Source organism: Paractinoplanes tereljensis, from assembly GCF_016862435.1.
Taxonomy (GTDB): Bacteria; Actinomycetota; Actinomycetes; order Mycobacteriales; family Micromonosporaceae; genus Actinoplanes; species Actinoplanes tereljensis.
The window spans coordinates 1-48,184 of sequence record NZ_BOMY01000063.1; the positions used below are offsets into that span (position 1 = coordinate 1).

Genomic DNA, 48,184 nt, shown 5'->3' on the forward strand with positions numbered 1-48,184 from the left:
GAGGTCATTCAGGACCAGTCCGAGGTTGTTCAGGTCGATGGCGACGCCGGGGTGGTTGGGTCCGTAGGTGGTTTCGCCGATGGTTAGGGTGCGTTCGAGTAGGGGCCGAGCATCGGCGGGACGGCCCAGGACGGTCATGTAGTGAGCAGCATGGGTGAGCAGGACGGCGAGTTTCTCGGCGTCACCGCCGACGACGTCCGGGACGTACGCGAATATCGCGAAGGCGTGAGGCAGAAGCCGTGACCATTCTGCCCAAGTCTCTGGTCTGTTCAGCGGATTTTCCGCGATGGCTTCGAGCAACGCCAGCGCCGTGCTGCGCGCCTCCGCGGAGGATGAGTCGTCGGTGGTTCCGAGGTTGAGATGACGCACGGCGGCCTGGACCAGGCGATGTAGGCCGAGGTGGTGTTCCGCGCGGCGGACCAGGGAGTAGTCGACGAGCACCGCGACGGTGTCGGCCAGGTCGATCGGGTCGGCCGCGACGGTGCGCAACGGCTCCGGTAGGAGTTCGGGATCCGTAGTGAACAGACTCAGTGGGATGGCGTCCGGGGCGAGGAACGCACACACCTGCAGCAGCTGCAGCGCGGCCGGGTGTTCGGCGGCGATCCGTTCGCAGGAGAGCTTCCACAGCGTGGCCATCGTTTCTGCCCGCCAGGCGACGGTGCCGGCACCGAGCATCCGATCAGGCCGGTCCACCAGCCAGTGCAGGTAGTCATCGACCGGGGTCTTCGACTTGCGAAGGTAGGCGGCGGCCTGCTCGAGCGCCAGCGGCAGATCCCCGAGCGTGCTCGCCAGCCGATCGGCATCTGGGCCGGAGAGGGTGGGCAGTCGCCGCAGCAAGAATGCGACCGATTCCGGCCGAGGCAGCGTGTCGACGTCGAGGGTCTCCGCGATCGCGTCATAGCCGCCACGACGGGTGGTGATCAGGACGTGGCCGGTAGAGGCGGGCAGCAGCGGTTGCAACAGGTCCGGCGCCTCGGCGTTGTCGTAGATCAGCAGCCAGCGATCGATACCCCGCAGATGTTCCAAGGCCGCGGAAGCCGTCTCCTCCGCCGACCCCGTCACCGGCGACCCGACTCTGCGGGCCAGCTCGGCGAGCCGGGTGACGACCAGCGGGATCTCCTCGGCGGTTATCCACCACACGAGGTCGTAGTCGGTGGCGTGCCGGTAGAGATACTCGATCGCCAGCTGTGTCTTGCCGATCCCGCCCATCCCGGCGACCGCGACCGCCGCCACCCGGCCACGTTCCCGCAAAGCCCGCTGCAGCCGGGCGATGTCGTCGTCCCGCCCGGTGAAGTTCGGGTTCCGGGCCGGCACCTCCCAGATCTCCGGGAGCCCGCCGGGAAAGCGCGGCTCGGTCGACACCGCCCGCGGCGCCGGCGACCCCGGGAAGGCCGGGGCGGACGAAGGCTTCGCCCGCCCGGTCATCGCCGCCCGCAGCGCCTCGTTCAACCGTCGTCGAGCGACATTCTCGGCCATCCCGACGAGATCCACATCGACGATCTGTGCCAGCAGACCCTGCCGCGGCGTCTCCGCCACCCGGACCGGAAGCAGCTTCCGCTCCTGCCCGAGCGGATCGTCTTTCCACGCGCCCTGCCACTCGGCTGTGCCGTAGATCGAGGTCAGATAGTCCGGCGAGATCACCGCGATGGTTCGGGACGCCGACGAGACACCCTCGTCCATCCGGGACACCCAGTTGTCGCCCGGGACGATGTCCCAGGCCTGGACCAGCGCCCGATACCCGGCCTCCTCGACCTGCCAGGCGATCCACTCGGCCCAGGCGCGGTCGGCCTGCGTGTACGACACGAAGAAATCCCAGGACATCCGACCACGATCCCAGCTCTGCGCAACCGCGTCGTCACCCGAACACCCGAGCAGGTACTCTGGTCAGCCAAGATCATGATGGAGGACTGAAACGCATGCGCGCACTGACAGCATTCCGGATCGCCGCCGTCGCCGAGGCGGTCTCCTGGACCGGGCTGCTGGTCGGCATGTACCTCAAGCACGTCAGCCACACCACCGAAGCGGGGGTGTGGCTGTTCGGCCGGGTGCACGGCGCGCTGTTCGTCGCCTACCTGGTGGCGACGATCTGGGCAGCCCGGGCCGAACGCTGGTCGCTGCTGCGCATCCTGGTCGGCCTGGCCGCCTCGATCCCGCCGCTCACCACGATCCTGTTCGAGCGGTGGGTCACCGGGCGGCGCCCGGCGACCCAGGACTCGGTCCACGTGTGATCGTCAGTCGGTCTCGGGAGCCGGGAGGTAGCCTGGCTGGCCTCGCCGGCGTCACCCGGCGAGACCTGCTCCTCGGCTGACCGTGTGTTTGTTTCGGCCGCTGCACACAGGGGATTCCCTCTATATGGCTGACAACGAGCACGACGTCAATCGCAGCGCCCGTACCGGCGAGTTCGTCAAGGACAGCACGGTCGAGCGTGAGCCGAGCACCACAACCACCGAGCACGTCGGCACCGACAAGAGCGAGGACCGCGAGGTCAACCGCAGCGCGAGCAGCGGAAAGTTCGTCAAGGAGGCCACCGTCGAGCGGCACCCCGAGACGACCGAGACCCAGCAGATCTGACGGCCCTGACCCGTCGGCGGTCAGGCCGGCGGGTACGGGTTGTCCTGCAGGAGGCGGGCGGTGTGGGCGACGTTGGCGGCCAGCGCGCGGGTAGCCGTACCCGTGGTGTCTGGCTTTGGACCGGCCTTGTCGTAGTCGAGTTTGCCCATCGCTTCGCCGACCCGGTAGGTCGAGGCCGCCGCCGGAATGGTGAAGCCGACGTCGTTGAGGGCCTGGAAGACCTCGGCCGTCACATGGTGGGCGCCGTCCTCGTTGCCGACCACGGCGACCGCCGCGACCTTGCCATACGTGAGCGGAACGGTCTCGGACAGTTCGGCGTCGAGGCGCTCCAGGACCATTTTGCAGACGCTGGACGGCTGGCCCATCCAGATCGGCGTGGCGATCACCAGGATCTGCGCGGCGAGCAGCTTGGTGCGGATCGCCGGCCATTCGTCGCCGTTGCCCTCGTCGACCGAGACGCCGAACCGTACGTCGTGGTCCACCACCCGGATGATCTCGCCGTCCACGTCGTGGTCGGCCAGCGCGGTCAGGACCTCCCGGCCGAGCAGCTCCGAGCTCGACGGCGCCGGCGAAGGCTTGAGTGAACAGCCCAGCACAACCGCCCGCAATGTGGCCATGACAGATCAACTTCTTCCCTGAAGGACGACTTCCGGGAAGAGGCATGCCCGGACCGGGCGATGGCAAACCAGCAGCTCAATGCGCATGATCGTGGCGATCGCGGGTAGTCGGAGCCGGACAACGAATGGAGGCCATCTCATGAAGGCCGTCGTATACCGGGGTCCGCGGCAGGTTGCTGTCGAGGAGCGTCCCGATCCCACCATCCAGCACCCCAGTGACGCGATCGTGCGGATCACCACGACCAACATATGCGGTTCCGACCTGCACATGTACGAGGGCCGCACCTCGGTCGAGGAGGGCAAGGTCCTCGGGCACGAGAACATGGGGATCGTGGAGGCGGTCGGCGCCGCGCTCACCCGGGTCAAGGTCGGCGACCGGGTCTCGGTGCCGTTCAACATCGCCTGCGGGACGTGCCGCAACTGCATCTCCGGCTGGACCAGCTTCTGCCTGCGGACCAACCCGACCGAAGGCATGGACGGCGCCGCTTACGGCTACGCCAACATGGGACCGTACGACGGTGGCCAGGCCGAGTTCTTGCGGGTGCCGTACGCGGACTTCAACCTGCTGGACCTGCCGGCCGGCCAGGAGCACGAGAACGACTTCACCATGCTCTCCGACATCTTCCCGACCGGCTGGCACGGCACCGAGCTGGCCCGGATGCAGCCCGGCGACCGGGTGGTCGTCTACGGCGCCGGCCCGGTCGGCCTGATGGCCGCGCACAGCGCCATGATCAAAGGCGCATCCCAGGTGTACGTCGTGGACAAGGAACGAGACCGTCTCGACCTGGCCGGCAAGATCGGGGCGACGCCGGTCGACTTCAGCAAGGGTGACCCGGTCGAGCAGCTGATGGACGCCACCGACGGCCACGGCGCCGACTGCGGTGTCGAGGCGGTCGGCTACCAGGCCCACGACCCGAGCGGCGAGGAGCACCCCGAGCTGGTCCTGGACAACCTGATCAAGTCGGTCCGTTCCTCCGGTGGCATCGGCGTGGTCGGCGTCTATGTGCCGGAGGACCCGGGAGCGCGCGACGAGGCGGCCAAGCAGGGCCGGATCGGCTTCGACTACGGCACGTTCTTCGCCAAGGGCCAGCACATGGGCACCGGCCAGGCCCCGGTGATGCGCTACAACCGGCACCTGCGTGACCTGATCATCGCCGGCCGGGCCCAGCCGTCGTTCCTGGTCTCGCACGAGCTGCCGCTGGCCGAGGCGGTCGAGGGTTACGACCGCTTCGACAAGCGCGAGGCAGGCTGGACCAAGGTCCTGCTCCGCCCGTAGTGATCACCGGCCGGTACCCTGACCAGCCATGCGAGCACTGACAGCTTTTCGGGTCGCCGCCGTCGCGGAGGCGGTCCGGGTGTGATCCTCAGTCCGTCTCGGGCGACGGGAGGTAGGCGCCCGGCACGTCGGCCGGGGCGACGATCGTGTTCTCGCCGGGGTAGGGCCGCTTCCAGTCGTGGGCCTGGTACCAGGTGAAGTGGTTCATCTGGGCGGGGTTCGCGAAGTCCGGCCGGGCGTCCGGGCCGGTCAGTCGCTGCTGCGCCTTCCAGGCGTCCCACTGCGCCGCGACCTGCCGCTGACCGGCCGGGATGGTGGCGACCGGGGCGGCCGCGGCCGTCGGGTCCTGCGCGGCCGGTACATCCTCGCCGCAGGGTGGCGGGGTGGCCAGGCCGAGGGTCAGCGACGTCCGGTTGGGCCGGACCTGGTACGGCGTGAGGTCGGGCCGGGCGGTGAACGCGGCTCGCATCGGGCTGGCCGCGCTGTCCTTCTGGTTCATCGGATGGATCCCGAGGATTTGCTCGATGGTGCGGATCATCGTGATCTGCGAGTAGTAGCGGTTGTCGACCACGCCGCGCCGGGCGTACGGGCTGATGATCTGGATCGGCGCCCGGTGGCCGTCGATGTGGTCGAGGCCGGCCTGGGAGTCGTCCTCCACCACGAAGATCGCCGAGTCCTTCCAGTACTTGCTGTGCGAGATGGTGTCGACCATCTTGCCGACGGCCAGGTCGTTGTCGGCGACCTGGGCGGCGGCGTTGGGCGGGCCGCCGGTGTGGTCGCTGGAGAGCCAGAACATGTTCAGGTTGGCCGGCCCGTTCGCGACGAAGTCCCGCTTCCAGATCTCGTACCGGTAGATGTCCGGCACGCTGGTGTCGTACTTGGGGAAGCCGGCCACCGACACGCTGTTGAGCGACGGGATCGGTGACGAGGAGATCATTGGGTACGCGGTGTCCTGGCCGGTCGCGGCCATGTTCCTGGTGTCGCAGTACAGGTTCTGCCAGCTGGCGCCGGTCGGTTTGGTCAGGAACTGGTGGAATTCCCCGAAGTCCCGCACGGTCCGGCCGGCCGCCTGCGCGCCGGTCCAGATGAACCCGGTCCGCTGGTGGCCGAGCGCGTCGTCCTCGGTGTCGTAACTGCGCAGGTACTCGCCGGCCGAGGACTCGGTGTACTCGGGGTCGTCGGCCTGCATCAGCCAGTTGTGTCCTTCGGCCGAGTTGGTGCCGATGTCGTAGGTGTTGTCGAACAGCCCGAACTGCTGCGCCAGGGCGTGCTGGTTAGGCGTCACGTTGGCGCCGAACTCGGCCAGGGCCGGGTCGCCGTCGCCCTCCGCGAGGTCACCGAAGAGCTGGTCGTACGTCCGGTTCTCCTTGACGATCAGGAAGACGTGCTTGATCGTCGACGGGTCGCCGAGCCGGGCCGGGACCGGCACCGGGCGGGCGCGGTTCACGCCGGTGGCCCGGGTGACCGAGCCGGGGGTCCAGCCGTTCTGGCTGAACACCTGGGCGGTCCCGGCCCGGATGACCCGGTCGCTCGGCAGGGTGAACCGCAGCAGGCTCGACGTGGTGTCGTGGGTGCCGTGGGTGCCGGCGGCGGTCGGGCGGCGGGCGTCGATGCCCCGGGTGTTCGAGACCAGCACCTCGTTGCCGACGGTGGCGATCTCGGCCGGGAAGTAGTCGGTGGGCAGCAGGCCGAGGTAGCTGACCGGTTCGAGGGCGGAACGGTACCGGTAGACGGCGATCGCGTTGGCCCGGCCGAGCGTAACCAGCAGGTGGCCGTCGCCGGTGAGTGTCACCGCGTCGGGCTCGTAACCGACCGACGCCTCCGGCCACGGCTGGGTGGCGATGGTCTGGACGACGACGTCGCGCCGGGTGTCGATGACGGACACGTCGTTGGTCGCCGTGTTGGTGACGAACAGCGTGCGGTCCTTGGCGTACAGCGCGGTGGGGTGCAGGCCGACGGTGATGCTCCGGACCGCGGCCGCGGTGTCGGCCAGGTCGATGACGCTGAGGGTGCCGGTGGTGGTCGCCGCGGTGACCGGGCTGGCCGGCACCGGCGTGTTGTACGAGTTGATGGTGGTCTCGCCGGGCCGGGCCGGACGGCCGCCCTCGTTGCTGACGTACAGCTTGGTGCCGACGGCGGCCAGGTCGCGCGGGGCGATGCCGACGGCCCAGCTCTGCCGGACGGTGCCGGTGGCGGTGTCGATCGCGACCACCCGGTTCTGGCCGTTGACCGCGGAGTACACGGTGGACCCGTCGGGCGAGAAAACCGCACCGGCGACCAGCGCGCGCCGGGGCCCGTCGGCCGGAATCGCGACGAAGGCAGGCGCGGACAGACTGCCGTCCGGCTGGACGGTGAACCGGCGGTAACCGTCGGCCTGACCCAGCCACAGCTGCTTGCCGTCCGGCGAGTACGCCGGGCCTTCCTGGCCGACGTCGTTGCCGCTGATCCGCAGGTCGGCGGCCGCGTTGTTGCCGACGAGCTGCTGCACCTTCCAGGTCTTGAGGTCGACGATCGCGAGCGCCATGCCGCCGTCGGTCACCGCGGCGGCGAGGTGGGTGCCGTCCGGGCTCACCACCGAGGACATGATCTTGCCGTTGTTGATGACCAGGCGCTGTCCGACCGGGTCGACGTACTGGTCGGCCGAGACGACCAGGCCCCGGCGGGTGGTCTGGCCGACCTGGTCGGTGCCGAACTGGTAGGTCGTGGCGAAGGCGACGCTCCCACCGGTCAGGACCAGGGCGGTGACGCCCGCGGCGACGGTGAACAGCCGGGTCCGATGCGAGACCTGGCGCCGTACGCGTACTACCGGCATGGGTTTATCCCTTCGCGGGAAGCAGGTCGACGTTGCCGTCGAACTGCCACAGCGGATTGGGGGCGTCGCCGGCCGCGGTGTGGACCAGGAAGTAGCCGTTGACTTCCTTCGGTCCGTCACCGTCGGCCATGTAGCGCCCGTCCGGGGTGATGTCGAGTTGGTAGGTGGCCTGCCCGGCCGCCTCGATGCCGGGCAGCCGCCAGGAGATGACGCACCGCCAGTCGTTGCCCGGTCCGATCGGGTCGAGCCGGCCGGCGCCCTTGGTGCACGCCGCCGTGGCCTGGAGTTGCTGTTCGGTGACCGGCGGCCGGTTGAGCTGGTCGGTCTGCAGCCGGTAGAGGTGGGCGAACGCGACGGCCGCCGACCGCTGCACCTTGTCCTGATCGATTCCGGAGGCGGTGGCTCCGGTCGTGGTGGCGAGCACCACGACCGTCACCGCCAGCAGCCCGGCCAGGGGCAGCAGGCCGGTGGTGACCGCTCGGCGGGCCGCGCCCTCGTACGCGAGGTTGGTGAAGTCCCGGCGGACGAAGTTCAGGTAGGCCAGGGCGGTGGCCAGCACCGCCCACAGCAGACTGACGACGACGCCGATCAGCAGCGGGGCGAGTTGGTACGGGCGGGTGAACAGCCCGTACCAGGAGATGAAGGCGTAGCCCGGCAGGGCCATCCGCACCGTGACCGGCAGCGGCAGCATCTGGGCGAGCTGGAGCGCGAGCGCGACCACCGCCGGCAGCAGCAGCCCCATCGGGGACCGGCCCAGCACGACCGAACCGAGCAGGCCGATCGCGGCCAGGGCCAGCGTCGGTGCGAGCACGCCGAGCCAGGCGAGCAGGACCTTCCCGGCGACGTCGGCCGACCCGAGCAGATGGCCGTCGAGGCCGATGAGCGGCCGGTCGCCGACGGCCAGCAGGCCGCCGGCGGTGCTGGACACCGCGAGCCCGGCCACCAGCGACAGGATGACGGTCAGGCTGGCCAGGGCCTTGGCCGCGAAGATCCGCCGGGGCGATCGGACCGCGACCAGCAGGTGCCGCCAGGTGCCGAGGCGATCCTCGGCGGCGAACACGTCGCCGGCCACGACCGAGGTCAGCAGCGGGAGCGCCCAGGTGCCGGCGAAGCCGAGCGTCACCAGCGGGCCGGCCCATCCGGTGGCCAGCATCGACCGGCCGAAGAGGGTGTCGACCGGCAGCGTGCTCTGCCGGCTCACCGCGGCGACGAACAGGGCCGGCGCGACCCAGCAGGCCAGCACGAGGACTCGGATCCGCCACTGGGAGAGCAGCTTGACCAGCTCGAAGCGGTAGGCCCGGACGACCGGGACGCGCTGGGCGGCCACCACCGCCGGGGCGGCCAGGGTGGCGGTCATCGGCCGGCCTCGCCGTCGGTCAGGGCCAGGAACGCGGCCTCCAGCGGCGAGACGACCGGCGCGAACTCGCGGATCGAGATGCCGTCCCCGACCAGCCGGACGACCAGGTCGTCGAGGGCGGCCACCGGCCCGCGGACCACGAGCACGTCACCCTTGTTCAGCACGACGATCCCGGCCGTCGCCCGGGCCACCCGGCCGGCGGCCGGCGGGTCGGAGGTGATCACCCGGTAGTCGAGTTCGTCGTTCTCGGCGGCCAGCTTGCCCAGCGGCCCGGAGAACACCACACGGCCGGCGGCGAGGATGGTGACCTCGGAGCACAGTGTCTCGACGTCGTCCATCCGGTGGCTGGAGAGCACGACACTTACCCCGTCGGCGGCGAGCCGGGTCAGGATCCGGTGGACGTCGCGCTTGCCGGCCGGGTCTAGGCCGTTGGACGGCTCGTCGAGCACCAGCAGCCGGGGGCGGGTCAGCAGGGCCGCGGCCAGGCCGAGCCGCTGGCGCATGCCGAGCGAGAAGCCGTGCGCCCGGTCGTCGGCGACGTCGGCGAGCCCGACCTCGTCGAGAACGTCGTCGATGCCGGCCGGGCCGAGACCGCGCAGCCGGGCCAGCGCGGCGAGGTTCTGCCGGGCGGTCAGCGAAGGGTAGAGGCCGGGACCGTCCACGAAGCCGGCGACACCGTCGGGTGTGTCCAGTGCCTGCCGCAGTGGCGTACCGAGGATCTCGATGCTGCCGCTGTCGGCCGCGGCCAGGCCCAGCAGGAGACCGAGCAGGGTGGTCTTGCCGGCGCCGTTCGGCCCGACCAGGCCGTGGATCTGCCCGTGCCCGACCACCAGATCGACACCGTCGAGCGCGACGACCTCGCGGAAGCACTTCGTGACCCCGCGCGCCCGGATCGCGACGTGTCGGTCCATGCGACTCCCATCTCAGCTCCTACAAAACGTAGGGATTGATGGGTGTCGCAGTCACGGGCCGCCGGTTGAACGGTTGCCTAACGGATGGCGACGTGCGGTGTCAGCGAACCAGGACCGTGTCGAGGTGTGAGACCTCGAGGACCATCCGGACGATCGGGCCGGGGTCGCGCAGCATGAGGTCGATGCCGCGCGCGGCGGCGGCCCGCTGGGCCGCGACCAGGACCCCGATCCCGGAGGAGTCGAGGAAGGTCACGGCGCCCATGTCGACGTCGATCTTTCCGCCGTCGTGGGTCGCCACCGCGTTGCGCAGCACCTCCCGGAGCACGTCCACCGTTTCCAGACTGACGTCGCCGGAGGGTACGACCGTCGTCGTGTCACCCTGGCGCTCGATGCGGTACTCCAAAGACATGGCGCGCCCCGTACCCGTAAAAAGCCGGCGGTAAACGTCAGTCCAGGCAGAATTCGTTGCCCTCGGGGTCGGCCATCACGATGAAGCCGGAGCTGAGCGGGGGAGCGGGCTCGTCCCGGCGCAGCCGTTTCGCGCCGAGCTCGACCAGCCGCTCGCATTCGGCTTCCAGGGCGGCCATCCGCTCGTCGCCGCGCAGGCCGGGGGCGGCGCGCACGTCGAGGTGCAGCCGGTTCTTGGCGACCTTGTCCTCGGGCACCTTCTGGAAGAACAGCCGCGGCCCCGTGCCGTCCGGGTCCTCGACGGCGGACTGGTTGTTGCGCTCCTCCTTGGGCGTGCCGACCTTGTCGAGGAAGTCGTCCCACGCGGCGAGCGGATCGGCGCCGGGCGGCAGCGTCACGCCGGGCGGCGCGGGATGGACGTATCCGAGTGCGTCGCGCCAGAACGTGGACAGCGCGGCCGGGTCGTGGGCGTCGAAGGTGACCTGAATCTCTCGGCTCATACGGCCACCCTGGCATGCATTGCGGTCAGTTCGGGACCGCAAACGCACACATTTACAACTGTAGATCGGTGTCGTAGTTTTGAAAGCGACTCTTGCGAGGTGAAAGCCAGTGCGGATCGCCGTCTCCGATCTCGACCTGCGCTACGGCGACCTGATCGCGGCCCGGAAGATCACCTTCGACGTGCGGCCGGGCGAGTTCGTCAGCCTGATCGGCCCGTCCGGCTGCGGCAAGAGCAGCGTGCTGCGCGCCCTCGGCGGCCTGCAGCCGCCTTCGGGCGGCGAGATCACCATCGACGGCGACCGGGTCCGTGGTCCGCAGCCGACCAGGATGGCGTACGTCTTTCAGGACCTGGCCCTGTTCCCGTGGCGTACGGCGCGGCGCAACGTCGAGGTCCCGCTCGAACTGCGCGGCGTCCCCCGCAAGCAGCGCCGCGAACGTGCCGAGCAACTCCTGGCCAGGGTCGGCCTGACCGACGCGGCCGACCAGCACCCGGCCCAGCTGTCCGGCGGCATGCGGCAGCGGGTCGCGATCGCCCGCGCCCTGGCCTGCGACGCCGGCATCCTGCTGCTCGACGAGCCGTTCGCCGCCCTGGACGAGCAGACCCGGCTGCGGCTGGGCGGCGAGCTGCGGCGGCTGCTCGAGGAGGAGGGCAAGACCGTCGTCTTCGTGACGCACAGCCTGCAGGAGGCCGCGTACCTCTCCGACCGGATCGTCGTGCTGAGCCCCCGCCCGGCCACGGTCAAGGAGGTCATCACCGTGCCTTCGCCTCGCCCCGAGGTCGGCTCGGCGGAATTCCACCGGCTGCACGCCCACCTGACCGACCTGCTGTTCGCGGCGGAGCCGGCATGAAAGCGGCCGCCTACGCCACCGTCACCCTCGTGACGCTGCTGGCGTGGTGGCTGCTGACCGCGACCGGCGTGACGAACCCGCTGATCCTGCCCCCACTCGGCGACGTCGTCGCCGCGCTGCGCCAGCAGGATCCCGCGACCTGGGCCGCCGCGATGGCCGTCACCACGGTCCGCGCCACGGCCGGGTTCGCCGCCGCCACCGTCCTGGCCGTACCCGTCGGTGTTCTGGTCGGCCGGAACGCGACGCTGTCCCACGCGTACGAACCGCTTCTGGCCACGCTCACCGCCGTACCCCTCGTTGTTCTTTATCCGGTTTTGGCCGCCACCCTCGGCCTGGGCACTTCGTCGAAGGTCGCCCTCGGCGGCCTTTATGCGTTTTTCCCGATCGCCATCGCCACCATCCGGGCCGTCGGGCAGACCGACCCCGTGCTGGTCACCGCGATGCGGTCGATGGGCGCGACCCATGGCCGGGTGATTCGCGCGGTGGTGGTGCCGTCCGCGCTACCCGGCATCGTGGCCGGCCTGCGGATCGGATTCGGACTGGCGCTGGTCACCGTGATCGCCGGCGAGTTCATCGCCGGCGACGACGGCGTCGGCTACCAGCTGGCCGCGAGCAGCCAGGGCTACCAGAGCGCCGACCTGTTCGCCTGGGTCGTCCTGGCCGTCGTGCTGACGATCGCGGTCAACACGGTTTTCACCTTCCTCGCAACGACGCTGGAAAGGACGCTCCGCCGATGAAACGAACGATCGGACCGGCCCTGGCCGCCCTCCTGCTGCTGACCGCCTGCAACACCTCGAACAGCACCGCCGACCCGGGCGCCGAACCACCCACCCTGCGCCTGGGCATCGTGCAGGGCCAGGACTTCACGCACGCCCTGCCGGCCCGGACCGCCGAGGCCCAGGGCATCTTCGCCAAACACGGCCTGACCGTGCAGATCATCGACTTCTCGGCCGGCTCCGACCTGGTCAAGGCCATCGCCGGCGGCAGCGTCGACGTCGGCGAGGCCACCGGCCTCGACGTGGTGGCCGCGTCGGCCAACGGCGTAGATCTCAAGGCCTTCTACGGTACGGCGGCCACCACCCCGATGGCCGTGATCGTCAAGGACCGCTCGCCGATCCGCGCCATCGCCGACCTGGGCGGCAAGAAGGTGGGAATTTCGAAATTCGGTTCACTTACCGATTTCACGGTCAAGCTGATCGCCCAGAAGACCGGCGCCAAGGACATCAAGGCCGTGCCGCTGGGTGCCCCGTCGGCCAACACCGCCGCGCTGAACAAGGGCGACGTCGACGCGATCATCCTGCCGGTCGAGTTCGCGTACGCCCTGCAGGCCGCCGGCACACCGGTGACCGCGATCCGGATCGCCGACCTGACCCCCGACAGCCAGTTCGGCACCCTGGCCGCCACCGGCAAATACCTGGCCGCCAACCAGGCCACGGTGACCGACCTGACCAAGGCCTACGCCGAGGCGATCACCTACCTGCAGGCCAACAAGGACAGCACTGTGCAACTCTCGGTAGCCAAACTGGCCATGAAGGAGCCGGTCGCCGTCCAGACCTTCGACGAGCTCGCCAAGGACTTCACCGCCAACGGCAAAATCAACGTCAACGGCCTCCGCGCGTACGCCGAAAGCCTCCCCGGTCTGGGCCTGGCCAAGCAGGTCCCGGCCGAGGCCGACTACTACGACCCGACGTTCGCCGCCCAGTGAGATTGCGCTGGTTGAGCATCGCGGTGCTGGCGGCGGCGTGGGAGCTGGTGTGCCGGACGCTGATCCGCTCCGACGACTACCTGGCGCCGCCGTCCCGCGTGCTCACCACCGGCGTCGCCTATGTGCTGGATCGCGACACCCTCGCCGGCCTGTGGGTGACCACGACCCGCTTCCTCGGCGCGTTCGCGATAACCGCCCTGGTCGGCGTGGTGCTGGGGCTGGCCCTGGGCCGCACCGGCCGGCTGGTGCCGCCCGCCCGCGACATCTTCACGGTCCTCTACACGCTGCCGCTGGTCCCGTTCTACCCACTGTTCGTGCTCTGGTTCGGCCTGGGTTTCCGCTCCGAGGTGGCCTTCGGCGCCATCCACGGCGCGGTCCCGGTCGTGCTGGGCACGATGGCCGCCGCGTCCCGAGTAGACGAAACCCTGATCACCGCAACCAGGGCGATGGGCGCCGGCCGAACCCGAGTTCTGACCAAGGTGGTCCTGCCCGCCACGGTCCCGGATGTGGTGGGCGCCCTGCGCATCGGCGCAGCCCTGTCCCTGCTGGGCGTCCTGCTGGCCGAACTGATGGTCTCGGTCGACGGCGTAGGCCACATCATCGCCGCCCTGATAGCCAACCTGCGCGGCCCCGAACTGGACGCGGTGATCCTGGCCGTCTGCGCAGGCGCGGCCGTGGTCAACACCGCGCTGCACCAGGGCGAGCGACGACTCTCCCGCTGGCGGGCGGACTCCGCATTTCCTGGCGGCGTGCGACAGCGCCGCTGAATCGTCACCCTCGGTGCTGCAGAGCAGCCTGCGGTCGTCTCAGCCGCAGGCGCCGGGGTCGGTGACCTTGGCCAGAAGGCGTTCCAGGTGGGCGCGTTCGGTGGGGGAGAGGGTGGCGAACAGGTCGTCGTCGGTCTTGTTCAGGACTGAGTCGACGGCGTGCAGTGCTCGGGTGCCGTCGGGGGTGAGCGCGACGATGTGGCGGCGGCGGTCGGCGGGGTCGCGCTGGCGGGACACCAGGCCGAGACCTTCCAGTTCGTTGAGCACGGCTACCAGGGCGCTCGGGTCGACGCCCAGGAGGTCGATCAGGGCCTGCTGGTTCACCGGGCCGTCGGCCAGCTGCGTCAGCGTGAACGCGGACCGCATGGTCAGCCCGGAGCCGGCCAGGGCGTCGCGCACCCGGGCGCCGGCCAGCGTGCCGCGGTTGGCGAGCAGCACGCCCAGCTGGGCCATCGGCGCGGAGCGCGGAGACGATGCCATGCCAATACCTTACCCACTCCCGATGGTCGTGCTCGTAAAACCGTTGTAGGCTTCCAACGATTTTGCTGGACCAATCGTCTAGGGGTCTCCATGTTCATCGCTTACACCGTCGTCGCCGTCGTGCTCGCTCTGGCGAACGCCGGCACCGCCACCGCGAAGCTCCGCCGCGACGAGCGGATCACCGCCGGGCTGACCGGGGTGGGGGTGCCGGGGTCGTGGTTCGTGCCGCTGGCGCTGCTGAACTACGCCGGCGCGGTCGGGCTGCTGGCCGGGATCGGGTGGCGGCCACTGGGCATCGCCGCCGCGATCGGGCTCGTCCTGTACTTCCTCGGCGCGCTGGGCTTCCACCTGCGGGTCAGGGACGTCAAGGGCCTGCCGGTGCCGACCGCAATGCTCGCCGGCTCGGCGCTGGCCCTCGCCCTCGGCCTCGCCTCGGCCTGATCGGCGTCGCCCTCGGCCTTGCGTCGGCCTGGTCGGCGTCGTTCTCGGCCTTGCGTCGCCCTGGTCGGTGCGGGCGGCTGGGCGTTCGAAAATCGTTGGCGTGGCGCTGCGGTGCGCCGTTAGCGTGCGGACGAGCCAGGTCGCCTAGGCAAGGACGTGCCGTTGTACACCCTGTGAGACCTCCCAAGCGCTGATTTGTCGCGCGACGCGTGTCTGCGTCGCGTTCCTTCTTGCTGCGGATTTCTCACTGGGACCGGTGTTCCTCTGTGCTCAAAACCTGGATGGTCATACCCACCTGCCTGCCCATCGTTCGCCGCCGCTGCCACGCGTGCGCGTCCGGACGATTCCGGGCCAGCGGCAAATTTCGCGTCAACGCCAACCACAAGCTCCTCGACGTCTGGCTGCTCGTGCTCTGCGCCGGATGCGGGGAGACGGCGAAACTCACCGTCCTGGAGCGGACGACGGTGCGCTCGATACCGCCGGAACTGCTGGACCGGCTGCACGACAACGATCCCGGCCTGACCGCCGAACTGCTCCAGGATCCACTCGTGCAGCACCGCAACCGCATCGCCCTCGACTGGGACGACGCCTGGCGCCTCGACACCGGCGGTTCCGACCACCTGAACCTCGAGGTGGTCGACGTCGCGGTCCGGTTCGCGGCCCGGATCCCAATCCGGCCGCTGCGCCTGATCGCCGACGGTTTCAGGCTTCCCCGAGCCGAGGTCTCACGTCTGGCCACCGAGGGGAAGGTCGTCTCAGCGGTCCGGCTGGGCGGCAAGGTCTCCGGCGATTTCACCTTCACGTTCAAGCGCTGAGCTTTCGCGGCCGGTCCGGCGTTGCTTGCCGGACCGGCCCTTCGTGCTCGGCCGACTTCGTCGACGGCCCGTGTGGAAGCTGCGGGGCGGCGAGGTCCATGCTCGCGGGCGTCAGGGGTGGAATCTCGTCGCGCGAAAGGCGCGCTGCGGCCGTGCGTCCGTCCTGGGTCGCGGGCGGCAGCCGCCGGAGGCGGGGTTCGGGACTGTGCGGTTGGGGGCCGGGTCGGGCGTACTTGAAAGGGCGTTTGATCGGTTTGTCGCCGACTTGGCGTCGGCAGCCTTTTCCGCGTGGGCAGGTCGGAGATCTTGGAACGGTGCAGCACTCAGCGGGGGGTCAATTCGACAACTTCGCCGGGGGCTGGCCCGTCGCTGCCGGATATAAGCGGCAAATCGGGATGGGGCGGCCACTATGTGGAAGGGGCGGCCACGGTGCGGGACGGTTGGTCGGGTGGAACGCCCGCTCGGATCGATGTTGGCGAAAAGCCGGATATCTGCGCTCTTATTGCGTCTTTCTTAGACTCTGCCCATCGGGCTTTGGGGCGGATCGCGGATCGGCCGCGTCGCGGTGGCCAGGTAGACCGCGCTGCTTGTGCCGGCAAGCTCGAGCGGCAGGCAACCTGGGCGTGGGCTGCGCCGAGGATGCCTGCGGCAGGCGAGATCATCCCCACTTCCGCCAGGGGCTTGCGGACCGTATCTTGGTCGGGCGCACTTGCGTGACGACGTTTCCTGCACGGGACGTATGGGGGAGATCGCTGGATGTCGCTGTGGGAACGTGCACAGATGCGCACGACGCTCATCGTGGCCGGCTGTGTCGCGGTGGCGGCCGGGATTGTCGGCGTGGTCGCCGCGCCCGACTCGGAGCCTTCGGTGGGGCTGACCCTGGCGCCGGTCTGGGAGCCGCCGTCGGCCCTGCCGCAACCCACCGGGTCGGTGAGCCCTTCGGTCTGGCCCAGCCAGCCGGAACAGGTGGACCTGGGCGTCGAGGCCGGCCCGGGAGCCGTCACCACCACGGTCCGGCCGACGGCTGTGCGACCGCCGGAGACTACGTCGGCCAGCCCGGCGGCGCCGGTGTCGCCGCTGCTGACCGTTACCGCCGGAGCGGTACCCAGCGAGGTCGACCTCAGCAGCGAGGGCACCCGGGACTGGGTGCACTGGGGGCTCGCCGACAGCGCCTCGGTCAACCGCAAGACCGGCGTCACGCCGCTGATTCAGGACCTCGGCAGCCCGGGCCGGCGGGGCCGCTACGACAACAACCCGCAGTTGTTCAGCTGGTCGGACGGCAGCCCGAACCGCACCGCCACCCGCACCCCGACCGGGGTCTACACCTGCGGGCAGGGCGGCGGGTTCGTCGTCCAGGCTCCGGCCGGGCCGGCGACCAGCACCGTGCATCTCTACGCCGGGGTGTGGATGGGCCGGGGGCAACTCACCGTGACGCTGGACGGCGCCACCGTCAGTAAGACCCTGGAGAATTTCAACGCGATCGCTACGGCCCGCTACGAGATCCGGTTCCGCGCCACCGCCGGCAGCCGGCTCACCATGACCTGGACCGCCACCGCGGTCAACAACCCCACCTGCGGCAACGTCGACATGCAGGCGGTCACCCTCAGCTGAGGTACGGTCATGCATGCCCATCGATAGACGACTGCCCGCCCTGGTAGCGGTGGCCGCCCTGCTGGTGGCCGGCCTCGGCGCCTGGCTGCTGGCCGGAGCGGGCGGCGACGCCCGGCGCACGCACGTCGTCGTCGACCGGGTGCCGATGGACGAGGTCCACCCGCCCGGCACCGGGCACCCCGGTGTGGTGGTCGCGCACGGCTTCGCCGGCTCGGCCAAGCTGATGGCGCCGTTCGGGGACACCCTGGCCGCCCGGGGGTACGTGGTGGTGCTGCTCGACTTCACCGGGCACGGCGCCAACACCCGTCCGCTGCAGCTCGGCGACGCCGGGGACGGCGCCCTCGAACGCGACCTCGATGTCGCGGTGGCGCACCTGCGTTCGCTGCCGGACGTCGACCCGAGCCGGATCTCGCTGGTCGGGCACTCGATGGGGGCCGGGGCGGTCACCCGGTATGCGGCCGGCCACCCCGAGATCAACTCGACCGTTGCGATCTCGCTGCCGAACGCCTCGGCCGCCCGGCCCGGCGCACCCGCCCGCCTGCTCCTGCTGGTCGGTGGCCTGGAGTTCCGCGGCTTCCGGGACGCGGCCGCGCAGGCCGGCGAGCCCGGCATCCCCGGCCACCACGCGACGGTGATCCCCGGCGCCGAGCACGTCTCCATCCTGTTCTCGAAGCGCACCCACCGCGAGACGGCCGACTTCCTCGACGGCGCCCCCGGTGGTGTGTTGCCGGCGCCGACGCGGCGGGCCGGGGGAGCGGCGCTGTTGCTGGTGGCGTTCGCGGCCGGTCTGGTTCCGCTGGCCCGGCTGACGCTCGGCGGGGCGGTGCGGGGCTGGCCGCGCCCGGACTGGCCGCTGCTCGGCCGGATCACCGCCGTGGCCGCGGGGGCGGCCGCCGTCGGTGCGGTGATCGCCCGCTTCCTGCCCACCGCGGTGGTGCCGCTCGCGCTCGGCGGTTACGTCGCGGCCCTGACGACGATCACGGGCGCGGTGCTCATCGCGTACACCCGCAAGCGCCGGACCCCGGTCGAAGCCGGACCGAAACGGCGGGCTTTCGCCGCGCCTGCCCTGATTGTCTATGCGGCGATCACGATCGCCGTGCCGCTGCAGCTCGGCCTGACCCACGCGGTGCCTACCGGCACGCGCTGGTGGTCACTCGCGGTGGTGTGGGCCGGTTTCGCTATTTTGGCGTACGGGTCGGAGCACGCCGTCCTGCCCGTCTCCGTGGTCGTCGTGATCGCCCTGGTAGCCGCCGCGATCCTCGGTCTGACCTCAAGCTTCGTGCTGCTTGTCGCCCCTCTGCTGGCCGTGCTGATGGTCTGGCAGGCGATGTGGAGTGCCGTTCTGCACCGGTTCGCGGCACCACGCTGGGTGATCGCCCTGGCCGGTTCGCTGCTTGTCGCGTGGCCGATCGCGGTCACCCTCCCGACAGTGAGCTGACTGGATCCGGGCGTACCCTCATCGATGTTGGAGGGCCCATGACCGGGACACTTCGCCTGCTGAGGTTCATGTTGCGCCGGGAGCGCCGCGGCCTGCCGTGGTGGCTGGCCGGCGTCACCGTGCTGCTGCTGTCGCAGTCCGGGCAGAGCCAGAGCCTCTACGGCACCCCCGAGAAACTCGCCACCATGCGCCGCACGATCGGCGGCAACACCGCGGCGATCGCGATGAACGGCCCGACCCGGCTGCTGGACTCGATCGGTGGCGAGGTGATGTTCGAGGTCTTCGGGTTCATCGCGATCGTGGTGGCGCTGATGAACATGTTCCTGGTCGGCCGGCAGACCCGCGGCGACGAGGAGACCGGCCGCTCCGAGCTGATCCGGTCGACGCCGGTCGGCCGCCGCGCCCCGCTGGCCGCCGCACTGTCGCTGGCCGCGCTGACCAACCTCGTCGCGGGCCTGCTGGTGTTCGCGGCCGCGGCCGGTACCGGCCTGCCGATCGGCGGCTCGCTGCTGGCCGGCGCGGCCGTCGTCACGGTCGGGCTGACCTTCGCGGCGTTCACCGCGGTCGCCGCGCAGCTGTTCGAGAACGTGCGGGCGGTGTACGGGGCCGTTGGGTTCCTGCTCGGCACGGCGTACGTGCTGCGCGCGGCCGGCGACGTCGGCAACGGCAGCCTGTCCTGGCTGTCGCCGATCGGCTGGGGGCAGCGCACCTACCCGTACGCCGGGGACCGCTGGTGGCCGCTGCTTCTTCCGCTGCTGGCCACGACGCTGCTGGTGGCGGCCGCGGTCGGGCTGCTGGAACGGCGGGACTTCGGGGCCGGCCTGGTGCGGACCCGGCTGGGCCCGGCGACCGCGTCACGGGCGCTCGGCAACGTCTTCGGCCTGGCCTGGCGGCTGCAACGCGGCGCGCTGATCGGCTGGGTGGCCGGGCTGGCCCTGCTCGGTGCGGCGTACGGGTCGATCGGCAACACCATCGAACAGTACGTCCGCGACAACCCGGAGATCGCCCAGTTCCTGCCGCCCGGCAGCATCCTGGACTCCTACCTGGCGCTGACCGTGGGCCTGGCCGCACTGATCGCGGCCGCCTACGGGGTGACCTGTGTGCTGCGGTTGCGCACCGAGGAGACGTCCGGTCACGCCGAGAGCATCCTGGCCACCGCGACCGGCCGGCTCACCTGGCTGGCCGGGCATCTGAGCGTCGCGCTGGGCGGCACCGCCCTGGCGTTGCTGGCGATCGGCGTGGGCGAGGGCTCGGCGTACGCGCTGACCGTCGCCGACCCCGGCCAGGTCCCGCGGCTGATCGGGGTCGCCTTCGCCTATCTGCCGGCGGTGTGGCTGGTCGCCGCGGTCGCGGTGCTGGCCGTCGGCTGGCTGCCGCGAGCGGCCGCCGCGGCGGCCTGGCTGGCGGTGGCCTACTGCGTGGTGATCGCCCTGTTCGCGGACTCGTTCGACCTGCCCGGCTGGGTGCAGCGGGCGTCACCGTTCGCCCAGACCCCGCGGGTGCCACTGGAGGCGCTGGCGGTGACCCCGCTGCTGGTGATCGTCGCGGTGGCCACCGTGCTCGTCGCTACCGGTTACGCCGGCCTCCGGCGCCGCGACGTCGGTTACTAGTCGTAATCCGGGCCGTAGTGCTCGCGGACCATCTCGGCGATCTCGTCGGCGGTGCCCGGCTTGGCGAACAGGTAGCCCTGCCCGTAGGTGACGCCCAGGTCGGACAGCATCGACTGCTGGTCGATGTGCTCGATGCCCTCGGCCACCGTGCTCAGCCGCAGCGCCTTGCCCAGCCCGACCACCGCCTCGGCGAGGGTCGCGTCGTCGCTGTCGATGGTGATGCCGTCGATGAACGCCTTGTCGATCTTCAGGATGTCGATCGGGAACCGCCGCAGGTAGGACAGCGACGAATACCCGGTGCCGAAGTCGTCGATGGCGATCCGCACGCCCAGGTCGCGCAGCTCGTGCAGGGTGACCACGGTGGCGTCGACGTCCTGCATCAGCAGCGACTCGGTGATCTCCAGGACCACCAGACCGGGGTTGATGCCGCTGTCGGTAAGCGCCGAGCGAACCGTGTCGACCAGGTCCTTCTCCTGGAACTGCCGGGCCGACAGGTTGATGCTGACCCGCACGTTCTCCGCGCCCGGGATGTCCCGCTGCCAGCGGGCCACCTCGAAGCAGGCGACCCGCAGGATGTGCGCGCCGAGCGCCACGATCAGCCCGGTGCGCTCGGCCTGCGCGATGAACGCGTCCGGCGCGACCAGGCCGCGCTCCGGGTGCTGCCAGCGGGCCAGGGCCTCGACGCCGACCAGCTTGCCGGACGGCAGATCCACGATCGGCTGGTAGTTGACCACGAACTCGTTGGCGGCCAGCCCACGCTCCAGGTCGGTGCGCCCTTCGGCCTCCTGCACCGCGGCGGTGTACATCGACGGGTCGAACACCGCGATCCGGTCCCGGCCGCCGGCCTTGGCCGCGTACATGGCCAGGTCGGCGTCGCGCATCAGCTCGTGCGCGGCGTCCAGGTCGGCGTCCTGCGTCGACTTGAGCGTGGCAATGCCGATGCTGGCGGTCCCGATCAGGTCACTGGTACCCAGCCGAACCGGCGTCTTGATCTCAGCGAGCAGCCGCTCGGCGAGCGTGTGCAGCCCGATGTCGTCAAGCTCCTCGACGAACACCGCGAACTCGTCCCCACCAAGCCGGGCAAGCGTGTCCGATGGCCGTACCACTTTCGCCATCCGCTGGGCCACCGTGCGCAGGAAATCATCGCCGGCCATATGGCCGCGAGTGTCGTTGATCTTCTTGAAGTCATCAAGATCAATCAAAAGCAAGGAAACCCGCCCCGAGGTACGGGCATGCCGGCGCACCGCCGTGATAATCCGATCGATCAGCAGAACCCGGTTGGGCAGCCCCGTGACCGCGTCCTCAAACGCCTGCCGGGTGAGCTCGGCGCGCAGAGCCTTCTGCGTGCTGACGTCCCGAACGCTGAGGATGATCGCCTGAATGTCCGGATCGTCGAGGTGGTTGGTAGCGGTGACCTCGACATCCATCCAGGTCCCGTCCTTGTGCCGGGTGCGCGACTCGAGCACGCCGGTGGCACCCTGTCCCTTCGTCCGGAGCCCTTCCAGCCACTCCGAAACCCGCTCGGCCTCGTCCGGGTGAGTCATGTCAGCCAGGTCCTCGACGCTCAGCGTGGCCGCGTCCCGGCCCAGGATCCGCCCGGTCGAGGTGCTGGCGTACCGCACCTGGTGGTCACCGATCGCGAGAACCGCGTCCGAGCCGTTCTCCATGAGGGCGACGGTGCGACGCTCGGCCGCCCGGCGCTGGTTGAGGTGGTGCCGCCGGTTGTTGGCGGTAAGAACACACAACCCGGCAACCCCGCCGATAACGGCGGCAATCGACGTACTCAACGGCAGGTCGAGCTCAGGCTGGACAAGAACGAGCGGAACGTACGCGACCAGAGCGCCCACGCCGAGCGAAATACCCAGGCGCGAGCCGATCGTGGTGGCTGCCGCCACGGTGATCATCACCGCCCCGACCGGGAACATCAGCTCCGGATCCGGGTCGGGGAGGCAGAACAGCAGGTGGGCGAGCATCGCGGCCCAGTAGGAGGCCACCACGGCCGTGCGCATCCAGCTGCGCCGGGTCAGTTCCTCCCAGTTGAGCAGGTGGCTGCCGACCAGAATGAGCAACGCGAGACCCAGCGGGATCATCGCCCACTGGCGCCCCTGCGGCCACGCAAAATGAACGCGGATAAGCCCCATCACCGTCAGAGCGGCGTACACCCAGAGGTTGAGCCTGATCTGCCGAGACAGGTGACTCACCCGGCCGGTCTCGGCATCCGCCCACCGCATCACCATGTCAACAGTGATCGGCAGCTCACCGGCTCGATCTGAGGTATTTGTCTCCCGACTCGTCGTCCACCTCGATCATGAGGAACAACACCGTTGCACCGATCCTGGACCTCAAGTCCGCACCGCCACTACCAGGGTTTTGTCGTCCCCCGTTTGGTCATCGACCGTCGACAGGAACCGCTCGATCGCGGCATTGTCCGATCCGTCCGTCCGAGCGAACTCGGCCAGGTCGGTGAAGAAGGGTTCGTACGGTTTCGCAGCGGTCAGGTCGTCGAGGATCTTGTAGCGGAGGCCGTCGGTGGACAGGAAGATCGCATCGACCGCCTCAGCCGGGCATACGGTCATCCGCAGTCGGGCCGCCCAATCGCTGTGCGTGATGAAGTCAGTCTCGTTGGCGTACTCGCCGTGGCCGGCCGGGTCGATCGTCGTGTATCCGGCCGGCCCGCCGACGACCACGACCGTGTCCCCGACCTGGCCAATCGCGAGCTGGTCACCGATCAGCACCGCGATCGCCAGGGTGGCGGCGAAGTGTTGCCGGGGTAGTCCGTCGCCGTTCGCCTCGCGGTCCAGCTCGCGGTGCACTTCTCCGAACACCTCGTGCAACCACACGTCGGGGGCACATGTCGGCTGGTTGAAAGCCAGCTTCTGGACGGTGTCGACGGCCAGTCGCGAACCCCGGGCGGCCTGCGGCTTCGATCCGGCCCCGTCGGCAACCGTGAGACAGACCGTGCTCCCGGCGACCACCCAGTTGTTTGCGTCGTCGCAGCCCTTGTTCTCCCGCGTGTGCGACGACCCGGCGATCGACCCACCGATGATCTTCCACATGCCGGGGCTCAGACTGCTGCCCAGCCGGCTGGCGAGGGCAGCGGGATCTGCTGGTCGACGGCCGAGGAGTCGCTCGAGCCGAACGCATTGGACGATGACGCGCTGCTGAGCGATCGGGACAGCCAGCTGAAGAACTCTCGGAAGCTGACCCCTTGCAGGCGGATGGGCGTGCGCTCGCCGGAAAGCTGTCCCAGGGCACTCATGTTGACCTGTGAGCCGACCCCGATTCCGAACACGGTCACGCCACGGGCTGCCTCCACCGCCCGCAGCCGTTGCACCGCTGCGGTGAAGACCGGGCCGTCGGTGGGTTCGCCGTCGGAGAGCACGAACAACCACGGTCGGTAATATTCCAGCCCGGCCGCCTTGTACTCGGTCTTCCGCGCCTCGATCTGGTTCAGGCCGAGATCGATCGCCGCGCCCATCGGGGTGTTCCCGCTCGGCTGCAGCGGCTTCGGCTGCAGGTCACGCCCCTCGGTGAACGGGATCTCCACGCGGGCCATGCCGCCGAACGTGATCACTGCGATCTCGGCCCGCTTCGCGGTCAGGTCGTCGTCGTGAACCTCCTGGCAGAAGAGCTGGAAACCGGCATTCAACTCTTCCATCGGAGACCCCGACATCGAGTACGACGTGTCCAGCAGCAGTGCACAGGCAATGCGCGGATCGGGATTGTCTTCCTTGACGCGCGGGGCGAAGTCCATCGGGTGCCTTTCGCAGGGTCAGACGTCGGTTTCCACGAGTTCCGGCCAGCCGTTCTGGCGGCAGACCGGGTTCCACAGTTCGATGAAGGTCTGCTTGTGGGCGTTCGCGGTGCGGGAGGTCTCCATCGCGGATGCGTAGAGCGGGCTGCCCTCGGCTGCTTTGCGGTTGCAGTTGGACTGCATCGCATCGGCCCATTCGGCGAATTTCTCGTCGGCTTGGGCCGAGATGGAGAGGGCCTGGGTCAGGTCGGTTTGCATGCGAACGCCGTCGTCCAGTGCCGAGAGGTCCATGGCGGCGATCTGGTCGGACAGCGTGCTGCGATGGTTCTGCGCGGTACGGAACGTGGTGGCATCGCGGGCGAGGGACCCGCACGCCTTGACGTCGTTGACCGCAGCCAGGACCGACTTACGGTCCCGGGCCGAGCCGGCGAGGTACGTGTGGAGGGTGGAAGCCTGAGTTTCCGGGTCTCCGGTTGTCGTCGGCGGGGCTTGCGTCTGCGCTTCCGCCGTCGTTGCGGTCACCGTCGCCGGGTTTGCTCCGGTTGGCGCGATCACGGGACCAATGGCGCCGCGCCCGTCCGATTCGCCCAGTGCTCGGCCGCCGAGTATCACTGCGACCAGCGCCGCCACGAACACCGCACCGAGAACGAACCTGGAGTTGTTGCGCTGCCTGGAGCTCCACTGGGTGACAGCCGCCGCCGGCGGGGGCTGGATCCGCGGTCCGAGCCCTGACTGCACCGGTGGGAGAGGGCGTTGCGTCTGCCGGGCCTTCTCATCAGCGCACCAGGGACAAGCCTTCTGGTCTCCGTCATACCAGTGGTCAGGCACGACGGAACACGCCTGCAGCCGATCATCGAGCTCAGCCAGTGCGCTGTGCCATTCGGCCGCGGACGGACGCTGATCCGGGTCGGCCGCACCGTCCTCGAACGCCCGCCGGAACATCTCCCGGACTCCGTCCGGCAACAGGAGCTCTGCCTTGATCGCCGCCGGCCGCGGTTTGAGCAGCCCGCCGGTCTTTCCCGACCACACCCCGTCCCGAGCGAGAAGGGGAACCCCCGGCTTGTCGCCCACGCCCTGCCACACCCCGCGGAACGGGTGCTCACCCTCGAGCAGCAGCTGGTGCAGATGGATGGCGAGCGCGTAGTGGTCGCTGGACGGGTGCCGAACCGTACGCGACAGGTCGGCGTTCCGTAGTTCTGGTGGCTGGAACTCGGCCATCCCGACCGGGCAGAAGAATCGTTTGCCGGTCGCAACGTCGGTGACCTGCATCGAGTCGCAGTCGATCAACGTGACCAAGGCCCGGTCGGAGACAAGCACGTTCTTGAGGTTGAAGTCGCCGATCACCGTGCCGCTGTTGTGCAGCACTCCCGTGGCGTGTGCCAGGTTGGCCGCTGTGCGCACCAGGTACTGCCAGGTGAATCCCTTGATCCACCCGCCGGCCCGGCGCCGGTCACTGGGATTGGTGACCCGGTGCAACTCGACCGTGTTGCGCATGTCCACCTTAGGCATCAAGAACCCGGCGAACCGTCCGTTGTCCTGCACGGCCGCCTCGGGCCACCCGAGCAGCAGGTGTCCGGAGCTGTCCGTGCGACCTCCCGGCTTGGAGTGGACCATCGCGGCCAGCCGATCGGGCAGCGTAGGTTCCTTGGCCAGGGTTGGACCGAAATAGACCTTGCACACCATGGCCGGGTCGGAGAGAACCTCGAAAACTTCGCCCTGACCACCTCGGCCCAGCGGCTTCGGAGCGAGCCGGAGCGGTCGGCCGTTTGCCGTCAGCATCTGATGAGATCCGACCTCTCGCGCGAATTTGAGTACTCGAAGAAGTCTGACTCGATCAATGCCGGGGGAGAAGAGAAATCAAAAGAGGATCTTTGACGGGCGGCAGCGCGTCTTTCGGACATACGATTCCGGCCCTGTGTTTTCCCAGCTCACAACCGAAACTTCAGCCGACGGCGCGAATCCGCCATGCCGCTGAGTGCCTGCAAGAATGCCGCTTCGGCGCCGCCGATGGCACTTTCGGGGGAGCCAATCTGCCAATCGAAGCCGTTGCCCACCCGAAACCCATGATCGTCCCGATATTGAATCCGTCCGGGGGATTGCGCACTACTTATCGTTCAAACGTGGCACTCTTCCCTCCGCGACATAAGTGGCCGGGTAATAGTTGATCGTCGCCCGGCACGTGCGCTACCCATCAGGAGATGTTGGCACCGGGATGGTGCAGGGGGTCGTTATCGGTATTGACGCTGTTGAGCCGCCCGCACCCGGCCCTGTACCTCGGCCGGAAGTTCGACCACGGCGATCACGACGCCGAGATCCTGCAGTGCATGGGCCACCCACGACTTCGACGTCGGCAAAGTGGTGGGGCGTGGATGTCAACTACGGCGCACGAACTCGACTGTCTCGGTCTCCGTCCGTACTCCTCGCGCCTTGAATCCGGCTGCGGCGATGGCCTTCCCGAGCGAGTTCTGCGTCGAGTACCAGTACGGAAGGTGCTTTCGGGCGGACGGAGCCAGAGTGTGGGCCTTCGTCAAGGCGTCGCGTGACTCCGATTCGCTGACGACCCGGTACCCCTCGAACCCGTCGAACAGCCCGCCCATCCCAGCCTCCTCAAGAAGGCTCCATTGTGGGCTCGCGGGCTATGTTGCTCGATGGGCCGAACGTAGGAGGTGCTCCGGCACATCGGGCAGTTGCACCCCGATCAATTTGCGCCACCTGATCGAGTGAGGCACTCAGCCACGCGACCGCGCAGCCAGCGCCGGGATCGCATTGATCATCTCCGGCGTCAACTCGTCCCAGTAGACACCCGAAGGTCGGCGGGGTGGTTCGCAGTGAATGACCTCCTCGGGTGTGACTATAAGGTCGACGCTGAAGTCGTGCCTGGTCTCGGGCAGTTCTTCATTCACCACCTGCAGCGAGTGCACGGTAGTCACGATGGTTGTGGTGGGCTTGATCAGTCCGGCTTCTTGGAGGAGCGCGACCTCGATGTCCGAGTAGCCTGCACCCTTGCCGAGCCGGGTGCCGTGTCGGTTGACCGCCACGCTTCCGCAGATGATCAGATCTACGGGCTTCATCTCTTCGACGCCGACCTTGCGGGCGATTGTCGCAGCTACCGCGCTCGAGGCCGCCTCGTGCGGTGGCACCCCGATTGCCTGCGGGTCGAGCAGGTAGAAAGGCAGCAGCTCCGCGAGTCGCGGCACGGCCATGTAGACGAGTTTGCCGTCGGCAAGCGCCCGTGCCCGCGTCGGCAACTGAGCCTCATCCGGGACGGCCTTGATGATCTGGGCGGCCCGCCACTCGGGGAGACCCGCTAGGCGGTTTCCGGCGGCTTCAGCGCCATAAAACGTGGGGATATGACCGTGGACGCCAGGCGGGGCGGCGTGTTCCTGTTCCAGCAGGTCCCAGACGCGCTGACGGATTGCCTGCTTCGCCTGGTCGATCTCCGTGTCGGCCAAGTCCGCTCCTATGCTGCTGCCATCAGGGTGAACAGGCGGTCATGGACGTCCTGGACGATCGGTTCGTGTCGCCATGGTCGGAGCTCTCGACCCGCGCCGAAGACGATGTTGAGGCCGCCGCCGCCCCAGTTCATCTCTACCACGTCGATGGCACCGTGCAGCCAGGCCGTGGCCTCGTCGAGTTTCTGCTGACGGATGCACGCGAGCGCCAGGTTGCCGAGCACGATCGCCTGGGATTTGGAGCCGTCCTTCAACGCGCGAGCCGTCCCCTCGAGGATCGGTTCGGCCCGCTTGGCGTCCTTGAGGAACAGATAGCACGACCCGGCCAACCGGCTGTGTTGAGTGGGGGAGTAGAGGTCCATCGCGGTGTCCGCCAGGCCGATTCGGTTGAAGTGGTCTTGCGCCTGGCCCAGCGCCTGTTCGCAGTCTCGGCGCTGGCCGAGCATGGCGCCGGCCTCGGCGGCATGAAGCATGGCCAGGCCGGTGAGAACTCGGCTGGCGTTGTTGGTGATCGTGGCTGTCTTTAGCGCGAGGGCGAGGCCTGCTCGCGGATTCTTCTCGCCGTAGAGCGCGACAAAGCAAGTACGTAACGAGGCCAAGCCCTCGGCGATGGGGTCGCCTATCTGTCGCGCCGCGACAGCCGCCTGATCCAAGTAGGCGCGTGCGTTGGTGTGGTCGCGGCGCTGGGAGGCGTCCCAGACCAGCTGTCCCATCAGCGTGGCCGCCTCGGCTTCGACTGCGAACAGCTCGCGCCGGACCAGGCTCGTGGTCGCGTAGGTCCGGAGGAAGGACACCTGGCCGAGGCTTTGGCCGGCGTCGGCCAGCAACGACGTTGATGGGGCCTTGTCGTATCGCTGGTCGAGGTCCTGGACGCGTTCACGCAGCCTGGCCACCGCGACGAGATCAACCTTTTGCGGATGGTCGAGGGCGTAGGTCAGCCGTTCGTCGTCAGATGATTTCGCGAGCAGCTCGTCGATCTTGTCGATGGGAACGTCGAGTACGCGGGCGAGCTTCGGCCGCAACCAGGGGAGTGGCTCGGTTTCGCCGGATTCCCAGCGGGCCACGGTCGAGCGATCAATACCGAGTCGTTCGGCCAGGCGTTCTTGCGTGAAACCGACTGCCCGGCGACGTTGCGCGAAACGGTGTCGACGTATCGCCATGCCTCGCGACCTTTCTCGACGTTCCCGCTGATCAAGAGCTCGAACGCCACAACCCTGCGACAACGGTGCGGTGGTCCTGCTCTGGTTCGGCCGCACTGTTCACGGTTGTGTAGAGGCTACTGCGAAGGTCAATTGAACAAAATCCGGGAGCGCGAAAATGGCATTGATCACGGCTGTGACGGTCGCATTGATTGTGGGATTTATGGCGGGGCTCCTGAGCTTCCGTGTTAAGAGCCGCTGGTGCCCGCGGTGCGGGGATACGTTGCAGTGCGGATGCGTGGTCGGCGGCAACCTGGCTGGGACGGTTGTGGACCGGCTTGAGCTGATGCAGATGCTGCTCGGGCATCCCGATGCCGATGTCCGGGTCGATTTCGGAGAGCTGTTCCTCGATGTGCAGGACGTTCGCTATTCGGCCGACCGAGAGGCGATCGTGTTGCTGCTACACCCAGACGACTTACAGGACGCTATGGAACGCCGCAGAGTTTGATCTCTCCATCGCTGCGGCGATGCGCGGACAGGTCGGAGGTCAGGGCACGACATCCTTGATCTCCCGGCGGTAGTAGTCGCCGAATGGTTCACCACGATCGAACAGCTGCCTGATGAACCGCACCCACGTCTCCACCAAGTCGGCTTGCTCGTAGCGGTGAGCGCCGGAGAGGGCTCCGTCCGAGTCGTACTGAACCAGGTACATCACCGTCATGCCGAGTGTCACGACTTCCGGCAGCGTCCAGTCCCCGGCCTCCAGGGAGGCGATGGCTTCGACGTCAACGGCTCGGATCAGTTCGCCGGCTTCCTCGCGGATGCGCAGGATATGGGACTCCCACCACAGGTACGGCGTGGGTGGGCTGGCCACCAGCCTTGCCCGGTGCAACATGATGCCGCGCACGGAAAGGCCGCGCTGGAATTCGGCTATCCCGGAACGTTCTTCCTCGGCGAGCGACAGGGATTCCTCGGTGCGGCCGGCGGCGAATGCATCCCAGGAGGGATATCCGGGTTCCCGGAACTCCTGCTGGCGTTCGAGTTTCCACAGATCCTGCTCGAGGTGTTCGAACCGGGTGGAGAAGTCGGCAAGGTAGTCATCCGCATTCAGAATGATGAACTCCACCCCAGCCAGAGTTTCACGCATCAGGGGTGCCTCCTGAAACCGAAGAGAATGCGGCTCAGTTTAGTTTTGGCTGACCATGACCACAACGACAGTGCCGAGGACGCGCCAGTCCACGTCAACCTGGAGATAAATCCTTCAGGAGATCATCAATGACGGCCTCCTCGTGGATGGCGATGCCCGTCTCGCGCATTGCCGCTGCCAAAGAGGGATCCCAACCGGTCTCGACGACCGTCCCGGCGAGAGCCTGACCCGGCGTTCCCCGCTCCGTCGCCAATGCGACCGCTCGCCGGTAATCCTCGGCCCGGAATCGCCACGGCGAAGCCCCGAACCGCCCCATCACCCGATCGGCGATGGCAACCCCCGGCCAGTCGAAGTCGCCGTGGTAGGCGAGCTCGACCTGCGGCGACGCCACGAGTGCGTCGAGCAGCGCCAACGTGACGACAGTCGGATTGCCCATCGTGCAGATGACGGCCGCACGAGCACCCGCATCCGCAGCTGCCTCCAACACTCGGGGGTTCTCACACACGTACACCACCTGGGGTGCAAAACGCAGGGGCGTGAGGCGGCGGATCTCGCGCAAGGTCAGGTGGGTTTCGGCGCCGATGTCGGCGCGATGGCGAAGCCAATCGTCGCCGACCGGCCGGAGGCCGTAGGTCAGCACGGTGGTGGCCACCGTGTCCCCAGCGACGCCGGCCGCGTCCCACAAGGCACGCCGTTCTGCAGCGCCAAGCGGATAGTCGGCCGTGCCGTTGAGAGCCAGCGACAACCCACGCAGAACCAGCCGAGCGAGCGGCGTGTCATCGTCCAGCCCGTGGGCCGTGCCAGTGACGGCCTGGGCGAGCTCACCCCGCGACCACGTGCGGGCGTGCGCCCCGACGGTCAGCCCAGGGCAACCGCAGCCTGGTCAGTTCCATGCCGCCATGCCAGGTCGATCCAGGTAGGTGCCCATGAACGGTCGGCGAGGCCGGCGACGGAAAGGGCGGCTGAGGCCTGCTCCCGGAGCAGGGTGCGATGGGCGCGGGCGGCAGAAGCGTTGGCCCGCCGGTCAGGCACCGGGCCAACAACCGCCTCCACGACGTCGAGCAGCCCGAGGCCGGCGGCGCTCTCCAACAACAGTGAATTGAGATGGGCCAGGTCAACCCGGTGCTGCGGCCCGACCACCTGCTTGAGAAGGTGACTCAGGGCGTCGCGCTGCGCGAAATCGAGCTCGGTGACAGTAAGCCGGCCGGAAGCGACCCGGCCGTTGCGGGACAGACGGCTGTGCACGGAGGTCCACAACGGCATCAGGCCCGGCGACCGCAGATAGGCCAGAACGGAAGCCGGCATCGTGAGGTGAGGACCGTGCGCCGCGGCCGTCCCAGCGGAAGTGCAACATCGCCACCACCGACCTGGGTAGGGTCGCGCAGGCATTCGTAGATGCCCAGCAACGCCGAGTCGCTCCGCCAGGCGTCCTTGGGTGAGGCCAACGGCCTTACGGCGTGCGCGATCGTGCTTCTACTGCACCCGGATGACGTAAGGGATGTGTTGGAGCGGAGCAGGGCCTGGTCCTTACGGATCTTGAGAACTGCGCGCGTCGCCGTGGGGCTGCGGCGGCTTCGGGGCCGACTGGTGGTGTATTGATAGCCCACCATGGATGTCGCGGCTCTGGACGACAGGTCCGTTCATGTTTGTGCCCTCAACATGGTTGATTACCCTGCCGCCATCATCCGCCGCTGCAGTTGCGTGTGGCGTGGAGGGCGAGCGGCGGGCCACGATAATGCTGTAAACGGAGATCGCCACGCCCGCCACGTTCAGGAAGACTCCGAACACGCTGGCCCACTTGTCCGACGCGTCGAGCCCGGACTTCAGGAAGAGAGCACCGAGGACCACGGTGATCAGGCCTCCTGTGACACCCGCAATCCAACCGACGTGCCCGACCCACCTCGGCCTCATGGCGTTACCTGCCGGGCGCAAATCATTGGGCACTGTCGCGGAAGGAGATGCCGCCGAAGACGTCACGGGCTTGCACGACCGGACCCGAGACATCGCCGATCACTGAATTGGCCACGCCGGTGCGTTCGTTGGCTGCGGCCTGAATGTGCGCCCATCGGGCCTGGAACTCGGCCTCGAAACCGCGGTCGTTGCGGGCGTGCCTGTTGAGCAGGTCGGCCAGCCGGCTGGACGCGGCCGGCGACTGCTCGCGAAGGGCGCTTTCAACGATTGCCAGATCGGCCGGTTGGTCCGCCAGCTCGTTCTGAAGAAATTGGATCATGGACGTTACCGCCCCCTGCTCCCCTGTCGCCTTCTCGATGGCGGCGTGGTCGAGGAGGGTGCCGATTGTCGCCGGGGAGATGGAACTCGCCATGAGGAACCCTCCATTGGCGTATGCCGAATGAGTGACACGGCGTTGCGCTTCACCGGATACCCGCGATGTTACCGTCGGCGTGCACGCGGTTACCCGATCTGGGGAGGTCGTCATGGACGGCAAGCGGTGGCAGGCTGATTCGTCGGCGCAGCTGAAGCGCAGGTGGGGCAAGTCCTCGCACGAACTGGGCAACACCTCCGGTGATGGAAGCTGTCCGGACGTCTGGGAACTCAGCAACGGCGACGTGGCGGTGATCGGCGAAGACCTGACCGACTCCTATCGCGACCGTCTGCCCGACGGTGTGTCCATCGATCCCGGCGAGAGGCTTATCATTATCCCGCGTTCGACCATGATCGCGGCGAGGGTGGACATCCCTGATGCATGATCTCTTCGAAGGTCAGTCCGGTGAGCGACTTGATCTCGATCAATACTGGGCTGACTTCGAGAAGCGTTTCTGGAGGACCGGTCCGCCGGGCTTCTGGAAGCTGGAACGGCAGCAGACGTTCAAGGAACCGGGTGACGAGGGCTGGGAGGCTTTCGCGCAGGGACGATGGGACGATTCCATGCGCGTCCTGCAGGCGCGCCGGAGCGAGTTCGGCGACTATTACCGGCGCGTCGCCGACAGCGGCTTTGCCACTCGACGGGTGCGCGTGGTCGAGGAGCCATTGACGCCGTACTTGCAGTGGGAACTGCGCGTTCTCGCATTGCGGCACGAATTTGGCGGTCTCACGCGCGTCGTCGGCCCGACGGCGGTCGAACCGGCAGAGGTCAACGGGCCGGTGCCGGAGCTCTACACCCTTGGCGCCGAGGTCATGTATGAAGCGATCTACAACGCCGAGGGCGTGCTCGAGGCAGCACATCGCTGGCTTGACCCTGCGCTGATCGGGCGCTGCCAGGCGTACATCGCCGGGCTGTACAACAGCGGCGAGCCGCTGGACGACTACTTCGCGCGGGCCGTGGCAGCCCTGGAGCCTCCTTCTGGAGAGTGAAAGGTGGTCGGCGCCCAACCAGATGAGCCCGGCCGTGGGCCCGAGCACGTCAACCGATCGGACCTGTCCGGCCCGGCTGACGTGGTGCAGGCCCGGGATGTTTTCGGTGGCGTGCACTTCCACCAGGACCAACAGCCCGCCAACGAATCCCGGCCACGGCAGCTGCCCAGCGACGTTCGTGGTTTTGTCAATCGGGTCGCGGAACTACGTGTGCTCAATCAGCTGCGTGACGATGAAGCCGCTGCCACCGATGTCACGCTCTGGGTGATCACCGGTACGGCTGGCGTCGGCAAGACCAGCCTGGCTCTGCGCTGGGCGCACAGCGTCAGGCGCCGTTTCCCCCACGGGCAGTTGTACGCCAATCTGCGGGGATATGATCCGGGCCAGCCGGTCGAGCCAGCGCAGATCCTGGACCGGTTCCTCCGCGCCCTCGGCGTTCCCGCCCCGGCGATTCCCGCCGATCTCGATGACCGGGCGGCCCTCTACCGCTCGAGGTTGGCCGACCGTCAAGTCTTGATCGTGTTGGACAACGCTGCGGGCGCCCGACAGGTGCGTCCCCTGTTGCCGGGCACTGACAGTTGCCTCGCCGTGGTGACCAGCCGCAGCATGCTCTCTGGCTTGGTCGCCCTCGATGGCGGTCGTCGGCTCAACGTGCGGATCCTTGCCCAGGATGACGCCGTCACGCTGCTGCAGACCGTCACCGCCGACTATCGCGTCGGCGACGACCCGACCGAGTTGGCGGAGCTGGCCAAGCTGTGCGCTCGCCTGCCATTGGCGCTGCGCATCGCGGCCGAACGTGCCGCGAGTCGACCTTTCATGGCATTGGGAGAGCTCATCCAGGACCTGCGCGACGAATCGGCGCTCTGGGAAGCGCTCACCGCTGAAGAAGGCGAGGATGCGGATGCGGTCCGAGCTGTGTTCGCATGGTCTTACCGCGCGCTGAGCGCCCCGGTAGCTCGGATGTTTCTGCTGCTTGGGCTGCATCCGGGGCCTGACATCAGCACGCCCGCCGCCGCAGCGCTCGCCGGCGTCTCCATCGGTCAGGTCCGCCATTTGCTCGACGGGCTCGTGAAAGCCCACCTTGTCGAGCAGATCGTGGTGGGCCGTTACCGGCTGCACGATCTGCTCCGCGCCTATGCCGTCGATGAGGAGCGTAGGTCCGCGAATGCGGGCGAGCGCACTGAGACAACGCGTCGCATCTTGAGCTGGTATCTGCATTCCGCCGATGCCGCCGTGGCGCAGACGCTGCCGTTCAATCGCACCGTGCCGCTGGACCCACCGCATGACGTCGTGCCGATAGTGTTCACCTCCAGTGCGGAGGCCGGCGCTTGGCTCGATGCCGAACGCGAGAACCTGATCGCCGCCACCCGTGCCGCTGCCGACAGCAGGGCACCGCGCACGGCGTGGCAGCTGGCTGCGGTGCTGCGCAGCGTCTTCATGCACAACAATGCCTTCGAGGGGTGGTTCGCCACAGCTCAGATCGGACTGGAAGCCGCCCGTACGGTCGGCGACCGACACGGTGAGGCCGAGACGCTCGAAAGCCTCGGCAAAGCGCATTTTCAGGCCCGGCATCTGGCCGAAGCCGCCCGCTACCATCAGGCAGCGCTTGCCATCCGCACCGACATCGGGGACGACCACGGCACTGCAGTCTCCATCAACGCGCTAGGCCTTCTCGGTCTGCGTCACCGCCGCCTCGACGAGGCTCGCACCCACTTCGAGAACAGCCTCGCCATTTTCGAACGCCTTGGCAGTCGGCGTTGGCACGCCTTACTGATCAGCAACCTCGCCGAGGCCGCCTACGAGACCGGCGACCTTGCGAATGCTGTCGAACTGCTTGAAAACGCGCTGGCTGTGCAGCGCGAAATCGGCGATGAAGGGCAAGAGGGTAATTCACTGTTCTTTCTCAGCATGAGCCTGCGGGAGCTCGGGCGGCTCGACGACGCTCGGCAAGCCATCACCCGGGCCCTGGGTATTGCCGACGAACATGACAGCCCGGTGTGGCTGGCCCACTGGCTTGTCGAATACGCCAGGGTGGAACGAGCCTCCGAACGGCCCGCCGAAGCACTTGAAGCGGCGCACCGGGCCGCCACCGTGCAACGCGCCATCGGTGACCGCAGTCGTGAGGCGATGGCCTTCGATGAAGCAGGGGAAGATCTTCGTGTACTGGGGCAGGCTGAGGATGCCATCGCATTTCATCGGCGGGCAGCCACCGTTCATCGGCAACTCAAGGACAGCTGGCAGTTGGCGCTTACCCTCGACCATCTTGCCCTCGACCTCGTAGCGATAGACCGCATTGAAGAGGCCGAGGAGCAATGGCGAGAAGCCGAGGTTGCGTTGGCGACATTCCAGGATGCACGTGCTGCTGGCATCCAGGAGCGCATCAGCGCGCTCTTGGCTCGAGGTCATTGATCAGTTCGTCGATGACCGCCTCCTCGTGGATGGCGATGCCGGTCTCGCCCATGGCCGCGGCCAAAGCGGGATTCCAACTGGTTTCGACAGCCGCTCCGGACAATGCTTGGCTCGGGGTTCCTCGCTCCCTCGTCTGCGTGACTGCCCGCCGGTAGTCCTCCGCGCAGAAGCGCCAAGGCGAAGCTCCAAACCGCCCCATAACCCGGCCAGCGATGGCAACGCCAGGCCAGTCGAAGTCGCCGTGATAGGCAAGCTTGACCTCAGGCGAGGCTACAAGAACGTCGAGCAGCGCCAGCGTGACGGTGGTCGGATTGCCCATCGTGCAGATGACGGCAGCGCGAGCGCCGGCGTCCGCGGCGGCCTCCAGCACCCGGGGGTTCTCACACACGTACACGGTCTGGGGTGGGAGACGCAGGGGAGCGAGGCGGCGGATCTCGCGTAAGGTCAGGTGGGTTTCGGCGCCGATGCCGGCGCGATGTCTCAGCCATTCGTCGCCGGCCGGCCGCAAACCATAGGTGAGCACAGTCGTAGCGACCGTGTCTCCGGCGACGCCGGCCAAGTCCCAGAGCGCCCGGCGTTCCGCCGCACCGGCCGGATAGTCCGCCGCACCGGTCAGAGCCAGCGCCAGCCCGCGCAGGACCAACCGAGTCAGCGGAGTGTCATCGTCCAGCCCATGGGCGGTGCCGGTGACGGCCTGGGCGAGTTCGCCGCGCGACCAGGTTCGAGCCTGCGCGCCAATCGTCAGCCCCAGCGCCACCGTGGCCGAAGGGCCGTGCCGCCACGCCAGATCGACCCAGGCCGGTGCCCATGACCGGTCCGCGAGCCCGGCGACGGCCAGCGAAGCGGCAACCTGGTCTCGCAGCAAAGAGCGGTGGGCGCGGGCGGCGGAAGCGTCGGCCCGCCGGTCGGGAACCGGCCCGACCACAGCGGAGACCACGTCGAGCAGTCCGGTGCCGGCCGCACTGGCCGACAGCAGGCGGTCAACGACCGCCAGGTCGACGCGGTGCGTCTCGCCGACGACCTGGTTGAGCAGGTGTCCGATGGCGTCGCGTGACGAAGGGGAGAGACTGGCGAGCGTGACCCTACCGGATGCCACCCGGCCGTTGCGGGACAGACGATCGTGCGCAGAGGTCCATAGCGGCATCAGCCAGGGCGACCCCAGGTAAAGAAGAACGGAGGCGGGAATCATGAGGTGAGGACCGTCCGGCGGCGGCCGTCCCAGCGGAAGTGCAAAGTCGCCACCCCAACTTGGGTGGGATCGCGCAGGCACTCGTAGATGCCCAGCGACGGCACCTCGGGAAAGCACCCCCACAACCGTTCACTGGTCAGCACCGCATCCAGGTCGAGCGACACCAACAGACCGAGCAACCGCCCATGCGTAGGCTCGTCCACCTTGGCGAACGCGTCGTCCAGCAGGATCAGCCGAGGCGCCGCCGGGAAGGCATCGCCGACCGAGGTGAAGTGGGCCGCGGCAGCGGCAAACAGCACCAGATAAGACACCACCCGCTGCTCACCCTGGGACATCGCGGTCCGGGACGACAGCGTGCGCTCCCGATCCGGGTTGGCCTGGTCGGTGACCTTGACGCTGAACCCGAACCAGCTCCGATAGTCCAGCGCAGCCCGCAGATGCACCGCATAGCCCGCCGACGGGTCGGCCCGCCGCGCATCCTCGACCTTTCGAGCCAGGGCCTCCCGGAGCCGCTCGTTGTTCTCCCGGGTCCGAAGCTCCAACGGCGTCTTCAACAGCGCAACCGCAGTCCGAGTGTCCGCATCGGTGTCGTCCCGCAGCGACCACACCAGCCGAGCACCGAGTCCGTGCGAGGTGCGTACCGAGTACAGGGTCGCATTCATCGCCTTGACCAGCGCCTCGGCCGACCGGACCTGCCGGGACAGCGCATCCCCGAGCTCCCCGAGCAGGAACCGCTCGAAAGCCTGGCTCTCCCGCTCGGCCACCGCTGACCGTTTCTGCTCAAGCTCGGCCCCGAGCCGCAAGGTAGCCACCGCCACCGGATGCTGCCCGATGTCGTCGGCGATCTCGACGACCTTGACCCCGTCCCGGTCCTCCCAGATCAGGTCGAAGCCGCCCGGCAGCCGGCTGCGCACATCGTTGTACCGCTGGTGCAACGCATTCTCACCGACGTCCTGCTGCGGCCGGTCGAGCATCTCCCGCAGCCGCCCGGTGAGCTCGTCCAGCTGGCGGATCCGCTCCCGGGGCGTCCCGGTCGGCACCTCCCAGTCGGAAGCGACCCCGAGGGCGGCACCGACGCCGGGCAGGGTGAGGACTCGCGGCAACGCCACCCCGGCGTCGAGCGCGACCTCCTCCTGCACGGCAAGCAGGGCACGGCTCGTGTCGCGTACCTCCTCGGCCCGCACCCGGGCGTCGCGCGCCTGCTCATAGGCGGTCCGAGCCAACGGCGTCGAGGTCTCGGCCGTGCGAACCTGCTGCTCCACCGACGCCTCCCGGCGCAGGATCTCGGCCGGCTCGACCCCGAGCGACTCCTGCAGCACCGCGAGCGCCTGCGCCGCGGCCAAGTGCTCCTCGGCCGCCACCGAAGCGTCCGAGATTGATCCGGCCGCGCGGGCAACCGCAGCGCTGTGCCCGGCGATCAGCGACTCGAACGCGGCGAGCGACGCGACGACCTGGGCGGTGTCGCGGCGCTGCCTTGGTAGGTCGGTACCGAGTTGCCGCAACCGCTGGTCCACCCCGGTCAGGCCCGGGCGGTCGGCGGGCAGCAGGTGGGCGGCCGCCGCGGACCTGGCCCGCTCCGACCTGTCCCCGGCCACGGCACGCAGCTCACGGGAACGGCGGCGGGCGTCGGCGACCTGCCGGACCAGCCGGTCGGCCGCGGCCGCGGCCTCCTCCTGCCGCACCCAGCCGTTGCGCAACTCCACACCGTCGGGCAGGGCGCGCAGCACCGCGGCCAACGCGAGCCGTTCCCGTTCCAGCGCGGCGAGCTGCGCATCGATCTCGGTCAGCTGCCCGGACAAAGACGAAAGACGCTCGGCGAGCTCGGCCAGGCGCCGGCGGCGCAGGGCCTCGCGGTTGGTCGCGCCGACATATTCGGCGGCGGCTTTCTTCCAGGATCCGTACGCGACCCCGAGCCGCCAACCGCCGTCGAGCCCAACCCAGCTGGTCGCGTCGTCCTGCGCCCCGAGCCCGATGCCCCGCAGCAGTGGCGTCACATGCGCAGCACCGGGAACGGCCACCAACGCCGCGGCCAGCGAAGAAACAGGAGAAGGACCCGCCCGCAGGATCACGTCACCATCGGCCGCAGACAGCAGCGTCCCCTCCGGTGTCACCAGGCCGTCGAGCAGGCCGCTGGACTCCAGCGCCGCCTCCAGCCCGGCCCGCTGCCCCTCATCAAGGTGATCGGCGAAGTCGATCAAGCGATACAGCGGAACACCCGGCCGCTCCACTGCACCCGGCTCCCGGAACCGGGCAGGAGGCGGTGACGGGTCGGTCATCGAGGTCCAGCGGGCGTGCTCCGCCCGTACCGAATCAAGCTCGTCCTGAGCCCTCGCCCGCTCCGAAAGCAGGCCATCACGCTGGGTCTGCGCTGCGGAACGCAGCGGCTCGGCGGCGGCCTCGGCCGCCGCCCGAATCTCGCCCGGCGTCTCCGCCGAAAGCGGATCATCCGCCAAGAGGGCATCGCGGACCGCCGTCAGGTCCGCGCCGGCCAAATTCAAAGCCCATAGATGTACGGCCTGAGCGTAACCAGAACTAGCGGCAACCAGATCGGTCGTGACAGCAGCCAGCCGATCCTGGGCCGTTCCGAGCTGGTCCTCCAGGAGATCACGGTCGGCCTCGGCGCGGTCGGCGGCCTGCGCGGCGGCGTCCGCCTCGTCGAGCAGGCGCAGCACGTCGGCCACCGCGGCGCGCAGCGTGCGCACCGCCTCCTCGGCGCTGCCGAGCCGGTCGCCATAGGTGTCCAGCTCCTCGGCGGCCAGCTCATGATGCAGCACCTGCACCGACGGGTCGGCGGGGGCCGCGCGGTGCCGGGGCTCCGGCACCTGGCCCAGGTGGCCGCTGTCCAGGCCGGACTGGGCGGCCAGTTCGCGCAGGTGGCGGTGGGCCTCGCGGAGCCGGACCACGGCGGCGGCCAGGCGATCGGTTTCGGACAGCAGGCGGGCGGCCACGTCGGTGGCGGCCAGCCGGTCGGAGGCGGCGGCTCGTTCGGCCGAGCGGGCCGCCGTTTCCAGGGCCTGTACCGCCAGGCGGCGCTGGCTCAGCTCCTGCACTGCCCGGTAGCCGGCGCTCTCCCGCAGCGCACCGAGTTCCGCGCGGGCCTGCCGTTCGGTCTGCACCCAGCGTTCGACGTCGGTTTGCGTTTCGCGTTCGCGGTCGGCGGTGGCGGCCACCTCCCGCTCGGCCTGGCCGCTCTGCCGGCGCCGGGAACGCAGCTCGGTCAGCGCCTGCTCCACCGCCTGGACGCGGCGGCGCAGCTCGCCGTGCAGGTAACCGCGGTACGAGGTCATCAGCTCGGCCAGCGCCGCGTGGGTGCTCTCCAGCCGGCCCAGGTCGGCGCGGACCGTCTCCAGGTCGTCCAGGTTGTGTGCGACCGAGTCGAGGACGTCGTCGTCGATCGGCGGGAGGGCCTCGCTCAGTTCGGTGGTGAGCTGGCCGGCCTCGATCCGGTCGCCGATCGTCGGGCGGCGCAGCCGGTAGAGCAGGTGGACCAGGTTGCGGTAGCGGCCCGGATCGGTGATGCCGAACAGTTCCCGGCCGACCCGGGCGCGGTAGTCGCGGGCATTTCCGATCAGGTCGCCGATGGTCTCGCGGAGGCGGTCGATCGGCACCGGCTGGCGGTCCACCACCAGGTCGACGTCAATGCCGACGCGCAGCGGGGTGACGAAGTAGGCGAGCTTGGCCTCGGCGGTGGCCGACGACCAGCGGATGACCGCTCCAAGCGTCAGATAGTCGTCGCCGCGGCGCAGCTCCAGCCACACGGCACCCTGCCGGTTGACGCCGGCCGCGCCCTCGCTCATCAGCCAGCGGAACGTGGTGCGACCCGCGCCGGTGGCGTCGAGGCGTTTGGTGTCACCGTCCAGCAGGAACGGCAGCAGCATCTCCAGGGCCTTCGACTTACCGGCGCCGTTCTTGCCGCGCAGCAGCAGCCGGCCGTCCTCGAAGTGGAACACCTGCTCGTCGTACTGCCAGACGTTGGAGATGCCGCCGCGGTGCAGCCGGTACCGGTCTTCGCTCACGAGCGCAGCTCCTCAGTAGCCGCGTAGCGGGCGGCTGCCGCCAGTAGGAGAAAGTCATTTCCGCGGGCCAGGATGCCCATGTCGATCAGCAATGCGACGACCTCCTCGCGCAGTAGCAATGGGTCTTCGAGGTATCGGCCGGCCCAGCGGCGGGCGTGGCGTTCGGTGAGGGCGGCCAGCACCCGGTCGAGCTCTTCGATGGGCAGGGGCACGCCGGTCGTCAGCGGTCCCGGCTCTGGGCGCAACGATGTCACCAGGTCGCCGATCGCCAGCAGGGCGGCCTGCGCGACCGTGCCGCTGCCGGGGAACTGCATGTCGGTGAGCTCGTCCTCCGGGTCCAGCAGGGCGACCCCCTCGGCGCGGATCTCCGCCTGTAGACCGGCGTACTCCAGCCAGGCCCGCTCGTCGCGGCGCTGTTCGCGGCGCAGCCACGTCCGCTCGTCGTCGGTGAGGTCGTCGACGTAGGTGACCGGCTGTTCGACCAGGCGACGGCGTACCGCGTGACGAGGGCCGCCGGGGCCGGCCTCTGCGGCGTACTGGATGAACTCCTCCGGGGTGGACGCCCGGCCCGGGGGAGTGGCCAGCAGGTGGGCGACGATGTCGCGGTTGACGGTGAGCAGCGCCTCGGCCTGGTCGTCCTCGGCGTAACCGGCCACCGTGCCCTGGTCCTCGCGCAGCGCGGTCCACGCGACCAGCTGCCGTATCGCCGCGCCGAGCGCCCGGCGTTCGGTCTGCCGCTGGGCGTCGTCGAGGTCGATCCCGGCCTCCACGGCGGCGGCCCGGATGTCGGCGACCAGGTTGGACAGCAACACCTGCTCGGGACCCGTGAGCAGCACGGCGACGGCGAGCGTGAGGTAGGCGTACATCCTCGGGGTGAACGGCCCGGTGGAGCGCCGCAGCGGCCTTCCCCGTCCGGGTTCCATGCCGGCCTTGAAAAGGCGGGCGAAGCCCGCTTCGACGACCAGCCGATAGCCGAGGAAATTGCCGAACCAGCTTTTCAACCATTCGGCATGTCGCCGGACCAACGGGAAGTCGGGGTGTTCGGTGAGCAGCAGCGGGTTGGCGAGCAGGGCGCGGACGGCCCGGCGGCGCTCGGTGGCAAGGGCGATATCGAGGTCCTCAGCCACCTTGCTCCTCCAGGCGGGTGATCGCGATGTCGATGTCGTTGGCGGTGAAGTCGCCGTCGGCGGAGCGCAGGGTCAGGGTGTGGCGCGGTTTGCTGATCAGCTCGCAGCGCAGGCCGAGGTCCAGCTGCAGGGTCGCGGCATTGCCGAGTGCCGGGTCGCCGGCGCCGAGCGCCTGCGCCACCAGCTCGAGCAGGAGGCGGACCGCCGTGCTGGACAGCCTCATCCCCGGCAGATCGTGCGCGGCCGACAGCAACTCGGCTGCGGCGGCCGTGCGGCGCTGCTGTTCGGCGGCCGCCCTCTCGACCAGGGCCTGCTGCTGCGCGCTGCGGTCGGCGAGACCGGATGTCCGCCCGCGCGCCGCCCGGGTCCCGCGTTCCCGCAGCGCGACCGGGACCTCGACCGCGGCGGCGGGCCACCAGCTCGCCGTGGCCGGCACCACCGCTTCCGGGTCGGCGGCGAGCCCCAGATGCCGTGCCGGGTACAGCCCGAACGCGGCCGTGAAGAGGTCGGTCGCGGTGTCCTCGTCGGCCGCGTCCAGCCAGGCGGCCAGGCGCAGCAACTCCCGGCGGCGGGACGCACCCTGACCCGACGAGCGGATCATCCGCTTGGCGTTGGCCAGCAGCGACTGCAACGCCCGCATGGTGGCGTCGCGCAGCTGCGTCACCTCACTGCGGCGGCCGTCGACATCGCTGAACCACGCCCGCAGCGCCACCCAGTCGGCGACGTCGTGCCCGTGGCTGCGCTGCACGGCCATCCCCAGCTCGGCAGCCGCCCCGGCGAGCCCACCGGCGCGGAGCGTCTCCACCAGTTCCGGCACGTACGGCCAGAGTCGTTGCAGGTGGTGTTCGATCCGCGGCGCGAGCAGCACGACCTCCTCGGTGATCGAGTCGACGTAGTCGAGCAGCAGGTCCTTGAAACCGCCGTACTCGACGCTGTCCAGGTCGAACCGGGCGAGCACCTGCCCGAGGAACGCGTAGAAATCCCGCACCGAGTCCCGGAACATCCAGAACTGGGCGAACATCGTCGCCACCGACTCCCGCGCCGTACCCGCATCGATGCCACCCGGCCGGGTGACCCGATCGGCCAGCTCGGCCAGCCCGGTGTTGATCAGACCGAGCAGTTCCCGGCTGATCTCCCGGGCGGCGTCCGCGCTGGCCAGCACGTCGTCGGCGTGCCGCTGAACCCGCTCACCCAGCGGCGAGAGTTGGTAGCGGGAGCGGGCCCGCTGGTACTCCTCGATGCTCTTCACCCGCACGGTGTGCGAACTGGGCAGGAGATTGCCCCAGCCGACAAGCTGATTGAGCCGGCTCACGGCGGCGTCGAGAGTGAGCTCGGTGCCGTGCTCGGCGAGCTCCTCGACGACCTGCTGGGCGGAGAGGTCGGTCATCAGCGAGGCGGTGAACAGGCGCATGATCGCCAGGTAGGCGGCGCGCTCGGGGACGGTGAGGTAGGTAAAGGCCTCAAGGCGGCCCAGTTCTTCCCCCGCCTCACCCACGCCGCCAGAATAGGCCAGGTTCCGTGACCGCCTCCAGAGGCCAGTTACTGATCACGCTGACGATGGATACGGGTTTGCCAGGGTTTGCGGCTTCCGAGCGACCTCGAGTACCTGCTCGGGGAAGCGGGACCCCGCTGCGTAGTACCGCGCCCGAGTGCGACCGACCGGCTCGAGCAGGCCGGTGCCGGCGAGATCGCGTAGGTCGCGCTGTGCCTGCTGGAGGGTCAGGCCTTCGGCCTGCTCGTATCGGGTTCGGCGGATTCGGCCGACCACCGCGACGTCGTGCAGTGCGGAGACGACCCGTTCGTCCAGGCCGGCGGACGCCGCGAACGACGTCAGAAGTTCCCACACCGCGGCCGACCGGTCCAAGCGGGCTTGCACGGTTTGCGCCTGCTGGTGGTACGCGATGAGGTTGAACCGAATCCACGACGAGACGTCCTGGTCGGGTCGGTAGGTGGCTCCTCGGCGTTCCAGCTCCCGGTAGTACTCCCAGGTGTTGCCGGGCCGGCCGAGCCACGCCTCGATGGAGGAGAACTCCGGGGCGAGTACACCTTCCCGCGCGATCAGCAGGGTCTGCAGGGAGCGGGACATGCGGCCGTTGCCGTCGGCCCACGGGTGGATGGACACCAGATGCAGGTGCGCCATGGCCGCCTGTACGAGCGGATGAGTGCCGTCGTCGGTGTTCAGCCAGGCCACCAGTTCACCGATCAGGTCGGGAACCTCGGCGGCGTCGGGTGCGGTGTAGGCGGCGATACTTGGATCCCGCGGGTCGGTGACGTAGACCGGCCCACCGCGCCATTGGCCGGCCGGTTTGCGCCGAGCGTGGCGGTGTCCCTGCAGCATCCAATGCAGGGCGTTCAGCAAGCCCTTGCTGTACGAGAAGTCAGCGACGTCGTGCAGGGTCTGGATGTAGGTCATCATCTGCTGATAGGCGAGCGTCTCCTCGCGATTCTCGTCCGAGACGTCGACATCTCGCTCGCCGTCCATCAGATCCTGGACGTCGATGGTGGAAACCCGGAATCCCTCGATCGAGTTCGACGCGGCCACAGCATCGGCTGTCAGGTATTTGCGCAGGCCGAGGGACCACTTCGACGGGTTGGCCTGGACCTGGTGGCGTAAGGCCTGGCGCATTTGGTCGATGTCGGCCAGGACTGCCTCGTCGGCGGCGGTCAGCGCCGGAAGCGGGTACAACATGGGATCCACCTTAACGCAATGATTGCGTCATTGCGTCTCCACTGCCCTTGGCGCGATCAAGCAGCGGCTGCGGGAGCACCTCACTGTCGACACGCAGCCAGCCTAACGATGCGTGTCAACCTCCATGCCGAGAGGTGGAGGAGGCGTGCGCCTCCCGCCTAGAGTGAGGTTCGTCGATGTGGAGGTGCGATGTCGGACGAGCTGTGGTCCTCGCTGGCGGTGGATCGGATCGACGAGTGGGAGCGCGGGTTCGCCGAGCGGGCCGCCCAAGCAAAAGCCCTCGCCGAACGCGCCGCCCAACTCTCGGCCACGGGACGGGCCGGCGACGGCGACGTCGAGGTGACGGTCGATTCCAACGGGCAGCTCACCGCCGTACGGCTGGAGGAAGCGATTCGGCGGCAGCCTGCCGCGACCACCGCCCGGCAGATCATGGTGGCCCTTCGGGCCGCGCAAGCGGACCTGGTGCGGCAGTACGGCGAGGTCACCGCGGAGACGGTGGGCGCCGACAGCGAGACCGGCAAAGCCATCATGGCCGGGCTGAACGCCCGCATCGCCGCCGGCGACCCCGAGTGAGCGGCGAGGTGCAGGTCAACTCGGCCGAGTTGGTGACGCACGCCGGGCGTCTCGACGGGATCGGCGACGGGCTCACCACCGCGAAACAGGCCGGTGAGGCCGTCCGGACCGATTCCGGGGCGTACGGGCAGCTCTGCCAGATCGTGCCGGCGCTGCTCAATATTCTGCAGAGTCAGGTGATCGACGGCATCGGAACGGCGGCGACCTCGGTGCACGACACCGCGACCGAGGTGCGGGCGGTGGCCGCCGACTACGACACCTCCGACGGCAACGCGGCCGACCGGCTCCGGAACACCCGTTGAGCACCGGCAATCCGCTGGTTGCCAGCAGGGTTGATACCCCGGTCGATCCGTGGGCCGGCGTCTGGATCGCCGAGGACATCCAGCTTCTCTATCGCGGGGTCAAGGACGGCAGCTGGATCGAGGGCACCCTGGGCGCGGTGTCGGCCGGCCTCGACGCGCTCGCGTTCGTCTCCGACCCGGTCGGGGCGCTCCTGCAGTACGGCATCGCCTGGATCATCGAGCATGTCAAGCCGCTGTCCGAGGCACTCGACTGGCTGGCGGGTGACGCGGCTCAGATCGCCGCGCACGCGCAGACCTGGAAGAACGTCGCCGGCGCCCTGCACGACCGGGTCGACGATCTGGACCGCGCGATGCGTTTCGACGTCAGCGAGTGGACCGGGGCGGCGGCCGACGCCTACCGCACCTGGGTGGAACAGCAGAAAGGCGCCATCGGCGGTCTGGCGCAGGGCGCCGAGACCCTGGGAACGATCACCGAGGCGGCCGGGTTCCTGATTGCGGGCGTACGGATGATGGTGCGTGACGCGATCGCCACGCTCGTCTCCCGGCTGATCGTGTACGCCGCCGAGCTGGCCGGGACGCTCGGTTTCGCGGCGCCGCTGGTCGTCGAGCAGGTGACCACGCTGTGCGCGTCGTGGGCGGCCCGGATCGCCCGGTGGCTGAAAGACCTGATCAGCAGCCTGGCCAAGCTGCGTGGCGTGGCCGGCAAGGTCGGCGAGCTGATCGAGAAGCTGAAGGAGCTGCTCAGCCGGCTCGGGCGCGGTGGCAGAGGTAAGAAAGGTCCGGGCGGGAAGAAGCCGACCAAGGCCGCCGAGCAGATCAAGAACGGTCAGGAGTTCAAGGGCCGCAAGCTGCCGCAGAAGGGCGGGCCGCCGGACGGCACGCTCTACAAACGGGACCCGCAGACCGGCGACATCACCAACTACACCGTGTACGACCATGACGGGAACGCCGTCAAACGGGTGGACCTGACCGGCCGTGACCACGGCGGCGTCCCGACTCCGCACGTCGTTGAATACGATCGGAACGTCAACCCGAACACTGGAGAGGTCTTCGTGCGCGAGCAGCGACACGTCCGCCCGGCCACACCGGACGAGATCCCATGACGGAGCGGGGCCACGACGGCGTACGTCCGCTGCCTGATTTTTTCGTCAAGTGGCGGGATGGTTGGGGCGATGCCGCGGTCACCTGGACGCCGACCGACTACCTCAACCAGGACGCAGCCGTCGGCGCGACGATCGCGGCCGGCTGGCTGTACAACCCGTCGACCGTGACCTATCGCGGCGGGGTTTTCCTGGCCGAGCGCTTCAACGCCGCGAATGTCGACGAGTGGTTCGAGCGCTACCCGGACGAGCCGGCCCGCGTCGAGTCGGTGGTCAACGCGGTCAAGCTGTACGACTTCTTCGCCAACTGTGACACCGACCCGTACGAGGATTCCCTGGCCGGCCTGGCCGCCGACATCAGCGTGTGCTGGCGCGGGGTGCTGTCCTTGCGCTACCCGGAGCTGACCGTGCACGTCGAAACCGCCGAGGACTACGGCCCGTCAGTCACTTTTTGGACCGAGCTCGGCTGACGAGGTCTGGCCCTCGCGTGATTTTGGTGAGCTGGGACTTTGCTGGTGTCGTGCGGCCTCGTTGACGGCCGTATCGGTGACTGGTCTGGTTAACCTTGCCGGGCAAGGTCGTGTTCCGGGGATGGGCTTGGCAGGCCCGGCGATGTGAAGGGATTTCAGGTTGTATATCAGGGAGATCGAGCTGCGGAACGTGCGCGGGTTCTTTGGCGCCCGGGACGTAACGCTTGACCTCACCCGGCCTGACGGCGCACTCGCCGGTTGGACGGTCCTGGCCGGCCGCAATGGTTCAGGAAAAACCTCGCTGTTGCGTGCGGTGGCACTCGCTGTCGGTGGTCCCGGTGTGGCACGTAACCTCGTGTCCGACTTCTCCGGCTGGGTGTCAGTCGGTGAAGCCGTCGGCGTTTGCCTCCGTGCGGCTGACTTACGACGCGAGCGTAGATCATTTCCGCGGGAGTGGGCAGCCGTCGGAGGAAGCGTTCTGGGCCAGCCTGGGCTGGCGAGTTGAGAAGCAGAAGAGCCCCGGTTCGCGCGACAGCCAGCCGTCGATGGGTGAGTCCGCCCGAGCGGGTGCGGCAGTCATCGATACGCCCGGCGACGGGCCGTGGAATGACAATCCGGTCGGCTGGTTCTGCGCTGCCTACGGGCCTTTCCGGCGTCTGATCGGCGGGTCGGGAGATGTGCAGCGGCTGATGCTCAGACGTGGCCCCGCCGGACGGATGGCTAGTCTCTTCCACGAGGACGCCTCGCTCGCTGAGGGGGTGGGCTGGCTCATTGACCAGCACCTACGGTCGCTGGAACGGAGGCCCGGCGCTGAACAGCTCAAGCGCGTCGCGCTGGCTGTCTTGGGCGACGGACTCTTGCCCGATGGCTACAACATTCAGGAAGTCAACTCAGACGGCCTCTGGGTTGAGCGGGGCGGTCACCGCTTCCCTTTGCGGGAGATGAGCGACGGTTACCGCACGGTCGCCGCGCTCGTTGTCGACCTCTTGAAGCAGGTCTACGACGCGTATGGCAACCTCGACGCGAGCCTTGTCGACGGAGCGATGGCTGTCGCCGCCCCCGGTGTCGTCATCATCGACGAGGTTGACGCTCACCTGCACGTGTCCTGGCAGAAGCGGATCGGTGGGTGGCTCAAGCGGCATTTTCCGCAAACCCAATTCATTGTCACCACCCACAGCCCGTACATCTGCCAAGCAGCCGACGAGCGCGGGCTTATCCGGCTTCCCGGGCCGGACGAGCAAGAGCCGCCACGGATCGTGGACCAGGAATTGTATGAGCGGATCGTGTACGGCAGCGGAGACGGCGCCGTCATGTCAGAGCTGTTCGGTCTGGATAC

Annotated in this window: 45 protein-coding genes; 22 read left to right on the forward strand and 23 right to left on the reverse strand. The window is 68.8% G+C overall.

Annotated elements, in window-relative coordinates:
• The coding region (fxsT, locus tag Ate02nite_RS46690) for an FxSxx-COOH system tetratricopeptide repeat protein (protein WP_203814456.1) at positions 1-1,821 on the reverse strand (1,821 nt) is incomplete at its 3' end.
• Between the two features lie 95 nt (positions 1,822-1,916).
• On the opposite strand from fxsT, the gene Ate02nite_RS46695 reads away from it, so the two are divergent.
• Positions 1,917-2,228, forward strand: coding sequence for a DUF3817 domain-containing protein (locus Ate02nite_RS46695; RefSeq protein ID WP_203814457.1), 312 nt, complete (start codon positions 1,917-1,919; stop codon positions 2,226-2,228).
• Between the two features lie 124 nt (positions 2,229-2,352).
• Entirely contained in the window at positions 2,353-2,571 is a 219-nt protein-coding gene (locus tag Ate02nite_RS46700; protein ID WP_203814458.1) for a hypothetical protein, read from the forward strand.
• 20 nt (positions 2,572-2,591) lie between these two features.
• Here Ate02nite_RS46700 and Ate02nite_RS46705 read toward each other — a convergent pair whose 3' ends face one another.
• Positions 2,592-3,188: a flavodoxin family protein gene (locus tag Ate02nite_RS46705; protein WP_203814459.1), complete on the reverse strand. Its 597-nt coding sequence runs from the start codon at positions 3,186-3,188 to the stop codon at positions 2,592-2,594.
• A gap of 139 nt (positions 3,189-3,327) precedes the next feature.
• On the opposite strand from Ate02nite_RS46705, the gene Ate02nite_RS46710 reads away from it, so the two are divergent.
• A complete protein-coding gene (locus Ate02nite_RS46710; RefSeq protein WP_203814460.1) occupies positions 3,328-4,464 on the forward strand; it encodes a glutathione-independent formaldehyde dehydrogenase in 1,137 nt (378 codons plus the stop codon).
• Positions 4,465-4,552: 88 nt separating this feature from the next.
• On the opposite strand, the gene Ate02nite_RS46715 is transcribed toward Ate02nite_RS46710, so the two are convergent.
• The 5 genes from Ate02nite_RS46715 to Ate02nite_RS46735 form a co-directional block, all read right to left on the reverse strand.
• Positions 4,553-7,276: a bifunctional YncE/alkaline phosphatase family protein gene (locus Ate02nite_RS46715; RefSeq protein ID WP_203814461.1), complete on the reverse strand. Its 2,724-nt coding sequence runs from the start codon at positions 7,274-7,276 to the stop codon at positions 4,553-4,555.
• 4 nt (positions 7,277-7,280) lie between these two features.
• Positions 7,281-8,633 (reverse strand): ABC transporter permease, encoded by a 1,353-nt coding sequence (locus Ate02nite_RS46720; RefSeq protein WP_203814462.1) that lies wholly within the window; start codon positions 8,631-8,633, stop codon positions 7,281-7,283.
• Positions 8,630-9,544, reverse strand: a complete 915-nt coding sequence (locus tag Ate02nite_RS46725; RefSeq protein ID WP_203814463.1) for an ABC transporter ATP-binding protein — start codon at positions 9,542-9,544, stop codon at positions 8,630-8,632. Before Ate02nite_RS46725 ends, Ate02nite_RS46720 begins: the two co-directional genes overlap by 4 nt.
• Before the next feature lie 100 nt (positions 9,545-9,644).
• Positions 9,645-9,953, reverse strand: a complete 309-nt coding sequence (locus Ate02nite_RS46730) for an STAS domain-containing protein (protein WP_203814464.1) — start codon at positions 9,951-9,953, stop codon at positions 9,645-9,647.
• Positions 9,954-9,990: 37 nt separating this feature from the next.
• Positions 9,991-10,452, reverse strand: a complete 462-nt coding sequence (locus tag Ate02nite_RS46735; RefSeq protein WP_203814465.1) for a VOC family protein — start codon at positions 10,450-10,452, stop codon at positions 9,991-9,993.
• Positions 10,453-10,561: 109 nt separating this feature from the next.
• On the opposite strand from Ate02nite_RS46735, the gene Ate02nite_RS46740 reads away from it, so the two are divergent.
• From Ate02nite_RS46740 to Ate02nite_RS46755, 4 genes are read left to right on the forward strand one after another with little or no spacing between them, the layout of a single operon-like run.
• Positions 10,562-11,302: an ABC transporter ATP-binding protein gene (locus Ate02nite_RS46740; RefSeq protein ID WP_203814466.1), complete on the forward strand. Its 741-nt coding sequence runs from the start codon at positions 10,562-10,564 to the stop codon at positions 11,300-11,302.
• On the forward strand, positions 11,299-12,039 hold the full coding sequence (locus tag Ate02nite_RS46745; protein ID WP_203814467.1) for an ABC transporter permease: 741 nt from the start codon (positions 11,299-11,301) through the stop codon (positions 12,037-12,039). The genes Ate02nite_RS46740 and Ate02nite_RS46745 overlap by 4 nt, the downstream gene beginning before the upstream one ends.
• Positions 12,036-13,007, forward strand: a complete 972-nt coding sequence (locus tag Ate02nite_RS46750; RefSeq protein WP_203814468.1) for an ABC transporter substrate-binding protein — start codon at positions 12,036-12,038, stop codon at positions 13,005-13,007. Before Ate02nite_RS46745 ends, Ate02nite_RS46750 begins: the two co-directional genes overlap by 4 nt.
• An 11-nt stretch (positions 13,008-13,018) precedes the next feature.
• Positions 13,019-13,774: an ABC transporter permease gene (locus Ate02nite_RS46755; RefSeq protein ID WP_203814469.1), complete on the forward strand. Its 756-nt coding sequence runs from the start codon at positions 13,019-13,021 to the stop codon at positions 13,772-13,774.
• Positions 13,775-13,813: 39 nt separating this feature from the next.
• Here Ate02nite_RS46755 and Ate02nite_RS46760 read toward each other — a convergent pair whose 3' ends face one another.
• Positions 13,814-14,254 carry a MarR family winged helix-turn-helix transcriptional regulator gene (locus Ate02nite_RS46760; RefSeq protein ID WP_203814470.1) on the reverse strand — a complete coding sequence of 147 codons (441 nt, stop codon included), beginning with the start codon at positions 14,252-14,254 and terminating at the stop codon, positions 13,814-13,816.
• Positions 14,255-14,344: 90 nt separating this feature from the next.
• Between Ate02nite_RS46760 and Ate02nite_RS46765 the strand changes: the two genes are divergently transcribed.
• From Ate02nite_RS46765 to Ate02nite_RS46785, 5 genes are all read left to right on the forward strand, one after another.
• Entirely contained in the window at positions 14,345-14,695 is a 351-nt protein-coding gene (locus Ate02nite_RS46765) for a DoxX family protein (RefSeq protein WP_203814471.1), read from the forward strand.
• 266 nt (positions 14,696-14,961) lie between these two features.
• Positions 14,962-15,510, forward strand: a complete 549-nt coding sequence (locus Ate02nite_RS46770) for a DUF1062 domain-containing protein (RefSeq protein ID WP_203814472.1) — start codon at positions 14,962-14,964, stop codon at positions 15,508-15,510.
• A 780-nt stretch (positions 15,511-16,290) separates the two neighbouring features.
• Positions 16,291-17,121, forward strand: a complete 831-nt coding sequence (locus Ate02nite_RS46775) for a hypothetical protein (RefSeq protein ID WP_203814473.1) — start codon at positions 16,291-16,293, stop codon at positions 17,119-17,121.
• Between the two features lie 13 nt (positions 17,122-17,134).
• The gene (locus Ate02nite_RS46780; protein WP_203814474.1) at positions 17,135-18,559 is read left to right on the forward strand and encodes a dienelactone hydrolase family protein; all 1,425 of its coding nucleotides are present in this window, start codon (positions 17,135-17,137) and stop codon (positions 18,557-18,559) included.
• Positions 18,560-18,597: 38 nt separating this feature from the next.
• A complete protein-coding gene (locus Ate02nite_RS46785; protein WP_203814475.1) occupies positions 18,598-20,169 on the forward strand; it encodes an ABC transporter permease in 1,572 nt (523 codons plus the stop codon).
• On the opposite strand, the gene Ate02nite_RS46790 is transcribed toward Ate02nite_RS46785, so the two are convergent.
• The 6 genes from Ate02nite_RS46790 to Ate02nite_RS46815 all read right to left on the reverse strand — a co-directional run bounded on the left by Ate02nite_RS46790 (position 20,166) and on the right by Ate02nite_RS46815 (position 28,535).
• Positions 20,166-22,406: a putative bifunctional diguanylate cyclase/phosphodiesterase gene (locus Ate02nite_RS46790; RefSeq protein WP_203814476.1), complete on the reverse strand. Its 2,241-nt coding sequence runs from the start codon at positions 22,404-22,406 to the stop codon at positions 20,166-20,168. The genes Ate02nite_RS46785 and Ate02nite_RS46790 overlap by 4 nt on opposite strands.
• Positions 22,407-22,511: 105 nt before the next feature.
• Entirely contained in the window at positions 22,512-23,225 is a 714-nt protein-coding gene (locus Ate02nite_RS46795; RefSeq protein ID WP_203814477.1) for a PP2C family serine/threonine-protein phosphatase, read from the reverse strand.
• 8 nt (positions 23,226-23,233) lie between these two features.
• On the reverse strand, positions 23,234-23,923 hold the full coding sequence (locus tag Ate02nite_RS46800; RefSeq protein WP_203814478.1) for a vWA domain-containing protein: 690 nt from the start codon (positions 23,921-23,923) through the stop codon (positions 23,234-23,236).
• An 18-nt stretch (positions 23,924-23,941) separates the two neighbouring features.
• Positions 23,942-25,702: a helix-hairpin-helix domain-containing protein gene (locus tag Ate02nite_RS46805; protein WP_203814479.1), complete on the reverse strand. Its 1,761-nt coding sequence runs from the start codon at positions 25,700-25,702 to the stop codon at positions 23,942-23,944.
• A gap of 950 nt (positions 25,703-26,652) precedes the next feature.
• Positions 26,653-27,375, reverse strand: a complete 723-nt coding sequence (locus Ate02nite_RS46810) for a 5-formyltetrahydrofolate cyclo-ligase (protein WP_203814480.1) — start codon at positions 27,373-27,375, stop codon at positions 26,653-26,655.
• Positions 27,376-27,383: 8 nt separating this feature from the next.
• Positions 27,384-28,535 (reverse strand): NsdA family TPR-like regulatory protein, encoded by a 1,152-nt coding sequence (locus tag Ate02nite_RS46815; protein ID WP_203814481.1) that lies wholly within the window; start codon positions 28,533-28,535, stop codon positions 27,384-27,386.
• Between the two features lie 157 nt (positions 28,536-28,692).
• Between Ate02nite_RS46815 and Ate02nite_RS46820 the strand changes: the two genes are divergently transcribed.
• The gene (locus Ate02nite_RS46820) at positions 28,693-29,022 is read left to right on the forward strand and encodes a hypothetical protein (RefSeq protein ID WP_203814482.1); all 330 of its coding nucleotides are present in this window, start codon (positions 28,693-28,695) and stop codon (positions 29,020-29,022) included.
• 39 nt (positions 29,023-29,061) lie between these two features.
• Here Ate02nite_RS46820 and Ate02nite_RS46825 read toward each other — a convergent pair whose 3' ends face one another.
• The 4 genes from Ate02nite_RS46825 to Ate02nite_RS46840 form a co-directional block, all read right to left on the reverse strand.
• Positions 29,062-29,661: a DUF6879 family protein gene (locus Ate02nite_RS46825; RefSeq protein WP_203814483.1), complete on the reverse strand. Its 600-nt coding sequence runs from the start codon at positions 29,659-29,661 to the stop codon at positions 29,062-29,064.
• Positions 29,662-29,755: 94 nt separating this feature from the next.
• Entirely contained in the window at positions 29,756-30,523 is a 768-nt protein-coding gene (locus tag Ate02nite_RS46830) for a TIGR02679 family protein (protein ID WP_203814500.1), read from the reverse strand.
• Entirely contained in the window at positions 30,520-30,966 is a 447-nt protein-coding gene (locus tag Ate02nite_RS46835; protein ID WP_203814484.1) for a TIGR02679 domain-containing protein, read from the reverse strand. Before Ate02nite_RS46835 ends, Ate02nite_RS46830 begins: the two co-directional genes overlap by 4 nt.
• 628 nt (positions 30,967-31,594) lie before the next feature.
• Positions 31,595-31,984 carry a hypothetical protein gene (locus Ate02nite_RS46840; RefSeq protein WP_203814485.1) on the reverse strand — a complete coding sequence of 130 codons (390 nt, stop codon included), beginning with the start codon at positions 31,982-31,984 and terminating at the stop codon, positions 31,595-31,597.
• 112 nt (positions 31,985-32,096) lie between these two features.
• Between Ate02nite_RS46840 and Ate02nite_RS46845 the strand changes: the two genes are divergently transcribed.
• From Ate02nite_RS46845 to Ate02nite_RS46855, 3 genes are read left to right on the forward strand one after another with little or no spacing between them, the layout of a single operon-like run.
• A complete protein-coding gene (locus Ate02nite_RS46845; RefSeq protein ID WP_203814486.1) occupies positions 32,097-32,369 on the forward strand; it encodes a hypothetical protein in 273 nt (90 codons plus the stop codon).
• The gene (locus Ate02nite_RS46850; protein ID WP_203814487.1) at positions 32,362-32,973 is read left to right on the forward strand and encodes a DUF6879 family protein; all 612 of its coding nucleotides are present in this window, start codon (positions 32,362-32,364) and stop codon (positions 32,971-32,973) included. The genes Ate02nite_RS46845 and Ate02nite_RS46850 overlap by 8 nt, the downstream gene beginning before the upstream one ends.
• 3 nt (positions 32,974-32,976) lie before the next feature.
• Entirely contained in the window at positions 32,977-35,382 is a 2,406-nt protein-coding gene (locus tag Ate02nite_RS46855) for an ATP-binding protein (protein WP_203814488.1), read from the forward strand.
• Here Ate02nite_RS46855 and Ate02nite_RS46860 read toward each other — a convergent pair.
• From Ate02nite_RS46860 to Ate02nite_RS46880, 5 genes are read right to left on the reverse strand one after another with little or no spacing between them, the layout of a single operon-like run.
• Complete coding sequence (locus tag Ate02nite_RS46860; RefSeq protein WP_203814489.1) at positions 35,354-36,571, reverse strand: TIGR02679 family protein; 1,218 nt, start codon at positions 36,569-36,571, stop codon at positions 35,354-35,356. The genes Ate02nite_RS46855 and Ate02nite_RS46860 overlap by 29 nt on opposite strands.
• Entirely contained in the window at positions 36,568-40,587 is a 4,020-nt protein-coding gene (locus tag Ate02nite_RS46865; RefSeq protein ID WP_203814490.1) for a TIGR02680 family protein, read from the reverse strand. The genes Ate02nite_RS46860 and Ate02nite_RS46865 overlap by 4 nt, the downstream gene beginning before the upstream one ends.
• Complete coding sequence (locus Ate02nite_RS46870) at positions 40,584-41,714, reverse strand: TIGR02678 family protein (protein ID WP_203814491.1); 1,131 nt, start codon at positions 41,712-41,714, stop codon at positions 40,584-40,586. Before Ate02nite_RS46870 ends, Ate02nite_RS46865 begins: the two co-directional genes overlap by 4 nt.
• The gene (locus Ate02nite_RS46875) at positions 41,707-43,209 is read right to left on the reverse strand and encodes a TIGR02677 family protein (RefSeq protein ID WP_203814492.1); all 1,503 of its coding nucleotides are present in this window, start codon (positions 43,207-43,209) and stop codon (positions 41,707-41,709) included. Before Ate02nite_RS46875 ends, Ate02nite_RS46870 begins: the two co-directional genes overlap by 8 nt.
• A gap of 51 nt (positions 43,210-43,260) precedes the next feature.
• Entirely contained in the window at positions 43,261-44,403 is a 1,143-nt protein-coding gene (locus Ate02nite_RS46880) for a Fic family protein (protein WP_203814493.1), read from the reverse strand.
• A gap of 189 nt (positions 44,404-44,592) precedes the next feature.
• Between Ate02nite_RS46880 and Ate02nite_RS46885 the strand changes: the two genes are divergently transcribed.
• The 6 genes from Ate02nite_RS46885 to Ate02nite_RS46910 form a co-directional block, all read left to right on the forward strand.
• The gene (locus Ate02nite_RS46885) at positions 44,593-44,976 is read left to right on the forward strand and encodes a YbaB/EbfC family nucleoid-associated protein (RefSeq protein WP_203814494.1); all 384 of its coding nucleotides are present in this window, start codon (positions 44,593-44,595) and stop codon (positions 44,974-44,976) included.
• The gene (locus tag Ate02nite_RS46890) at positions 44,973-45,278 is read left to right on the forward strand and encodes a type VII secretion target (RefSeq protein ID WP_203814495.1); all 306 of its coding nucleotides are present in this window, start codon (positions 44,973-44,975) and stop codon (positions 45,276-45,278) included. Before Ate02nite_RS46885 ends, Ate02nite_RS46890 begins: the two co-directional genes overlap by 4 nt.
• Complete coding sequence (locus Ate02nite_RS46895) at positions 45,275-46,381, forward strand: polymorphic toxin type 24 domain-containing protein (RefSeq protein ID WP_203814496.1); 1,107 nt, start codon at positions 45,275-45,277, stop codon at positions 46,379-46,381. Before Ate02nite_RS46890 ends, Ate02nite_RS46895 begins: the two co-directional genes overlap by 4 nt.
• Positions 46,378-46,848: a hypothetical protein gene (locus Ate02nite_RS46900; RefSeq protein ID WP_203814497.1), complete on the forward strand. Its 471-nt coding sequence runs from the start codon at positions 46,378-46,380 to the stop codon at positions 46,846-46,848. The genes Ate02nite_RS46895 and Ate02nite_RS46900 overlap by 4 nt, the downstream gene beginning before the upstream one ends.
• 160 nt (positions 46,849-47,008) lie before the next feature.
• A complete protein-coding gene (locus tag Ate02nite_RS49925; protein ID WP_203814498.1) occupies positions 47,009-47,353 on the forward strand; it encodes an ATP-binding protein in 345 nt (114 codons plus the stop codon).
• Positions 47,235-48,184: AAA family ATPase (locus Ate02nite_RS46910; protein ID WP_239148222.1), on the forward strand; the 950-nt coding region annotated here is incomplete at its 3' end. The genes Ate02nite_RS49925 and Ate02nite_RS46910, both read left to right, overlap by 119 nt.

Coding starts and splice junctions, on each gene's coding strand:
- Ate02nite_RS46815 (WP_203814481.1), bottom strand. CDS start 28,535: ATGGCGATACGTCGACACCGTTTCGCGCAACGTCGCCGGGCAGTCGGT.
- Ate02nite_RS46800 (WP_203814478.1), bottom strand. CDS start 23,923: ATGGACTTCGCCCCGCGCGTCAAGGAAGACAATCCCGATCCGCGCATT.
- Ate02nite_RS46780 (WP_203814474.1), top strand. CDS start 17,135: ATGCCCATCGATAGACGACTGCCCGCCCTGGTAGCGGTGGCCGCCCTG.
- Ate02nite_RS46705 (WP_203814459.1), bottom strand. CDS start 3,188: ATGGCCACATTGCGGGCGGTTGTGCTGGGCTGTTCACTCAAGCCTTCG.
- Ate02nite_RS46710 (WP_203814460.1), top strand. CDS start 3,328: ATGAAGGCCGTCGTATACCGGGGTCCGCGGCAGGTTGCTGTCGAGGAG.
- Ate02nite_RS46860 (WP_203814489.1), bottom strand. CDS start 36,571: ATGATTCCCGCCTCCGTTCTTCTTTACCTGGGGTCGCCCTGGCTGATG.
- Ate02nite_RS46735 (WP_203814465.1), bottom strand. CDS start 10,452: ATGAGCCGAGAGATTCAGGTCACCTTCGACGCCCACGACCCGGCCGCG.
- Ate02nite_RS46880 (WP_203814493.1), bottom strand. CDS start 44,403: ATGTTGTACCCGCTTCCGGCGCTGACCGCCGCCGACGAGGCAGTCCTG.
- Ate02nite_RS46730 (WP_203814464.1), bottom strand. CDS start 9,953: ATGTCTTTGGAGTACCGCATCGAGCGCCAGGGTGACACGACGACGGTC.
- Ate02nite_RS46845 (WP_203814486.1), top strand. CDS start 32,097: ATGGACGGCAAGCGGTGGCAGGCTGATTCGTCGGCGCAGCTGAAGCGC.
- Ate02nite_RS46835 (WP_203814484.1), bottom strand. CDS start 30,966: ATGCCGGCTTCCGTTCTGGCCTATCTGCGGTCGCCGGGCCTGATGCCG.
- Ate02nite_RS46805 (WP_203814479.1), bottom strand. CDS start 25,702: ATGCTGACGGCAAACGGCCGACCGCTCCGGCTCGCTCCGAAGCCGCTG.
- Ate02nite_RS46750 (WP_203814468.1), top strand. CDS start 12,036: ATGAAACGAACGATCGGACCGGCCCTGGCCGCCCTCCTGCTGCTGACC.
- Ate02nite_RS46760 (WP_203814470.1), bottom strand. CDS start 14,254: ATGGCATCGTCTCCGCGCTCCGCGCCGATGGCCCAGCTGGGCGTGCTG.
- Ate02nite_RS46900 (WP_203814497.1), top strand. CDS start 46,378: ATGACGGAGCGGGGCCACGACGGCGTACGTCCGCTGCCTGATTTTTTC.
- Ate02nite_RS46715 (WP_203814461.1), bottom strand. CDS start 7,276: ATGCCGGTAGTACGCGTACGGCGCCAGGTCTCGCATCGGACCCGGCTG.
- Ate02nite_RS46825 (WP_203814483.1), bottom strand. CDS start 29,661: ATGCGTGAAACTCTGGCTGGGGTGGAGTTCATCATTCTGAATGCGGAT.
- Ate02nite_RS46850 (WP_203814487.1), top strand. CDS start 32,362: ATGCATGATCTCTTCGAAGGTCAGTCCGGTGAGCGACTTGATCTCGAT.
- Ate02nite_RS46790 (WP_203814476.1), bottom strand. CDS start 22,406: ATGGTGATGCGGTGGGCGGATGCCGAGACCGGCCGGGTGAGTCACCTG.
- Ate02nite_RS46695 (WP_203814457.1), top strand. CDS start 1,917: ATGCGCGCACTGACAGCATTCCGGATCGCCGCCGTCGCCGAGGCGGTC.
- Ate02nite_RS46775 (WP_203814473.1), top strand. CDS start 16,291: ATGCGCACGACGCTCATCGTGGCCGGCTGTGTCGCGGTGGCGGCCGGG.
- Ate02nite_RS46840 (WP_203814485.1), bottom strand. CDS start 31,984: ATGGCGAGTTCCATCTCCCCGGCGACAATCGGCACCCTCCTCGACCAC.
- Ate02nite_RS46745 (WP_203814467.1), top strand. CDS start 11,299: ATGAAAGCGGCCGCCTACGCCACCGTCACCCTCGTGACGCTGCTGGCG.
- Ate02nite_RS46885 (WP_203814494.1), top strand. CDS start 44,593: ATGTCGGACGAGCTGTGGTCCTCGCTGGCGGTGGATCGGATCGACGAG.
- Ate02nite_RS46820 (WP_203814482.1), top strand. CDS start 28,693: ATGGCATTGATCACGGCTGTGACGGTCGCATTGATTGTGGGATTTATG.
- Ate02nite_RS46785 (WP_203814475.1), top strand. CDS start 18,598: ATGACCGGGACACTTCGCCTGCTGAGGTTCATGTTGCGCCGGGAGCGC.
- Ate02nite_RS46720 (WP_203814462.1), bottom strand. CDS start 8,633: ATGACCGCCACCCTGGCCGCCCCGGCGGTGGTGGCCGCCCAGCGCGTC.
- Ate02nite_RS46765 (WP_203814471.1), top strand. CDS start 14,345: ATGTTCATCGCTTACACCGTCGTCGCCGTCGTGCTCGCTCTGGCGAAC.
- Ate02nite_RS46700 (WP_203814458.1), top strand. CDS start 2,353: ATGGCTGACAACGAGCACGACGTCAATCGCAGCGCCCGTACCGGCGAG.
- Ate02nite_RS46795 (WP_203814477.1), bottom strand. CDS start 23,225: ATGTGGAAGATCATCGGTGGGTCGATCGCCGGGTCGTCGCACACGCGG.
- Ate02nite_RS46725 (WP_203814463.1), bottom strand. CDS start 9,544: ATGGACCGACACGTCGCGATCCGGGCGCGCGGGGTCACGAAGTGCTTC.